The organism is Amycolatopsis acidicola (assembly GCF_007713735.2).
Taxonomy (GTDB): domain Bacteria; phylum Actinomycetota; class Actinomycetes; order Mycobacteriales; family Pseudonocardiaceae; genus Amycolatopsis_E; species Amycolatopsis_E acidicola.
The window spans coordinates 1-57,671 of record NZ_VMNW02000053.1; the positions used below are offsets into that span (position 1 = coordinate 1).

The 57,671-nt window shown below is 69.2% G+C and carries 45 protein-coding genes (1 of these 45 running past the window's edge); 29 read left to right on the forward strand and 16 right to left on the reverse strand.

Annotated features, from left to right (window positions below; translation table 11 throughout):
• The first annotated feature begins 152 nt into the window (after positions 1–152).
• Positions 153–1,526, forward strand: a complete 1,374-nt coding sequence (locus tag FPZ12_RS28665; protein WP_144762579.1) for an FAD-binding oxidoreductase — start codon at positions 153–155, stop codon at positions 1,524–1,526.
• 8 nt (positions 1,527–1,534) lie between these two features.
• Positions 1,535–3,088, forward strand: a complete 1,554-nt coding sequence (locus FPZ12_RS28670; RefSeq protein ID WP_144762582.1) for an acetolactate synthase large subunit — start codon at positions 1,535–1,537, stop codon at positions 3,086–3,088.
• A gap of 580 nt (positions 3,089–3,668) precedes the next feature.
• On the opposite strand, the gene FPZ12_RS28675 is transcribed toward FPZ12_RS28670, so the two are convergent.
• Together FPZ12_RS28675 and FPZ12_RS28680 are read right to left on the reverse strand one after the other, a co-directional pair.
• The gene (locus FPZ12_RS28675) at positions 3,669–5,828 is read right to left on the reverse strand and encodes a 3-hydroxyacyl-CoA dehydrogenase NAD-binding domain-containing protein (RefSeq protein ID WP_144751002.1); all 2,160 of its coding nucleotides are present in this window, start codon (positions 5,826–5,828) and stop codon (positions 3,669–3,671) included.
• A 4-nt stretch (positions 5,829–5,832) separates the two neighbouring features.
• The gene (locus FPZ12_RS28680) at positions 5,833–7,044 is read right to left on the reverse strand and encodes an acetyl-CoA C-acetyltransferase (RefSeq protein ID WP_144751004.1); all 1,212 of its coding nucleotides are present in this window, start codon (positions 7,042–7,044) and stop codon (positions 5,833–5,835) included.
• 109 nt (positions 7,045–7,153) lie between these two features.
• Between FPZ12_RS28680 and FPZ12_RS28685 the strand changes: the two genes are divergently transcribed.
• From FPZ12_RS28685 to FPZ12_RS28700, 4 genes are all read left to right on the forward strand, one after another.
• Positions 7,154–8,335 (forward strand): TetR/AcrR family transcriptional regulator, encoded by a 1,182-nt coding sequence (locus tag FPZ12_RS28685; protein WP_144751006.1) that lies wholly within the window; start codon positions 7,154–7,156, stop codon positions 8,333–8,335.
• A 157-nt stretch (positions 8,336–8,492) separates the two neighbouring features.
• Positions 8,493–9,788, forward strand: coding sequence for an acyl-CoA dehydrogenase family protein (locus FPZ12_RS28690; RefSeq protein WP_144751008.1), 1,296 nt, complete (start codon positions 8,493–8,495; stop codon positions 9,786–9,788).
• A gap of 14 nt (positions 9,789–9,802) precedes the next feature.
• The gene (locus tag FPZ12_RS28695) at positions 9,803–11,011 is read left to right on the forward strand and encodes an acyl-CoA dehydrogenase family protein (protein ID WP_144751011.1); all 1,209 of its coding nucleotides are present in this window, start codon (positions 9,803–9,805) and stop codon (positions 11,009–11,011) included.
• A 121-nt stretch (positions 11,012–11,132) separates the two neighbouring features.
• Positions 11,133–11,471, forward strand: a complete 339-nt coding sequence (locus tag FPZ12_RS28700; RefSeq protein ID WP_144751013.1) for a DUF1801 domain-containing protein — start codon at positions 11,133–11,135, stop codon at positions 11,469–11,471.
• Between the two features lie 261 nt (positions 11,472–11,732).
• On the opposite strand, the gene FPZ12_RS28705 is transcribed toward FPZ12_RS28700, so the two are convergent.
• A complete protein-coding gene (locus tag FPZ12_RS28705; protein WP_144751015.1) occupies positions 11,733–12,182 on the reverse strand; it encodes a hypothetical protein in 450 nt (149 codons plus the stop codon).
• Between the two features lie 72 nt (positions 12,183–12,254).
• Positions 12,255–12,803: a GrpB family protein gene (locus FPZ12_RS28710; protein WP_243770079.1), complete on the reverse strand. Its 549-nt coding sequence runs from the start codon at positions 12,801–12,803 to the stop codon at positions 12,255–12,257.
• A 60-nt stretch (positions 12,804–12,863) separates the two neighbouring features.
• On the opposite strand from FPZ12_RS28710, the gene FPZ12_RS28715 reads away from it, so the two are divergent.
• Positions 12,864–13,499 carry a YdcF family protein gene (locus tag FPZ12_RS28715; protein ID WP_481726122.1) on the forward strand — a complete coding sequence of 212 codons (636 nt, stop codon included), beginning with the start codon at positions 12,864–12,866 and terminating at the stop codon, positions 13,497–13,499.
• 8 nt (positions 13,500–13,507) lie between these two features.
• Here the strand turns inward: FPZ12_RS28715 and FPZ12_RS28720 are convergent, their stop codons facing one another.
• The 3 genes from FPZ12_RS28720 to map are packed head-to-tail and all read right to left on the reverse strand — an operon-like array spanning position 13,508 to position 16,208.
• Positions 13,508–14,533, reverse strand: a complete 1,026-nt coding sequence (locus tag FPZ12_RS28720; RefSeq protein ID WP_144751072.1) for an alpha/beta fold hydrolase — start codon at positions 14,531–14,533, stop codon at positions 13,508–13,510.
• Between the two features lie 20 nt (positions 14,534–14,553).
• On the reverse strand, positions 14,554–15,390 hold the full coding sequence (locus FPZ12_RS28725) for an SDR family oxidoreductase (protein WP_144751019.1): 837 nt from the start codon (positions 15,388–15,390) through the stop codon (positions 14,554–14,556).
• 50 nt (positions 15,391–15,440) lie between these two features.
• Entirely contained in the window at positions 15,441–16,208 is a 768-nt protein-coding gene (map, locus tag FPZ12_RS28730) for a type I methionyl aminopeptidase (RefSeq protein ID WP_144751021.1), read from the reverse strand.
• Positions 16,209–16,332: 124 nt separating this feature from the next.
• Between map and FPZ12_RS28735 the strand changes: the two genes are divergently transcribed.
• Positions 16,333–19,149 carry an AfsR/SARP family transcriptional regulator gene (locus FPZ12_RS28735; RefSeq protein ID WP_243770082.1) on the forward strand — a complete coding sequence of 939 codons (2,817 nt, stop codon included), beginning with the start codon at positions 16,333–16,335 and terminating at the stop codon, positions 19,147–19,149.
• 318 nt (positions 19,150–19,467) lie between these two features.
• On the opposite strand, the gene FPZ12_RS28740 is transcribed toward FPZ12_RS28735, so the two are convergent.
• The 4 genes from FPZ12_RS28740 to FPZ12_RS28755 all read right to left on the reverse strand — a co-directional run bounded on the left by FPZ12_RS28740 (position 19,468) and on the right by FPZ12_RS28755 (position 25,067).
• On the reverse strand, positions 19,468–20,622 hold the full coding sequence (locus tag FPZ12_RS28740) for an acyl-CoA dehydrogenase family protein (RefSeq protein WP_144751025.1): 1,155 nt from the start codon (positions 20,620–20,622) through the stop codon (positions 19,468–19,470).
• Entirely contained in the window at positions 20,619–22,592 is a 1,974-nt protein-coding gene (locus FPZ12_RS28745; RefSeq protein ID WP_144751027.1) for an acetyl-CoA carboxylase biotin carboxylase subunit, read from the reverse strand. The genes FPZ12_RS28740 and FPZ12_RS28745 overlap by 4 nt, the downstream gene beginning before the upstream one ends.
• A 5-nt stretch (positions 22,593–22,597) precedes the next feature.
• Positions 22,598–24,181, reverse strand: a complete 1,584-nt coding sequence (locus FPZ12_RS28750; protein WP_144751029.1) for a carboxyl transferase domain-containing protein — start codon at positions 24,179–24,181, stop codon at positions 22,598–22,600.
• Between the two features lie 124 nt (positions 24,182–24,305).
• Positions 24,306–25,067 carry an SGNH/GDSL hydrolase family protein gene (locus tag FPZ12_RS28755; protein ID WP_243770080.1) on the reverse strand — a complete coding sequence of 254 codons (762 nt, stop codon included), beginning with the start codon at positions 25,065–25,067 and terminating at the stop codon, positions 24,306–24,308.
• Positions 25,068–25,329: 262 nt separating this feature from the next.
• Here FPZ12_RS28755 and FPZ12_RS28760 point away from each other — a divergent pair, with 262 nt between their 5' ends.
• Together FPZ12_RS28760 and FPZ12_RS28765 are read left to right on the forward strand one after the other, a co-directional pair.
• On the forward strand, positions 25,330–25,920 hold the full coding sequence (locus FPZ12_RS28760) for an SACE_7040 family transcriptional regulator (RefSeq protein WP_144751031.1): 591 nt from the start codon (positions 25,330–25,332) through the stop codon (positions 25,918–25,920).
• Between the two features lie 110 nt (positions 25,921–26,030).
• The gene (locus FPZ12_RS28765; RefSeq protein ID WP_243770083.1) at positions 26,031–26,462 is read left to right on the forward strand and encodes a hypothetical protein; all 432 of its coding nucleotides are present in this window, start codon (positions 26,031–26,033) and stop codon (positions 26,460–26,462) included.
• Between the two features lie 10 nt (positions 26,463–26,472).
• On the opposite strand, the gene FPZ12_RS28770 is transcribed toward FPZ12_RS28765, so the two are convergent.
• A complete protein-coding gene (locus FPZ12_RS28770; protein WP_144751035.1) occupies positions 26,473–27,069 on the reverse strand; it encodes a TetR/AcrR family transcriptional regulator in 597 nt (198 codons plus the stop codon).
• Positions 27,070–27,191: 122 nt separating this feature from the next.
• Between FPZ12_RS28770 and FPZ12_RS28775 the strand changes: the two genes are divergently transcribed.
• A complete protein-coding gene (locus tag FPZ12_RS28775; protein WP_144751037.1) occupies positions 27,192–27,980 on the forward strand; it encodes an SDR family NAD(P)-dependent oxidoreductase in 789 nt (262 codons plus the stop codon).
• A 3-nt stretch (positions 27,981–27,983) separates the two neighbouring features.
• Here FPZ12_RS28775 and metX read toward each other — a convergent pair whose 3' ends face one another.
• Entirely contained in the window at positions 27,984–29,102 is a 1,119-nt protein-coding gene (gene metX / locus FPZ12_RS28780) for a homoserine O-acetyltransferase MetX (RefSeq protein ID WP_144751039.1), read from the reverse strand.
• On the reverse strand, positions 29,099–30,403 hold the full coding sequence (locus FPZ12_RS28785) for a bifunctional o-acetylhomoserine/o-acetylserine sulfhydrylase (protein WP_150980542.1): 1,305 nt from the start codon (positions 30,401–30,403) through the stop codon (positions 29,099–29,101). The genes metX and FPZ12_RS28785 overlap by 4 nt, the downstream gene beginning before the upstream one ends.
• A 125-nt stretch (positions 30,404–30,528) precedes the next feature.
• Between FPZ12_RS28785 and rdmE the strand changes: the two genes are divergently transcribed.
• From rdmE to FPZ12_RS28820, 7 genes are all read left to right on the forward strand, one after another.
• Complete coding sequence (gene rdmE / locus FPZ12_RS28790; RefSeq protein ID WP_144751043.1) at positions 30,529–32,103, forward strand: aklavinone 12-hydroxylase RdmE; 1,575 nt, start codon at positions 30,529–30,531, stop codon at positions 32,101–32,103.
• A gap of 17 nt (positions 32,104–32,120) precedes the next feature.
• Positions 32,121–33,650: a PucR family transcriptional regulator gene (locus tag FPZ12_RS28795; protein WP_144751045.1), complete on the forward strand. Its 1,530-nt coding sequence runs from the start codon at positions 32,121–32,123 to the stop codon at positions 33,648–33,650.
• A 19-nt stretch (positions 33,651–33,669) separates the two neighbouring features.
• Positions 33,670–34,383 carry an MOSC domain-containing protein gene (locus FPZ12_RS28800; protein WP_144751046.1) on the forward strand — a complete coding sequence of 238 codons (714 nt, stop codon included), beginning with the start codon at positions 33,670–33,672 and terminating at the stop codon, positions 34,381–34,383.
• A gap of 69 nt (positions 34,384–34,452) precedes the next feature.
• Positions 34,453–34,893 (forward strand): hypothetical protein, encoded by a 441-nt coding sequence (locus tag FPZ12_RS28805; RefSeq protein WP_144751048.1) that lies wholly within the window; start codon positions 34,453–34,455, stop codon positions 34,891–34,893.
• 75 nt (positions 34,894–34,968) lie between these two features.
• Positions 34,969–35,622 carry a Crp/Fnr family transcriptional regulator gene (locus tag FPZ12_RS28810; RefSeq protein WP_144751051.1) on the forward strand — a complete coding sequence of 218 codons (654 nt, stop codon included), beginning with the start codon at positions 34,969–34,971 and terminating at the stop codon, positions 35,620–35,622.
• Positions 35,623–35,717: 95 nt separating this feature from the next.
• A complete protein-coding gene (locus FPZ12_RS28815) occupies positions 35,718–36,446 on the forward strand; it encodes a hypothetical protein (RefSeq protein WP_144751052.1) in 729 nt (242 codons plus the stop codon).
• Complete coding sequence (locus FPZ12_RS28820; RefSeq protein WP_144751054.1) at positions 36,443–38,443, forward strand: hypothetical protein; 2,001 nt, start codon at positions 36,443–36,445, stop codon at positions 38,441–38,443. The genes FPZ12_RS28815 and FPZ12_RS28820 overlap by 4 nt, the downstream gene beginning before the upstream one ends.
• Here FPZ12_RS28820 and FPZ12_RS28825 read toward each other — a convergent pair.
• Entirely contained in the window at positions 38,429–39,349 is a 921-nt protein-coding gene (locus FPZ12_RS28825; RefSeq protein WP_144751056.1) for a zinc-binding dehydrogenase, read from the reverse strand. The two genes, FPZ12_RS28820 and FPZ12_RS28825, sit on opposite strands and share 15 nt — an antisense overlap.
• A 154-nt stretch (positions 39,350–39,503) precedes the next feature.
• Between FPZ12_RS28825 and ald the strand changes: the two genes are divergently transcribed.
• From ald to FPZ12_RS28875, 10 genes are all read left to right on the forward strand, one after another.
• On the forward strand, positions 39,504–40,616 hold the full coding sequence (gene ald, locus FPZ12_RS28830; protein WP_144751058.1) for an alanine dehydrogenase: 1,113 nt from the start codon (positions 39,504–39,506) through the stop codon (positions 40,614–40,616).
• A gap of 61 nt (positions 40,617–40,677) precedes the next feature.
• A complete protein-coding gene (locus tag FPZ12_RS28835; RefSeq protein ID WP_144751060.1) occupies positions 40,678–43,044 on the forward strand; it encodes a PEP-utilizing enzyme in 2,367 nt (788 codons plus the stop codon).
• A complete protein-coding gene (locus tag FPZ12_RS28840) occupies positions 43,041–43,550 on the forward strand; it encodes an adenylyl-sulfate kinase (protein WP_144751062.1) in 510 nt (169 codons plus the stop codon). Before FPZ12_RS28835 ends, FPZ12_RS28840 begins: the two co-directional genes overlap by 4 nt.
• Positions 43,550–44,305 (forward strand): class I SAM-dependent methyltransferase, encoded by a 756-nt coding sequence (locus FPZ12_RS28845; protein WP_144751064.1) that lies wholly within the window; start codon positions 43,550–43,552, stop codon positions 44,303–44,305. Before FPZ12_RS28840 ends, FPZ12_RS28845 begins: the two co-directional genes overlap by 1 nt.
• Entirely contained in the window at positions 44,302–44,886 is a 585-nt protein-coding gene (locus FPZ12_RS28850) for a gamma-glutamyl-gamma-aminobutyrate hydrolase family protein (RefSeq protein WP_144751066.1), read from the forward strand. The genes FPZ12_RS28845 and FPZ12_RS28850 overlap by 4 nt, the downstream gene beginning before the upstream one ends.
• Positions 44,883–45,623, forward strand: coding sequence for a phosphocholine cytidylyltransferase family protein (locus FPZ12_RS28855; RefSeq protein WP_144751068.1), 741 nt, complete (start codon positions 44,883–44,885; stop codon positions 45,621–45,623). Before FPZ12_RS28850 ends, FPZ12_RS28855 begins: the two co-directional genes overlap by 4 nt.
• Before the next feature lie 610 nt (positions 45,624–46,233).
• A complete protein-coding gene (locus FPZ12_RS28860) occupies positions 46,234–47,316 on the forward strand; it encodes an ABC transporter ATP-binding protein (RefSeq protein ID WP_144761536.1) in 1,083 nt (360 codons plus the stop codon).
• A complete protein-coding gene (locus tag FPZ12_RS28865; RefSeq protein WP_144761533.1) occupies positions 47,316–48,203 on the forward strand; it encodes an ABC transporter permease subunit in 888 nt (295 codons plus the stop codon). Before FPZ12_RS28860 ends, FPZ12_RS28865 begins: the two co-directional genes overlap by 1 nt.
• 34 nt (positions 48,204–48,237) lie before the next feature.
• The gene (locus tag FPZ12_RS28870; RefSeq protein ID WP_243770081.1) at positions 48,238–51,957 is read left to right on the forward strand and encodes an ABC transporter ATP-binding protein; all 3,720 of its coding nucleotides are present in this window, start codon (positions 48,238–48,240) and stop codon (positions 51,955–51,957) included.
• Between the two features lie 157 nt (positions 51,958–52,114).
• Positions 52,115–52,666 (forward strand): dihydrofolate reductase family protein, encoded by a 552-nt coding sequence (locus FPZ12_RS28875; protein ID WP_144761530.1) that lies wholly within the window; start codon positions 52,115–52,117, stop codon positions 52,664–52,666.
• Here the strand turns inward: FPZ12_RS28875 and FPZ12_RS28880 are convergent.
• Positions 52,659–54,029, reverse strand: a complete 1,371-nt coding sequence (locus FPZ12_RS28880) for an FAD-binding oxidoreductase (protein ID WP_144761527.1) — start codon at positions 54,027–54,029, stop codon at positions 52,659–52,661. The two genes, FPZ12_RS28875 and FPZ12_RS28880, sit on opposite strands and share 8 nt — an antisense overlap.
• Positions 54,030–54,454: 425 nt before the next feature.
• On the opposite strand from FPZ12_RS28880, the gene FPZ12_RS28885 reads away from it, so the two are divergent.
• Positions 54,455–57,671 carry the 5' portion of a multifunctional oxoglutarate decarboxylase/oxoglutarate dehydrogenase thiamine pyrophosphate-binding subunit/dihydrolipoyllysine-residue succinyltransferase subunit gene (locus FPZ12_RS28885; protein ID WP_150980548.1) on the forward strand. Its footprint extends 467 nt past the window's final position, so only the first 3,217 of its 3,684 coding nucleotides appear in the window; it begins with the start codon at positions 54,455–54,457; its stop codon lies off the right edge, out of view.

A 57,671-nucleotide genomic window follows, 5' to 3' on the forward strand; every position in this document is an offset into this window, starting at 1 on the left:
CATGTTGGCCCCTCCCGTTGGCGTGTTTGCCGCACCCGTGCGCGTGTTGGCCACCCGCGCGGGCACCACCCCCACAGACGTGAAACATCTTCGCAACCCGCCAGGTAGGGTCCGTACTACGCTGCCCACAAGCGAGCACGGAAAGGCGGGTCATGGGAGACGTCGCGGCACGATTCGCCGAGATCGTCGGCGAGCACAACCTGCTCTCGGGCGCGCAGGTCGGTGAGGACTACGCGAGGGACGAGTCCCTCACCTGCGAGCCGCGCAAACCGGCGTACGTGGCCAAACCCGGCGCTGCCGAGGAGGTCGCCGCGCTGCTGAAAACGGCCGCCGAGCACGGGATCCCGGTCACCGCGCGCGGTTCCGGCAGCGGCCTTTCCGGCGCCGCGCGCCCGCGCGAGGACGGCCTGCTGGTGTCGTTCGAGCGGATGCACGCCGTACTCGAGATCGACGCCGACAACCAGGTCGCCGTCGTTCAGCCCGGCGTCACGCTGACGGAGCTCGACGAGCAGACGGCCGCCGCGGGCCTGGCGTACACGGTGTACCCGGGCGAGCTGAGCGCCAGCGTCGGCGGCAATGTCGGCACCAACGCGGGCGGGATGCGGGCCGTGAAGTACGGCGTCACGCGTAACAACGTCGTTGGCCTGCAAGCGGTCCTGCCCACCGGGGAGATCATCCGCACCGGTGGGAAGACGTCCAAGATCTCCACCGGCTACGACCTCACGCAGCTGATCATCGGCTCCGAGGGCACACTCGCGCTGGCCACCGAGGTGATCGTCAAACTGCACCCGCGGCTGGCGCACTCGGCCACGCTGCTGGCCCCGTTCAACGATCTCGACCAGGTGGTGCGCGCCGTCCCGAAGGTGATCTCCGGCGGGCTCGAGCCCAACATCCTGGAGTACATCGACAACCTGACGATGGCCGCGATCAGCTACAACGAGAAGCTTTCGCTCGGTATCCCCGACGAGGTCCGCGATGCCACGCAGGCGTATCTGGTGGTGGGGCTGGAAAACCGGGACGGCGACCGGCTCGACGGTGACGTCGAGCGGGCCGGGGAGCTGCTCGGCGAGCTGGGCGCCACGGACGTGTACGTGCTCGACGGCGGTTCGGCTCGGAAGCTCATCGAAGCGCGGGAAAAAGCCTTCTGGACGGCGAAATCCAGCGGCGCGGACGACGTGATCGACGTGGTCGTGCCACGCTCGGAGATGCCGGGCTTCCTCGCTAAGGTGCGGGAACTGGCCACGGCCGCCGAGTCCGGCGCCATCGGCTGCGGGCACGCCGGTGACGGGAACGTGCACCTGGCCATCTTCTGCAAGGATCCGGAAAAACGGCATCGGCTGCTGCACGACATCTTCGCCGCCGGGATGGCCGCCGGTGGCGCGATCTCGGGTGAACACGGGATCGGACAGGCCAAAAAGGACCATTATGTCGAGCTCGAGGACCCGGCGAAACTGGAGCTGCTGAAGCGAATCAAGCAGGCTTTCGATCCGCGGGGCATCCTGAACCCCGGCGTACTCTTCGACTAGGAGCAGCATTGAACGGCGCGCAATCGTTGATCCGCACGCTCGTCGACTCGGGTGTCGACGTGTGCTTCGCGAACCCCGGTACTTCGGAGATGCATTTCGTCGCGGCACTGGACACGGTGCCCGAAATGCGTGGCGTGCTCGCCCTGTTCGAGGGCGTGGTCACCGGCGCGGCCGACGGCTACGCGCGGATCGCCGGGAAGCCCGCGGCCACGCTGCTGCACCTGGGGCCCGGCCTCGGCAACGGCTTGGCGAACCTCCACAACGCCCGCCGCGCGTACACGCCGGTCGTCAACGTGGTCGGCGATCACGCGACGTACCACAAGAAGTACGACGCGCCACTGGAGTCCGACATCGAGGCGGTCGCGGGTTCGCTCAACGGCTGGGTCCGCACCTCCGGCAGCACGGCCGACGTGGGCGCGGATGCGGCAGCGGCCGTCGCGGCCGCACAGGACCCGCCCGGCCGCGTGGCCACGCTGATCCTCCCGGCCGATGTGTCGTGGGGCGACGGTGGTGCGCCTGTGCCGCCGGTCCCGCCGCGCACTCCGCACGCCGTGGCGGAAACGACGGTCAAGGCGGTTGCCGAGTTGCTGCGCGGCGGCGAGCGCGTCGCCGTGCTCGCCGGTGGCCCTGCCTGTCATGAGGCTGGTTTGCGGGCCCTGAGCCGGATCGCGACGGCGACGGGCGCCAAGCCGTTCTTGGAGACTTTCCCCGCTCGTCTCGAGCGTGGCGCCGGGCTGCCGGAAATCGAGCGTCTCGGGTATCTCGCGGAGCAGGCCGCGTACCAACTGGAGGGTGTCCAGCACGTCGTGATCGCCGGAACGAAAGCGCCCGTTTCGTTCTTCGCGTACCCGGGCAAGCCGAGCGAGCTGGTCCCCGAAGGCGCGCAGGTGCACACCCTCGCCGAGATCGGCCAAGACGTCGTCGCCGCACTCGAATCGCTCGCCGACCAGGTCGCCCCGGACACGGAACCCGTTCTGCAGCAAGCAAAGCGGCCCGAACTGCCCACCGGCCCGCTGACGCCGCAGAACTGGGTCGAGGTGATCGGCGCGCTCCTTCCGGAGAACGCGATCATCTCTGACGAAGCGAACACTTCCGGTCTCCTGCTCCCCGGCGCCACCTCCGGCGCACCACGGCACGACGTGCTCACCCTCACCGGTGGCGCGATCGGCCAGGGCCTGCCCGTCGCGACCGGTGCCGCCATCGCGGCGCCGGACCGGCCGGTGGTCGCGCTGCAGTCCGACGGCAGTGCCCTGTACACGATCTCGGCGCTGTGGACGCAGGCACGGGAAAACCTCGACGTGACAACGGTTCTGCTGAACAACCGCGCGTATGCGATCCTCCGCATGGAGCTGCAGCGGGTCGGCGCGGAAAGCAGCGGCCCGAAGGCGAACAGCCTGCTCGATCTGTCCACTCCGGACATGGACTTCGTGCGGATCGCGGAAGGCATGGGCGTTCCGGCGACCCGGGCCACCACCGCGGAGGAGCTCGCAGAGCAGTTCCGCGCAGCACTGGCGGAGCCGGGCCCGCACTTGATCGACGCGGCTGTTCCCTCGCTGCTTTAGGCTCTTCAGGGCGGATCGCGCCAGCGATCCGCCCTAGAGGTGGGTGCTCATCCCGTCGCCTGCCCAGCCCCACATCACTTTTCCCTGGGCCCGCAACCCCTCTCCCCAGCACGCGCCCGAAAGACCAGAGCTTGCGGGCCCAGGGGAAAGTGATAGCGCTTTCGCAGGCGACGGGATGAGCAGCCACCTCTCCCCCAACCACCCCCGCAACCGGCGGCCAAGCTACGGGCCGTGCCCATCCTGGAGCCTGCCTCCCGGCGAGGGAATCTTTTAATCTTTTTCTCTCGGCTTTCTTGGCCTTAGCTCAACCTGCGACAGCAACGGACGCGCGCAGGGCGCGCTGTGTGCACCCCTCCGCCGCCCCGATCCGTAAGTGTTTGCGATCTCGGCACTGCGTCAAGGCTGGAAAGATGCCTTGACCCAGCACCAAGATCGCAAAAGCAGGCTGGGGATCGGAGCGGCGGAGGGGTGTGGTCGTCGGGTGTTCCCGGCTTTCGTTGCCGGGCGGCGGGTTCCCCCAAACAAAAAAGCTGCCCCTCCCGGTGCTGTGGGGAGGGGCAGCTTTCTTCAGCGAGAGTGCTTACTCGAAGATCTCGCCGGCTTCGGCCTTCTTCACCAGCGACTCGGGCGGCTGGAAGTGGTCGCCGTAGCGCTCCGCCAGTTCGCGGGCGCGGGCGACGAAGCCCTTCAGGCCACCTTCGTACTGGTTGATGTACTGGATGACACCACCGGTCCACGCCGGGAAACCGATCCCGAAGATCGAGCCGATGTTGGCGTCCTGCACCGAGGTGAGCACACCTTCATCGAAGCATTTCACCGTCTCCAGCGCTTCCGCGAAGAGCATGCGCTCCTGCAGGTCCTTGAACGGGACGTTCCCGCTGCCGGAATTGAAAGCCTCCCGCAGGCCCGGCCAGATCCGGGTGCGCTTTCCGTCCACGTACTCGTAGAAACCGGCGCCCGAGGAACGGCCCTTGCGGTCGTACTCGTCCAGCATGCGGTCGATGACGGCTTCGGAGGCGTGCGACTTCCAGGTGCCGCCCGCCGCTTCGACAGCAGCCTTGGTCTCCTGCCGGATCTTGCGCGGCAGGGTCAGGGTCAGCTCGTCCATCAGCTGCAGCGGCGGAGCCGGGTACCCGGCCTGCGAACCGGCCTGCTCGATCGACGCGGGCTCGACGCCTTCACCGACCGCGGCAACGGCCTCGTTGATGAAGGTGCCGATGACACGCGAGGTGAAGAAGCCACGGCTGTCGTGCACGACGATCGGCGTCTTCTTGATCTGCAGGGTGTAGTCGAAGACCTTCGCCAGCGTGGCGTCCGAGGTCTTTTCGCCACGGATGATCTCCACGAGCGGCATCTTGTCCACCGGCGAGAAGAAGTGGATGCCGATGAAGTCTTCCTGCCGCTGCACACCCTGCGCGAGGCCGGTGATGGGCAGCGTGGAGGTGTTCGAGCCGAGCACGGCGTCCGGGTTGACGACGTTCTCGATCTCACCGAAGACCTTGTGCTTGAGCTCCTGGCTCTCGAACACCGCCTCGATCACGAAGTCGACGCCCTTGAAGTCCTGCGGGTCGCCCGTCGGCTTGATCCGCGCGAGCAGTTCGTCCGACTTCTCCTTCGTGGTCTTGCCGCGGGAAAGCGCTTTCTCCTCCAGCTTGACCGCGTAGCCCTTGCCCTTTTCGGCCGCCTCCTGCGAGACGTCCTTGAGCACCACGTCGATACCGGCCTTCGCCGAGACATAGGCGATCGCGGCGCCCATCATGCCGGCGCCGAGCACACCCACCTTCTTCGCGGTGTACTTCTCGAAACCGTCGGGCCGCGAGCCACCGGAGTTGATGTGCTGCAGGTCGAAGAAGAACGCCTTCGTCATGTTCTTCGCGACCTGGCCGATCGCCAGGCTGACGAAATACCGCGTCTCGATCAGGGTGGCCGTCTCGATGTCGACCTGCGCGCCCTCGACCGCCGCGGCCAGGATCGCGCGCGGGGCGGGCATCGGGGCGCCCTTGATCTGCTTGCGCAGGTTCGCCGGGAACGCGGGCAGGTTCGCCGCGAAAGCCGGGCTCGAAGGCGAACCGCCGGGGATCTTGTAGCCCTTGACGTCCCACGGCTGCACGGCATCGGGGTTGGCCTTGACCCACTCCTTGGCCTTCGGCAGCAGCTCGTCCACAGTGGACACCAGCTCGTGCACGAGGCCGAGCTCCAGCGCCTTCGCGGGCTTGTGCCGCTGGCCCTGCACGAGCACGTTCAGCACCGCGCTCTGAATGCCGAGCAGCCGCACGGTGCGCGCGACCCCGCCGCCGCCGGGCAGCAGGCCGAGGCTGACCTCGGGCAGGCCGATGACGTTGCCCTTCACGTCGGCCACGATGCGGTGGTGCGTGGCGAGCGCGATCTCCAGGCCACCTCCGAGCGCGGCGCCGTTGATGGCCGCCACGACGGGCTTGCCCAGCGTCTCCAGCCGGCGCAACTGGTCCTTCATCGCGTTGGTGCTGTTGGTGATCTCCTCGGCGTGCTCCGGCGTGGCCTGGATCAGGTCGTTGAGGTCACCGCCCGCGAAGAACGTCTTCTTGGCCGAGGTGATCACCACGCCGGTGATCGAGTCCTTTTCGGACTCCAGCCGTTCGACCGTGGCCTTGAAGGACTCCCGGAAGTCGGCGTTCATCGTGTTCGCCGACTGGTTGGGATCGTCAAGGGTCAGCACGACGATGCCGTCGGAGTCCTTGTCCCACTTGATGGTGTTGGTCATGTCCTCACACCCGCTCGATGATCGTGCCGATACCCATCCCGCCACCGATGCACAGCGAAAGCAGCGCGCGGCGCTGCTGCCGGCGCTCCAGCTCGTCCACCATGGTGCCGAGGATCATCGCGCCGGTGGCGCCCAGCGGGTGCCCCATCGCGATCGCGCCGCCGTTGACGTTGACCTTCTCCTCCGGCAGCTTCAGGTCCTTCATCCACTTGAGCACAACCGAGGCGAAGGCCTCGTTCAGCTCGAACAGGTCGATGTCGTCGACGGTCAGCCCGGCGGTGTCCAGCACCTTCCTGGTGGCGGGCGTCGGACCGGTCAGCATGATCGTCGGGTCGGAGCCGGTGATCGCGGCGGACACGATGCGCGCACGCGGGGTCAGCCCGAGGTCCTTGCCGACCTGCTCGTCACCGATCAGCACCAGCGCGGCACCGTCGACGATGCCCGAGGAGTTGCCACCGGTGTGCACGTGGTCGATCTTTTCGACCTGGTGGTACTTCTGCAGCGCCACCGCGTCGAAACCGCCGAACTCGCCGATGGTCTCGAAGGCGGGCTTGAGCTTGCCGAGGCTCTCCACGGTGCTTCCGGGACGCCGGTGCTCGTCGTGGTCGAGGATCGTGACGCCGTTGATGTCCTTGACCGGAACCACGGACTTGGCGAAGTAGCCGCCGGACCAGGCCGCCTCGGCCTTCTCCTGCGAGCGCACCGCGAACCGGTCCACGTCCTCGCGCGAGAAGCCCTCGATCGTGGCGATGAGGTCGGCGCCGATGCCCTGGGGGACGAAGTAGGTGTCGTAGTTCGTGGCCGGGTCGGTGAACATCGCGCCACCGTCGGAGCCCATCGGCACCCGCGACATCGATTCCACGCCACCGGCGAGGATCAGGCTCTCCCAGCCGGAGCGTACCCGCGCCGCCGCCTGGTTGACCGCCTCCAGACCGGAGGAGCAGAACCTGTTCAGCTGCACACCCGCGACGGTGTCCGGCAGGCCGGAGGCCATCGCCGCGCCGCGCGCGATGTCCGCGCCCTGGTCACCCACCGGCGAGACGACGCCGAGGATGATGTCTTCGATCTTGGCCGGGTCCAGGCCCGGGTGGCGCGCCTTGAGCTCGTCGATCAGACCGACCACCAGGTCGATCGGCTTGGTCCCGTGCAGGGACCCGCCCTTGTTCTTCCCACGAGGCGTGCGGATCGCCTCGTAGATGTATGCCTCGTTGCTCACACCGACGGCCTTTCCTCGGATGATGCTAATTTCCACTAACATAGTCCGCACATATGCGCTGGTGTCAACCGCTTGCGTCATGATTCACCGAAGCTAGAGTGGTCTCACCATGCAGCCCTCGAAAACCCGTCGCCCCGGGGACAGGAAGAGTCAGCTGGCCGCCGTCGCGGCCGAGCTGTTCCGTGCCCGCGGCTACCACGGCGTCGGGATCAACGACATCGCCGCGGCGGCCGGGATCACCGGGCCGGCGCTCTACCGGCATTTCGCGGACAAGCAGGCAGTGCTCGCGTACGTGCTCCTGTCGGCGGTGCGCGACATGGAGGCGGAGACGACGGCGGCGCTGTCGACGCTGGGGAGCCCGAGCGGCGAGCAGGTGGAGGAGCTGCTGAGCCGCATCGCGGCGGCCTCGGTCGAGCGGCGTGACGTGGCGGCGTTGTGGCGCTGGCAGGGGCGGCATCTGTCCCCGGAAGACCAGCGCGAGATCGGGAAACGCTCGGGCGTGATCCTCACCGGCTGGGCGAAGGTCCTGCTCGAAGTCCGTCCTGAGCTCAGCGCGGACGACGCGGAGCTGCTCTGCTGGGCCGCGCTGAGCGTCTTCGGCAGCGTGTCGGTGCACCGCACAACGGTCGCGAAGCGGCGTTTCGTGCAGCTGCTGGTCGAGCTGGCCAAGCAGGTCTTGTCCGCGGACCTGCCGCCGCAGGAGGAAGTGGACACCCCCAAACCCACGGGTGTCGGCACGCCGTCACGGCGCGAGCAGCTGATGGCGGAGGCCGCGGAGTTGTTCCGCCAGCGGGGTTTCCACGCCGTGAGCATGGAGGACATCGGCTCGGCCGCCGGCATCGCGGGCCCCAGCGTCTACCGGCATTTCGCCAGCAAGGCGACCCTGGTCTACGCGATCGGGCGCCGTTCGGCGGACCGGCTGGCGCTGGCGGCCGACGAAGTGCTGCGGAGCAGCACGGACGAGTCCGCGGCGCTGCGCGGGCTCGTCGATTCCTACGTGCAGGTGCTCACCGGCTCGCCTGAGCTGGCGGTGTCGTTCTCCGTGGACGGTGTCAACTTCTCCGAGGACGAACGCGCTGATCTGCTCCGCAGGCAACGCGAGTACGTCGGCCAGTGGGTGAACCTGCTGTGCGCGGCGCGGCCCGAACTTCCGCCGAAGGAAGCCAAGATCACCGTGCACGCGGCGCTCACCATCGCGAACGACCTCGCCCGCACGCGCCGCGTGAGCAAGCGGCCGAACCTCTCGGCCGAGCTGGTCGCGCTGATGCGCGCCGTACTGCGCCTTTCCTGAGCGTCCCCGCTCGCTGTGCACTCGTTCCGGTAAAGCCGGTACGAGGTACTCACCGATCCTTCCTGACTCGTGGTAACCTACTCGCCAGTAGGTAACGGTCTGATGGGAGTGCGACGTGGCAGCGCTCAACGGAACACCGCGGCGGAAGCGAGACGTCATGGGCGCCGCTCTCGCCGGGCTGACCAAGCTCGCCGGCAGCAGGACACTGGAGCGCACGGGGCTGCGCGCACCGGTGCAGAACCTGGTCGGCGCGGCGACGAAGAACGGCTTTCGCGTAGCGGGTGCGGCGAACCGCACGTTCAGCTCCGCGCGGAGGCTCGGCCAGCCCGCGCGGCCTCCGGCGCCTTCCGGGAAGGGTCTGTTCGACCTGACCCCCACCGAAGAGCAGCAGATGATCGCCGAGACGGTGGCCGAGTTCGCTGCCGAGCAGCTGCGCCCGGCCGCCGCCGAGGCGGACGCGAAACTGGCCCCGCCGGACGGCCTGCTGACGCGGGCCGCCGAGCTAGGCGTTACGCAGATCGGCATCCCCGAGGAGCTCGACGGCGCCGGCACGGAGCGGTCCGTGGTCACGAGTGCGCTGATCGCCGAAGCGCTCGCGCACGGTGACCTCGGGCTCGCCGTGGCGGTGCTCGCGCCCTCGGCGGTGAGCACGGCGCTCGTGCTCTGGGGTGACGCGCAGCAGCAGGCGGACTACCTGCCCGCGTTCGTGGGCGAGAACGTCCCGGCCGCCGCGCTGGCCCTGCAGGAAGCGCGCCCGCTGTTCGACCCGTTCAAGCCTTCCGTGCGCGCGAAGCGGACGCCTTCGGGCTACCAGATCGACGGGGTGAAGTCGCTGGTTCCCCGCGCCGCGCAAGCGGAACTGTTCATCGTCTCGGCCGATCTGGAGGGTCGCGGCCCGGCACTGTTCCTCATCGAATCGTCCACGCAGGGCGTCTCGATCGAGGCCGAGCCCGCGATGGGCCTGCGGGGCGCGGCGACCGGGAAGTTGTTCCTGGAGAAGGTGAAGCTGCCCGCGGGCGCGCTGCTCGGCGGCGGTTCGCCGGACGTGTTCACCGATGTCGTAAGGCTTTCGCGGCTGGGATGGGCGGCGCTGGCGACCGGTACCGCGAAGGCCGTGCTCGACTACGTCGTGCCCTACGTGAACGACCGCACCGCGTTCGGTGAGCCGATCAGCCACCGGCAGGCGGTCGCGTTCTCGGTCGCCGACATCGCGATCGAGGTCGAGGGCATGCGGCTGGTCACGTTGCGTGCCGCGGCTCGGGCCGAGCAGGGCAAACCGTACGCGCGCGAGGTGGCGCTCGCCCGGAAACTGGCCGCGGACAAGGGAATGCGGATCGGCAGCGCGGGCGTGCAGCTGCTCGGCGGGCACGGGTTCACCAAGGAGCACCCGGTGGAACGGTGGTACCGCGACCTGCGCGCGATCGGCATCGCCGAAGGCGTCGTCCTCCTGTAGAGAAGGGTTTTGCTGTGATCAACCTCGAGCCCCCGAAGAAGGCCGGCGCACTGATCAACCAGGCGTACCAGGCCGCTTCCCAGGTGCTGCGCCCGATTTCGCGGAAGTACGACCGCGCGGAGCACGCGTATCCGTCCGAATTGGACATGTTCGCCGCGGTGCTGGACGGGCTGAACTCGTCCGGCGAGGGCGGCGCGGGCGCGGCCGGGGTGCGCCGCGACGAGAAGGAGAAAGAGAAGGGCAACCGCAACGGCGGCAACCTGAACACGGTGCTCGGCACGATCGAGATGTGCTGGGGCGACGTGGCTTTGTTGTTGTCGATGCCGCGGCAGGGCCTGGGAAACGCGGCCATCGCGTCGGTCGCGAACGAGGAGCAGCTGGCGCGGTTCGGCAAGATCTGGGCCGCGATGGCGATCACCGAGCCGGACTGCGGTTCCGACTCCGCGGCGATCACCACCACCGCCGTCGAGGACGGCGACGCTTACGTGCTCAACGGCGAGAAGATCTTCGTGACGTCGGGCCAGCGCGCCGATGCCGTGGTCGTCTGGGCCACTTTGGACAAGTCGAAGGGGCGGGCAGCGATCAAGTCGTTCGTCGTGGAGAAGGGCACGCCGGGGTTCGAGGTCGTGCGGCTGGAGCACAAACTCGGCATCCGCGCGTCGGACACCGCCGTGCTGCGCTTCGACAACTGCCGGGTGCCGAAGGAAAACCTGCTGGGCAGCCCCGAGGTGGACACCAAGAAGGGGTTCGCCGGGGTCATGCAGACCTTCGACAACACGCGGCCGCTGGTGGCCGCCATGGCGCTCGGCGTGGCGCGGGCGGCGTTGGAGGAGACGACCCGCATCCTGGCCGAGGCCGGGGTGACCGTGGACTACGACAAACCGGCCAACACCCAGCACGCCGCGGCCGCCGCGTTCCTGGAACTGGAATCGGACTACGAGGCGGCGTACCTGCTGACGCTGGAGTCGGCGTGGATGGCGGACAACCGCAAGCCGAACTCGCTGCAGGCGTCGATGGCCAAGGCCAAGGCGGGGCGCTCGGTCGTGGACATCACGCTGAAGTGCGTGGAGCTGGCCGGTGCGTTCGGCTACTCGGAGGAGTCGCTGCTGGAGAAGTGGGCGCGCGACTCGAAGATCCTGGACATCTTCGAGGGGACGCAGCAGATCCAGCAGCTGATCGTGGCGCGTAGGGTACTCGGGAAGACTTCGGCCCAGCTGAAGTAACTTGTGCGGGAACGGGAATCCGCCCGGGTCGGTGCCTGCCGACCCGGGCGGTTTTCGTTGTGCGCACTCGTCGGTCCCGGCATCGGAGGTGGAGGTTGCGGTGGTGACATATTCTTGCTTCATGACTGACTGGAGAACCGAGACCGTCGAGCGGGTGCGCGCGCTCATCTTCGAGGCCGACCCTGACGTGGTCGAGGAAGCGAAGTGGCGCAAGGCATCGAACCCGGACGGGGTGCCGACGTTCTCGCATTCCGGTCTGATCTGCACGCTCGAGACGTACAAGGACAAGGTGAAGGTCACCTTCGCCAAGGGCGCGTCGCTCGCCGACCCGTCGGGCCTGTTCAACGCGAGCATGACCGCCGGCACGCGCCGTGCCCTCGACATCCACGCGGACGACAAGCTCGACGAGAAAGCCTTCCGCGAACTGGTGCGCGAAGCAGTCATCCTGAACGAGTCCTGACGCCGCGCAGTCCCATGCGGTCGCGGTCGACCGTCTCGGAACTGTGGTTCAACCACGTTTCCCGAGACCGGGTAGCCCTCCACTCACGGTCCATACGCTGGTGCAGGTCGTCCTGGAGTTGGCTGTCCGGAATCCGTCGCCGCACATCGTTCGCGAATTCGTTTATCGTCGCGCGTAGCTGCGTCAGGTGCATACCGTCGATCGGCCTCGTTCTCGCGATCTGACGATGGGCGTCCCTGACGCCGCGGTAAGCAACCGCTCTCAGAGGCGCGCCCGGACTTGCAGCACCGGATGCCCGAGCGCGCGGGCGAGTTCGATGAGTTCCTCGTCGGTGAAGCCGGCGCGGCCGGGGTTCCGGAGCTCGACGGCGAACCGGCCGAAGGCGCAGGGCCAGTGGTAGTCCAGCGCGTTCAACGTGGATTCGCTGCCACAGCACGGGACTTCGACCTCAAGCGTCGTGAAGCCGTTGTCGTAGCGGGAGGTCATCAGGTCGTCCCATTCGCGGAACTCGATCCGCGCGCCGCAGTGCGGGCAGCCGACCGCCGCCAGGTTCGACCCGCAGTCCATGAACTCGACGGCCTGGTGCCAGTACTCCTCGATGTGGGCCTCGCGCGCGAAGGTCCGGACCAGCTCGACGAGGCTCGCCGCGTCGTCGGGGTGGGGCTGCCAGTACGGGTTCGTCGGGACGATCTTGAGGATTTCGTCGCTCATGCCCCTCGCCCCGTTCCGGTGACCAGCACTCGTAGATCGAGACCCCGCGGGGAGGCGTTACAAGCCCGCGCGCTAACCCCGCCAGCCACCGCGCGCCAGGATCTCCGAGATCACCGGCCACTTCGCCTCCGCGTAGTAGTTCATGTCGCGCCACTCCTGCTTCGCCAGCTCGCGTTTGGTGGCCTCGTACAGGTCGCGGTCGGCGTCGCTGGTACGGAGCCGTTCCCGGAAAGCCAGGTACCGCCGCGTTTCCACGTTGTCCGGCGGGTAGCAGTGCAGGTTCACCGGCTCGTCCGGGTCACCGGCGCGAAAGCAGCGGTGTTGCGGCTCGCGCACGCGCAGGTCGTAGCCCGCCCGCTCCAGGTCCGGGAGGTACGCCTCCTCGTCGTCGGGATCGTCGATACCCACCACGATGTCGATGACCGGCTTCGCGGCGAGGCCGGGCACGGACGTGGAGCCGATGTGCTCGATCAGCCGCGCACGCTCCCCCAGGATCTCCCGCAGCTCCGCCGCCCGCCGCTCGAAGCGGGCCGGCCAGGCCGGGTCGTAGTCGACGATGGTGACCTTCGTGGGGCGCGGCCCCCGCACGAGCATCTTGGACAGCTTCTCGTCATCAAGCATGCGGCCTCCCTCTGGGCAGCGGAACAACATATCGCCGCGCACCGGGTACGGTCAATCGCCGTGAGGGAAGAACTCCGCGCCGACGTGCGAACCCTGTGGGACTACCACGATCTGCGCCACGAACCGCGCCCGGCGGACGTGGGGATCGGCCTCGGCAGTCACGACCTCGGCGTCGCCACGTGGTCCGCCGAGCTGTTCCACAGTGGACTGTTCCCGTTGCTGGTGTTCACCGGGGCCAACGCGCCCACCACCGTGGACCGCTTTCCCCGTGGCGAAGCCGTCCATTACCGCGAACACGCCCTCGACCTCGGCGTGCCGGACAGCGCGATCCTCATCGAGCCGGAAGCGCGCAATACCGGCGAAAACATCCAGTTCTCCCAGCGCGTCCTCGCCGGCCGGGAGATCAAGTCCGTGCTGCTCATCTGCCGCCCGTACCAGCAGCGGCGGGCGTACGCGACGTGCCGCAGGCGCTGGCCGGAGGTCGAGGTGCGGTGCACGTCGAAACCCCTGCCACTGGACGAATACCTCGCGAGCATCGGCGACGAGGACCGTGTGGTCAACATGCTCGTCGGCGACACGCAGCGCATCACCGAGTACGCCCGCCGGGGCTTCGCCAGCCCGCAGGAAATGCCCCACGAGGTGACAGCGGCCTACGCCCGGCTCGTCGAGGCCGGCTACACGAGGCGCCTGATCTAGGACGCGCTCTAGGCCACTTCGTCGAGGAAGTTGTCGATGTGGTGCCACGTCGTCCCGCGGGCCCGCCGACCGGTCAGCACGCCCAGGTGCCCGCCCGGCGCCGTTTCGAACCGGACAGACGGGGCGCCGTCCAGCAACCCTGTCAGCCGCTCCACGGCGCGCCGCGGCGCGATCGTGTCGTTCTCGCCCGCGATGACCAGGACCGGCACCTTGATCCGCGCCAGCGAGATGATCCGCCCGTTGAGGTCCACCGACCCCTCGGCGAGGTCGTTCGCGCGGAAGAACCGGTGGTAGATCTGGCCGAACGTGCGCCCGGGATAGGCGATCATGTTGTCCATGAAGTGGTCGACGGCCTCGATCTGCGCCAGGTAGTCGCGATCGTCGAGGTTCCGCAGGATCGCCAGCGGTTTGGTGATCTCCTTGTTGATCCCGGTCGCCCAGAACACGCGACCGACCACATAGGACGGTGCGCCGCCGAGCACCCGGTAGAACGGGGTCAGCAGATGCCCGCCGGTGGCCTCCACCAGCGGCCGGAACGGGGCGATCAGCGGGATCGCGGTGAAGTCGACCGGCGAGGCGACCGTGGCGATGGACCCGATCGGCAGCTCGTCCCCGCTCGCGGCCGTCAGCAGCGAGAACAGCCCGCCGAGGCACCACGCGACGAGGTGCACGGGCTGCCCGCCGGAGTCCTCGCTGACCTTCCGGATCGCCCGCGGCAGCACCTCGTCGATCCAGTGCTCGATGCCGAGGCGCCGGTCCGAAAAGGCCACATTGCCGTAGTCCACGAGATACGTGCGGCGCCCACCGGCCACGAGGTGCTCGGCGAGACTGCAGCCGCGACGCAGGTCGAAGCACAAGGCGGGCGCGGCCAGCGGCGGTACGAGCAGCACCGGCGGGCCGTCCGGCTCCTCGTCGGACACCAGCCGGTACAGCGAGCGGTTGGGCCCCTGGTCGATCAGCGTGCGCGGCACGGGCCGGAGGTCGGCGAGCCCGCCCCGGAACTTGCCGACCACGTTCGCCGCGGCGGCGGCCATGCTGACCGGGGACAAAGTGATCAAGAGTGCCGCACCTTCGCTTCGTACTCCGCGCGCTCGCCGGCGTGCGCCTGCATGAACACCTTATCCGCCCCGATGGTCCGCATGAACCACTCCGCGAGCGAACGCGGGAAGATCCGGCCGAGCCGCCCGGTGAGGTCCAGCGAACGCGGCACGAACACGTCGAACTTCGGCTCCTTGATCGTGGCCACGATCGCGGTCGCCACGTCCTCGGGCAGCACCGGTTTGAACAGCTTCGTCTCCACCAGCCCGTCGGCGAGGTGGGTGCGCACCACGGTCGGCATCACGCACGAAATGTCCACACCGGACCCGCGCAGCTCCTGGCGTACCGCCTCGGACAGCCCGACCACCGCGTGCTTGGTGGCGCAATACGTTGCGGCGCCGGGGAAACCGACCTTGCCGGCCTGTGACGCGACGTTCACGATGTGCCCGCGGGCGCGCGGCCGCATCCGGCGCACGGCTTCCTTGGTGCCGTGGATGACCGCGTGCAGGTTGATGTCCAGCTGCCGCGAAGTGGCTTCGTCGTCCTCCCGCTCCAGCGGGTTGAGCAGCATGATCCCGGCGTTGTTGATCAGCACGTCGATCGGCCCGAGCCGCCGCTCCACCTCGTCGAGGAAAGCGGTGAACGCCTTGGTGTCGGTGACATCGAGCCGCAGCGCGAGGGTTTCGCCGCCCAGTTCGCCCGCCGTCTTCTCGGCGCGCGCCTCGTCGACGTCCCCGATGACCACGCGCGCGCCCTCACGCACCAATGCCTTCGCGGTGCGCGCGCCGATGCCCTGCGCGCCCCCGGTGATGACGATGACCTTGTCGTGCAGCGTCTTTGCCATGCCGGACATCCTGCCGGTCTTGAGACGGATTTACCAGCAGGTGTAACAAGGGTGGCGCTTCAGAGCGCGGTGAGGATGCGCGGGCCTTCCTCGGTGACGGCCACCGTGTGCTCGACGTGCGCCGCGCGGGTGCCGTCGACCGTGAACAACGTCCAGCCGTCCTCGCCGTAGCGATAGTCGTCGCGCCCGCCGGCCACGAACATCGGCTCGATCGCGAGCACCATTCCCGGCCGCAGCCCGATCCCCTGGCCTGCCGGGCCTTCGTTCGGCACGTGCGGCTCTTCGTGCATCGCCCGGCCGACGCCGTGGCCACCGTGATCGGCCAGCAGCCCGTAGCCCGCGCCGCGGCCGACGACACCCACCGCGTGCGACACGTCGCCGAGTTTGTTGCCGGGTTCGAGCTGCGCGATGCCCGCCGCCAGCCCGCGCTCGGTGGTCTCGATCAGCTTCTCGTCCGCCGGATCAGCCGTGCCGACGATGAAGCTGATCGCCGCGTCGCCATGCCAGCCGTCGATGGAGGCGCCGAAATCCACACTCAGCAGATCGCCGTCGCGCAGCCGGTAATCGGTGGGGATTCCGTGCACGACGGCGTCGTTCACGCTCGTGCAGAGCACCGCCGGGTACGGGCTGGGCGCGAAGCGCGGGTGGTAGTGCAGGAAGGACGACTTCGCCCCGGCGTCGGAAATCAGGTCCGCGGCCTGCTCGTCCAACTCCAGCAGGCTCGTGCCGACCGCGGCGGAGCGGCGCAGCGCCTGCAGTACTCTCGCGACGAACCGGCCCGCTTCGCGCAGCACCGCCAGCTCGCCCTCGGTCTTCAACTCGATCAACGGGATCTCCTCGACGGTATAATTATACCGGTATTTTTATCACAGGGGTGCGGGCGCGGCAACGAGTCAGGATTCCGTATCGTCTTCACCTGCGAAGCCCGTCAATGGAGAGCACGCCGTGGAGATGCCGAACCAGCGAGCGACCTGGCGTTTCCGCCTGCTCGGCCGGTTCTCCGTCGAAACGGGCGGGAAACCGCTGGAGTTCCGGTCACGCCTGAACCGGACCCTGCTCGCCACCCTGCTCGCGCACCCCGGCGAGGTCGTCCCGGCCGACGATCTGATCGACGCCATCTGGCAGCGCCGCCCGAAGAACGCCATCAACAGCCTGCACGTGCTGGTCAAACGCCTGCGCGCCGCGCTCGGCGACGCCGACCGCATCCGCGCGGAGCCCGGCGGCTATCGCATCGAGGTCGCCGAGGGCGAGCTGGACCTGGTCGAGTTCACCACGCTCACCGAGGCCGCCTGCCACGCGCCGGACGAAGCGACGGAACGCGCCCGCCTCGCCACGGCCCTCGGGCTCTGGGCCGACGATCTGGCGCTCTCCCCGCTGGCGGAGCGTGAGCGGGAAGAGCTGGAGGAGTTGCGGCTGACGGCGTTGAGCCGGCGCATCGAGCTGGACCTGGAGGCCGGTCAGGCCGCCGTCGCGGTGCCGGAGCTGCGGCGGCTCACCCAGCGGTATCCGTTGCGTGAGCAGTTCTGGGCGCAGCTCATGCGCGCGCTGCACCAGACCGGCGCGCAGGCGGAAGCGCTTGCGGTGTATGCGAATGCGCGCGCGGTGCTGGCCGAAGAACTGGGCGTGGAGCCCGGCGCCCAGTTGCGAGAGCTCCACGCGGCGGCACTCACCGCCGAGGACACCCGCTGGGAGCCGGTGTGCCAGCTGCCCGCGCGGATCGAGGATTTCGTCGGCCGCCGGGCCACCCTGGCCAGGATCGGCGAGCTGCTCGAACCCGGCGAAACCACGCGGCTGCTGGTGGTCTGGGGGCAGCCCGGCGTCGGCAAGAGCACCCTCGCCATCCAGGCCGCGCACCGGCTGCGCGCCCGCTATCCCGACGGGCAGTGGTTCGCCACGTTGTACGACCGGCATTCCGGCCGCGCCTCCGCGCACGAACTGCTCGAACAACTCCTGCTGGCAAGCGGGCTCCCGGCGGGCCAGGTCCCGGCGCGGACAGGCGCGCGCTCGGCCGCGCTGCGGGCGCGCCTGGCCGACAAGCGCGTGTTGCTCGTGCTCGACGACGCCGCCGAAGCGGCGCAGATCGCCCCCGCGCTGCCGGGCACGGGCGGCTGCGGCGTGCTGATCACGTCGCGGCGTTCGCTGCTGGACCTCCCGGGTGGACGGCGGCTGCGCATCGACCCGCTCCGCACGGCCAGCGGAATCCGGATGTTGAACCAGATGATCGGCGCGGACCGCGTGGAGGCCGAACGCGAGCACGCCGAGGAACTCGTGCGGTTGTGCGGGGCGCTGCCGCTGGCGTTGCGGATCGCGGGCGCGCGGCTGTCGCTCCGGCCGGACGCCCCGTTGAGCACGCTCGTCGAGCGGCTACGCGGTGAGCGGACCCGGCTGGACGAGCTTGCGGTGGAAGGGATGGAGGTCCGCGCCAGCCTGGCGCTGACCTACGGCGGCCTCGCCGCGCCCGCGCAGGTCGCGCTGCGGCGGACGGCTTTGTTGCCGCGCACGGGTTTCCAGGCCTGGGCGCTCGGCGCGGTCACCGACGGCAGTGACGGTGAGCGGCTGGTCGAGGCGCTCACGGCGTCGGCGTTGTTGGAGCCGTGCGGCAATGCCCGCTATCGCACGCACGACCTCGTCGCACTCTTCGCGCAGGACGTCGCGTCCGAAGAGGACCAGACACCTTCACTGCGCAGCCTGCTCGACGTGCTGCTCGCGCGCGGCGAGGAGGTGCACCGGGAAGCGGCGCGGTGGACGGAGGAACTCCAGCCGTACCAAGGCACCAGCCGTCCCGAGGTGGACCTGCCACCGCTCGACTGCCCGCCCGGCGCGTGGGCGGCGCGGGAACGGGATCTGCTGCTGTCGGTGATCGACCAGGCTTGCGAAGCGGGCTGGCACGCCGACGCGGCCAGGCTCGCGGACCTCGTCGTGCCGGCGCTGCACCTGGGCGGCGGGTTCGAGATGCTGGCGGCGATCCGGCGTCGGATCGCCGAGACGGCGCGGGCCGCTGGCGACGAGCTGGTGGCGTGGCGGGCCGACTACGGGCGCGCGGAGGCGTCGCTGGCCGAGGACGTCAGCGAGTCCGAGCGGACGTTCGTCGCGTGCGCCAAGGCGTTCGAGGAGCTGGGGGCGACCACGGAACTCGTGTTCAGCCTGACCGGGGTGGCGTTCTGCCGGCTGATGCGCAACGAGCCGGACCTGGCGACGGCCGAGCGTGCGGTGGAGATCGGCGAGTCCGGGCCGGACCTCATCGCGCGGTGCATGGCCAATCGCACGTTGGCGCAGACGCTGCAGCAGGTGGACCGCACGCGGGAAGCGGTGTGGATCCTGAAGAAGACGAGCAAGGAGGCGGCGACGCTGAGCGTGCCGTCCCTTTCGGCGGGGTTGCTGCGCGAGCTGGCGCGCGCGGCGCTCCGGCTCGGCGACGTCGACACGGCAGACGCCGCCTGCGCCGACGCGGCCCCGTTGCTGACCGGCAACCCGCACGACGAGGGCTGGCTGCTGCAGCTGCGGAGCCGGGTCGAGACGGCGCAAGGCAGGTACTGCGAGGCCGCGACGACCGCCCGCCGTTCGCACGACATCTTCACGGACCTCGGCGACCGCCGGGCCGCGGCGAGCTCGCTGATCTGGCTGGCGGACGCGCTCTGGCACGGCGGGGACCGGCGGGACGCGGTCGCCCTGGCCCGCCAGGCAAGGGACGAACTGCGCGAGATGGGGTCGACCATCCTCGCGCCGCAAGCGGAACGCATCTTGGCGGAGGCAGCCAGGAGCGCTTGAGCCGCGGGCTGCGGTCCGCGGCGGTGGAGCCTCGGTGGGAGTTGTGGTGAGGGTGGCGCGGCTGTGGGGCGGCCTCGGTCGGATGTGGCGCGGCCTCGGCGGGGCGGCCGCGGCGCTGGATGTCAGCGAAGTGTCAGCGGGCTGCTGACACACTCCGTTCAGGGCTGGACCGCGTATTGGGGGTCGGCCCAGCATCACGTGCTGCAGGAAAGGCGGCGCCGACGTAGTCGCCGCCCTCCTCAGCGCGCTCGAACGATGGCGCGCCCGAACGACAGTGCGCCCGAACGACAGTGCGCCCGCAAGCCAACCAACGGACGCTCAGTGCAGCCCGAGCTCGCGCGCGATGAGCATCCGCTGGATTTCGCTGGTGCCTTCGCCCACCTCGAGGATCTTGGCGTCCCGGTAGAACCGCCCCACCGGGAACTCGTTCATGAACCCGTACCCGCCGAAGATCTGGGTGGCGTCGCGGGCGTTGTCCATCGCCGCGTTGGAGGACACCAGCTTCGCGATGGACGCCTCCTTCTTGAACGGCTCCCCGCGCAGCATCTTCGACGCCGCCGCGTAGTAGGCCAGCCGCGCGGTGTGGGCCCTCGCCTCCATGTCGGCGATCTTGAACTGGATCGACTGGTAGCTGCCGATGTGCTGCCCGAACGCTTCGCGCTCACCCGCGTACTTCACGCATTCGTCCACACACCCCTGCGCCAGCCCGACGCTCAGCGCGGCGATCGCCACCCGTCCTTCGTCGAGGATGGACAGGAACTGCGCGTACCCGCGCCCCTGCTCCCCGAGCAGGTTCTCCGCGGGCACCCGACAGTCCGAAAAGGACAGTTCGTGGGTGTCGGACGCGTTCCAGCCCACCTTGGAGTACTTGCGCGCCACCTCGAACCCCGGCGTGCCCGAAGGCACGATGATCGTGGAGATCTCCTTGCTGCCATCGGGTTTCCGCCCGGTCACGGCGGTGACCGTGACCAGCGAGGTGATGTCGGTGCCGGAGTTCGTGATGAACGCCTTGCTCCCGTTGATCACCCACTGGTCGCCGTCGAGTTTCGCCGTGGTGCGGGTGGCACCGGCGTCGGAACCGCCGCCGGGTTCGGTCAGGCCGAACCCGCCCAGCGAAGTGCCGGCGCACAGCGCGGGCAGCCAGCGCTCCTTCTGTTCCTTGCTGCCGAAGCGAAAGATCGGCATGGCGCCCAGCGAAACACCGGCCTCGAGCGTGACCGCGACCGACGAGTCGACCCGGGCGAGCTCCTCCAGCGCGATGCAGAGCGCGAAGTAGTCGCCGCCCATCCCGCCGTACTCCTCGGGGAACGGCAGGCCGAACAGCCCCATCGCGCCCATCTGCGCCACGAGGTCGTACGGGAACTCCTCGCGCTCGTAGAACTCACCGATGACCGGCGCGACCTCCGTCTGCGCGAAATCGTGCACGGTCTTTCTCAGCGCCTCGTACTCTTCGCCGAGCCTGAAGTCGATCATCTTCCCGCCTCCGGGGTCACCACGGCCAGTGTTTCGTCCAGCGCGACCTGTTGGCCCGCCTGGACAAGCAGTTCTCCGACCACACCGTCGACGGGTGCGACCACGGTGTGCTCCATCTTCATCGCCTCCACGACGACCAGCGGCGTCCCGGCGGTCACGGCCTCCCCCTGCGAGACCTTCACCATCAGGACAGTGCCCGGCATCGGGCTCACCACCGGGCCGCCTTCATCCACATCCGCATGTGTGGACAACAGGTTCGGCCGCTCCCCGACGGCGATCGCGCGCCCGTCACGGGCCAGCCACAGATCACCGTCGACGGCTCGCAGGTACCGGCGGAATTCGCCCGCGTACCGGAGTTCGAGCGTGTTTCCGCGCAACCGGGCCGAAACCTCCACCGGCTCGGCGTCGTCCACGCTGACCCTCGCGGCTTCGGGAGTGCCCTCGACCCGGACCAGCGCTTCGTTTTCGCCCGCACGCAACCGGAAAGTCACCCCGCCGGGAGCCCCGAGCCGCCAGCCGGTCGGCACCTCCCAGGGGTCGACCACGGGCCCGGACGGCATCAGCTGCACAAGCCTGTCCAATGCGGCGGCGACGAAGAACTCGTCGACCCGCTTCGGTTCGACCAGCGCGTCGAGCCGCCGTTCCACGAGACCGGTGTCCAACTGTCCACTCTGGACATCCGGGTCCTGGACCAGCGCGCGCAGGAAGGAAACGTTCGTCGTCACCCCGAGCACCGAGGTCTCCGCGAGCGCCCTGTCCAGCCGGTGCAGCGCCGACGCCCGGTCCTGGCCCCAGGCGATCACCTTGGCCAGCATCGGGTCGTAGTTCGACCCCACCACAGCACCCTCGGCCAGCCAGGAATCGACCCGCACCCCGGCCGGTTCGCCGAGCGCGAGCACCGTGCCGCCGGTGGGGATGAACCCGCGCGCCGGATCCTCCGCGTACACACGCACCTCGACGGCGTGGCCGTTGAGACGGATGTCCTTCTGGGTAAGGGAAAGCGGCTCACCGGCGGCGACCCGGACCTGCCATTCGACGAGGTCCAGCCCCGTCACCAGCTCGGTCACCGGGTGCTCCACCTGCAGCCGGGTGTTCATCTCCATGAAGAAGAACTCGTCCGGCGCCTTGGCGGACACGATGAATTCGACCGTGCCGGCGCCGGTGTAGCCGACCGACCGCGCGGCCTCCACCGCGGCGGCGCCCATGCGCTGGCGGGTTTCCTCGTCCAGCAGCACCGACGGTGCCTCTTCGATGATCTTCTGATGCCGCCGCTGCAGGCTGCACTCCCGTTCGCCGAGGTGCAGCACCGTGCCGTGCGCGTCGGCGAGCACCTGGATCTCGATGTGCCGCGGATCGGTGACGAACCGCTCCAGCAACAACCTGTCGTCGCCGAACGCCGATTTCGCCTCGCGCTGCGCGGATTCCACCGCCGGGAGGAGATCCGCCGGGTCGGTCACCAGCCGCATGCCCTTGCCGCCACCGCCCGCGGACGGCTTGAGCAGCAGCGGGTAACCGACCTCGGCGGCGGCCGCTGAGACATCCGGGTCGTCCGCCCTGTTTTCCCAGGACAACCCGGGTACCACCGGTACCCCCGCGGCCGAGACCTTGGCCTTCGCGTGGATCTTGTCGCCCATCGCGTCGATCGCGTCGGCCGGCGGGCCGATGAACACCAGCCCGGCCTCCGCGCACGCGGCGGCGAACCGCGAATTCTCCGCCAGGAAGCCATATCCGGGGTGCACGGCCTGCGCGCCGCTGTCCACCGCCGCGCGCACGATGTCCGGAATGGACAGATAGCTCTTCGCCGCTTCCGCCGGGCCGATCCGCACCGCGACGTCCGCTTCGCGCACGTGCCTCGCGTCGGCGTCCGCGTCGCTGTACACCGCGACGGAACGGATACCCATCTCGCGCAGCGTGCGGATCACGCGGACCGCGATCTCGCCCCGGTTGGCCACCAATACTGTGTCGAACACGCTCATCACATCCGGAAAACGCCGTAGCCGACCGGTTCCAGCGGCGCGTTCGCCGCGACCGACAACGCGAGCCCGAGCACCGTGCGGGTTTCCGCCGGGTCGATCACGCCGTCGTCCCACAACCGCGCCGTGGAGTAATAGGGATTGCCCTGTTCCTCGTACTGCGCGCGAATGCTTTCCTTGAAAGCCTCTTCGTCGTCGTCACCGCGCCGCACGGCGGAAAGCACCTGCGCGGCCTGTTCCCCGCCCATCACGGAAATCCGCGCGTTGGGCCACATCCACAGGAACCGCGGCGAATACGCGCGCCCGCACATCGAGTAATTGCCCGCGCCGAACGAGCCGCCGATCACGACGGTCAGCTTCGGCACCCGCGCGCAGGCCACCGCGGTGACCATTTTCGCGCCGTGCTTGGCGATTCCGCCTGCCTCGTAGGCCTTGCCGACCATGAACCCGCTGATGTTCTGCAGGAACACCAAGGGGATCGAGCGCTTGTCGCACAGTTCGATGAAATGCGCGCCCTTCATCGCCGACTCGGAGAACAGCACGCCGTTGTTGGCGACGATGCCGACCGGATGCCCGTGGATGTGCGCGAACCCGGTGACCAGCGTGGCGCCGTATTCCTTCTTGAACTCGGCGAACCGGCTGCCGTCCACGATCCGCGCGATGACTTCCCTTACGTCATAAGGGGTGCGCGAATCCGTCGGCACCACTCCGCAGAGCTGGCGCGGATCCACCACCGGCTCTTCGGACGGCCGCACGTCCCACGGGCGGGGGCTGCGCGGCCCGAGGGTGGACACGATCGACCGGACGATGCGCAGCGCGTCCGCGTCGTCGGCGGCCAGGTGGTCGGTGACGCCGGACTGGCGGGAGTGCACGTCACCGCCGCCGAGCTCCTCCGCCGTCACGACCTCGCCGGTCGCGGCCTTCACCAGAGGCGGGCCGCCGAGGAAGATCGTGCCCTGGTTCCGCACGATCACGGCCTCGTCGCTCATCGCCGGGACGTACGCGCCGCCCGCGGTGCAGGAGCCGAGCACGGCTGCGATCTGCGGGATGCCGCGCGCGGACATGGTGGCCTGGTTGTAGAAGATGCGGCCGAAGTGCTCGCGGTCGGGGAACACCTCGTCCTGCGCGGGCAGGAAGGCGCCGCCGGAGTCGACCAGGTAGAGGCACGGCAGGTTGTTGTGCAGCGCCACTTCCTGGGCGCGCAGGTGCTTCTTCACCGTCATCGGGTAGTAGGTGCCGCCCTTGACGGTGGCGTCGTTGGCGACGATCACGCACTCGCGCCCGGAGACGCGGCCGATGCCGGTGATGATCCCGGCGGCGGGCGCCTCGTCGCCGTAAAGGCCGTTGGCGGCGAGCGGGGACAGCTCCAGGAACGGCGATCCCTCGTCCAGCAGCGCGTCCACGCGATCGCGCGGCAGCAGCTTGCCTCGTTCCACATGGCGGACGCGGGACTTCTCCGGCCCGCCGAGCCGCGCCGCGGCCAGGCGTTTGCGCAGATCTTCGACCAGCTCGGCATGCGCTGTCACGTTGCGCGCATAACCCTCGCTCCGCGGATCCGCGGTGGTGGTGAGCGTCGGGGTGTCCATACCGCCTCACGTTAGTCGCCGTTAACCTACGACACGATGTTAACGCTGACTAACGTCGCCTGTCCAGTGGCACGAAAAGGCCACCGGCACGGCGTGCAGCCGCACCGGTGGCCGGGGGACCGGGTCAGATCGCGGACTTGAAAGTGGCGTAGTAGCCGGAGGACTGCCCGGTGGCGGTCGGGTGGTACGACTCGTCGACCGGGTAGGTCACGCTGTGCAGCCACGCGGAGCCCGAGCAGATCTCGTGCCCGGTGAACACCGAACGCACGTCGGCGAACGTGAAGCCCGCGGCGTTCGCCTCCCGCTTGATCACCGTGTCGAGCGCGTCCGCCCCGCCGTTGATGTAGCCGCGCGAGGTGTCCGAAAGCCCGACCGAGCAGGAACCGCCGATCTTGTAGAAGTGCGGGTACCCCAGTACGACGACCTCGGCGTTCGGCGCCTTGCTCCGGATCGTCGAGTACACGTTGTCGAGCAGGCCGGGCAGCGTGTTGTTCACGTAGGTCTCCGCGTTGGTGACGGCGGTCTTGCAGCCGGAGTCACCGCCGAGGATGCAGTCCTCCATCACGCTGGAGAAGCCGGCGTCGTTCCCGCCCACGCTGATCGACACCAGGGTGGTGCTGGAGCTGAGCGCGCCGACCTGGTTGTTCAGCACATCGGAGGTCTTGGCCCCCGAACAGGCCTGGAAGCTGAGCGATGCCCCCGACGCCTTGGTGTAGAGCTCCGGGTACGCGTTGGCGCTGCGCTTGCAACTGCTCGAATCCAGGTAGGACCCGGCACCGACCCCCGAGGAGTAGGAGTCGCCGAGCGCGACGTAGTTGACGGTCGCCGCGTCGGCGACGCCGGTCAGGCCGAGTGCCGCGAGCGAGGCGACAGCGGCGACGGTCATCGTTCTCAACACTGTGGGGACGCGCATGGCAGGGAAGCCCCTTCTGTCAGTGATCAACCAGGTAAAGACATACCAGGGTCGTTTGTCACGCGGACCCCCTTTTAGTAGGCGATGCGGCAACGAACCGCGAAAGGTTAGCGGTCGCGCTGCGCCGACTGTTGCCAATCCGACCGACAGCCACGGCTATCGACAACCGCAGGTCGGCCGCCAGTTGATCTGGCGGGCCTGCTTTACGGCCGGATCGGCAACCTGACCCGATAGCATGGTTTTCGTGTCCACCCCCTTGATCAACGGAGCGAAGCCGAGCCGCCGCGAGCAGATCCTGGCCGCCGCGGCGGAGCTGTTCGCCCGGCACGGGTTCCACGGCGTGGGCATCGACGACATCGGCGCCGCGGTCGGCATCTCCGGCCCCGCGCTGTACCGGCATTTCCGCAGCAAGGACGCCATGCTCGGGGAGATGCTGAACTCGATCAGCCACTACCTGCTCGACGGCGGCAGCGCGCGTGCCGACGCCACCGAGGACCCGGAGCAGGTACTGGGCGAGCTGGTCGACTTCCACGTGAACTTCGCGCTGACCCAGCCGTCGCTGATCACCGTGCAGGAGCGCAACCTCGGCAACCTCACCGACGCCGACCGCAAACAGGTGCGCGCGCTGCAGCGCCGGTACGTCGAGGTGTGGGTGCGCGCGATCCGCGACGCCGTCCCCGGGGTGACCGAGCGCCGCGCCCGCTCGTCCGCACACGCCGTGTTCGGGCTGATCAACTCGACCCCGTACAACCGCTATCTGGATGACAGCGAGCTCGCCGATCTGTTGCGACAGTTGGCACTCGGTGCACTGCACGCGCTCGGCTGACTCACCCGTTCTTCGCACTAGCCCAAACCAGGTGCCTCTGGTGTTTGATAGGACGGGTGAGCGACGAGCAGCGGGACCTCGTGACCAAGGCGCAGCGCGCCCTCGTCGCGATGCGGCTCGGCCGGGACGACGAAGCACTCGACCAGGCGGCACCGTCGGCGGCCGACGAACCCGACCGCACGGCGGAGATGCGGGAGCTGATGCTGCTGCTGTTCGGTGAGTGCAGCTCAATGGTGTCGGTCCTCGGCGACGGGGGCAGCGCGCCGGTGAAGGTCCAGGTCTTCGACGAAGCCGGGGAAGAGGTCCCGATCGACGAAGCCGATCCGCCGGTGCGGACGGCTGTCCGCACCCTTCTGGCCGAGGTGCACGGGAACACCGAAGCGGCCGAGGAACAGGTGGAAATCGCCCTTTCCAGTGCGGCACCGGACGAAGTGGACAGCCTGGTGCTGCAGGCGCTGCGCTGGACGATCCGGCTTTCCGCCGAATGCCTCGACCGCGACCTCCCGGTCACGAGCTGGGTCTACGATGCGCTGGCGGACTGACCGTCGCTGTCTACTGTGGACGATTCGACCCCAGTGCGGCCAGCACGGTCCGGAACGTCAGGTCGGCCCGCGCTCCCGGTTCGCCCGCGGCCAGTGCCGGCGATTCCGAGGGCAACAGGTCGGCCACGCACACGATCGCCACGTAGACCTGGCGGCACCACTCCGGATCGGTGGCGGTGATCTCACCCGCTTCGTGCAGCCGCGTGAACAGCAGACCGAGCCCGGCGAGCACCGGCTCGCTCAAGGGCGTGATCCCGGTCTTCGGGTCCGCGGTGAACTCCATCATCGCCCGGTTTCCGATCTTGAGCTCGAAGAGCAGTTCGGTCAGCCGGTGCAGGGCGACTACGGGCGGCGCGGTCGCCACGCGCGCCTGCTCGATCGCCTGCAGGTAGCGCTCGTTGAGCCGGTCGGTCAGCGCCGTCAGCAGCGCCTGGCGTGAAGCGAACCGGCGGTGCACAGTGGCGCGCGCGAGACCCGCCGCGTCGGCGATCCGCTCCAGCGTCGCGTTCGCGTCGACGGCCAGCACCTCCTCCGCGGCCTCCAGGATCCGGACCGTGCTGCGCTCGGCGTCCGCCCGCATCCGCTTCGCCCCGGCAGCTGCGTTCATGTGACCTCCCACGTCCCGGATCAGCTTACATTCGATACACACAAGTGTTCTTTATTGACCTAACTGCGACTCGCATGTTTCAGTTAGAGGGTCAGATCATCGCTGGAACAGGAGCACCGAGCATGGATCTGGATCTTGCGGGAAAACGCGTCCTCGTGACCGGGGCGAGCAGGGGTATCGGGCTCGCGATCGTGGTGGCCTTCGTCGGCGAAGGCGCCGAAGTCGTCGCTGTTTCCCGGAAGTGCACGCCCGAACTCGAGGCCACGGGCGCCACGTTCGTGTCCGCCGATCTCACCGAACCCGGTGCGCCGCAGGCGGTGCTCGACACCGTCTTCGAGACGGATCCGCGCCTGGACGTCCTCGTCAACAACGCGGGCGGCGGCGAGCCGTCCGCCGCGGACCTCCTCGACCCCTTCGGCGGCCCGAGCGAGTCCTGGGAAGACGTTCTCGCGCTGAACCTCCGCGCCCCGGTGGAACTGACCCGCGCCGCCATGCCGGCGCTGTCACGGTCGCGCGGTGCGGTCGTCAACATCGGTTCGAGCGCGGCCCGCGACCCGCGCGGGGCCCCGCTGTCCTACGTCGCGGCCAAAGCCGGACTGGCCGCTTTCTCTCGCGGGCTGGCGGAAAAAACGGGGGAATCGGAGGTCCGGGTCAACGTCGTCACGCCCGGCGGCGTGCGGACTCCGCTGCTGACGAGCGCGGACGGCTACGCCGGGCGCCTGGCCGCAAGCATGGGGGTCGAGCACGACACGTTACTGGCGGCCTTGCCCGAGCAGACCGGGATGGTCACCGGCACGCTCATCGAGCCGTCCGAGATCGCCCGCGCGGTGCTCCTGCTGGCGTCTCCGACGATGCCGAGCGCGGTGGGCTCCAACTGGGTCGTCGACGGTGGCCTGCTCAAGACCCCGTGAGGCTCAGCCGAGCAACTCCTTGATCAACGCCGCGACCTGTGCCGTCTCGATCAGGAACGAGTCGTGGCCGTACGGCGAGGTGATCACCGCCGCCTCACCGGCGCCCGGGGTGCCCGCGGCCAGCTCCTGTGACTGGTAGAGCGGGTACAGCCGGTCGCTGTCGACCCCGGCGGCCACCGTGCGCGCGGTGATCCTCGACAGCGCGGCGGCGATCCCGCCCCGGTCGCGGCCGACGTCGTGGTGGTTCATCGACTCGGTCAGCAGCAGATAACTGTTGGCGTCGAAGCGCCGCACGAGCTTGTCCGCGTGATGGTCCAAATAGGACTCGATGGCGTAGCGCCCGTCCCCCTGCGGACGGCGGCCGAAGCGCTGGGACAGCTCCGGCTCGCTCCGGTAGGTCACGTGCGCGATGCGCCGCGCCACGCCGAGCCCGCGATGCGGCCCTTCGCCGGGAGCCGCGTCGTAGTAGTCGCCGCCGCGCCACCCGGGGTCCGAGCGGATGGCGTGCAGCTGTGGGGAAGCCCAGGCGATCTGGTCCGCCGAAGCCGCCGCGGGCGCGGCCAGCACCAGCAGCGAGGCCACCCTGTTCGGCAGGGTCACGCCCCACTCCAGCGCCCGCATCCCACCCATCGAACCGCCGAGCACGAGCGCCCAGCGCTCGATGCCCAGCTCGTCGGCCAGTACGGCCTCGGTCGCCACCTGGTCCCGCACCGTGATGGTGGGAAACCTGCTGCCCCAAGGCTTTCCGTCGGGATCGGGCGAGCTGGGACCGGTCGAGCCCTGGCAGCCGCCGAGCACGTTGGGCACCACGACGAACAGCTCGTCGGTGTCCAGCGCGCGGCCGGGCCCGATCAGCCCGTCCCACCAGCCCGCCGTCGGATGCCCAGGCCCCGCTTCGCCTGCCGCGTGGCTGTCCCCCGTTGCCGCGTGCTCGATCAGCACCGCGTTGGTGCCGTCGGAGTTGAGCCTGCCCCAGGTCTCGTAGGCCAGCTCGAACCCGGGCAGCGTGCCGCCCGCTTCCAGGCGCAGCTGCCCATCGTGGCGGACCCAGTGCCGCCGGCCCGGCGGGTCTCCCGCTCGCCACGCTCCGGTGGCGGGCGGGAGATCCGGTACTCCAGTCACAAAGCCGCCTTGGCGGCGCGGAACCCGGCCTCCAGGTCGGCCTTGAGGTCTTCGATGCCTTCCAGCCCGACGGCGAGGCGCACGAGGCCCGGCGTGACGCCGCTGGCCAGCTGTTCCTCCGGGGTGAGCTGGCTGTGGGTGGTACTGGCGGGGTGGACGATCAAGCTGCGCACATCTCCGATGTTAACCAGCTGGCTGTGCAGCTCCGTCCCGTCGACGAACTTACGGCCCGCCTCGACCCCGCCCCGCAGGTCGAACGACAGCACCGCGCCCGCCCCGCCCGGCAGGTACTTCCGCGCGGCGGCGTGGTGGGGGCTCGACGGCAGGCTCGCGTAGTAGACGCGCTCGACCTCGTCGCGCTGTTCGAGCCACTCGGCCAGCGCCTTGGCGTTGGACACGTGCCGCTCCAGGCGCAGCGACAGCGTCTCGATCCCTTGCAGGATGAGGAAACTGTTCAGCGGCGCGATGGCGGCGCCGGTGTCGCGCAGCAGCTGGACACGCGCCTTCGCCGCGTACGCGCCGGGGCCGAGCGCCTCCCAGTACTTGAGGCCGTGGTAGCTCGGGTCCGGCTCGGTGAAGCCGGGGAAACGCTCCGGGTACTGGCCGAAGTCGAAGGTGCCGGCGTCGACGAGCAGGCCCGCGACGGTGGTGCCGTGGCCGCCGAGGTACTTGGTCGCGGAGTGGATCACGACGTCGGCGCCGTGCTCGATCGGACGCAGCAGGTACGGCGTCGGGATCGTGTTGTCGACGACGAGCGGGACACCGGCCTCGTGCGCGACGTCGGCGACGCCGCGGATGTCGAGCACATCGCTGCCGGGGTTGGCCAGGGTCTCGCCGAACAGCAGCTTGGTGTTCGGGCGGATCGCGGCGCGCCACTGCTCGAGGTCGTCCTGGTCCTCGACGAAGGTGACCTCGATGCCGAGCTTGGGCAGCGTGTAGTGGAACAGGTTGTAGGTGCCGCCGTAGAGCTTCGGGCTGGACACGAAGTGGTCGCCGGCGTTCGCGAGGTTGAGGATCGCCGCGTTGGTGGCGGCCGTGCCGGAGGCGAACGCGAGCGCCGCGACCCCGCCTTCGAGCGCCGCGACGCGCTGTTCGAGCACGTCCTGGGTCGGGTTGTTGATGCGGGTGTAGATGTTCCCCGGCTCGGCGAGGCTGAACAGGTCGGCCCCGTGCTGGCTGTCGCGGAACACATAGGACGTCGTCTGGTAGATCGGCGTCGCGCGCGCACCCGTGGCGGGATCGGGTGCCGCGCCGGAGTGGATCTGCTTGGTCTCGAAGGACCATGCCTCGTTGCTCGTCATGGCGTCCGACGCTAGCCAGGGCACCGGGTGGCCCCAACCGTTCCCAGGACGTGATACCCCTTGCCAACTAAATCTCTCAGTCACTAAGATTTCTTGTCAGGGAGATTCACGGGAAGGGGTAGATCATGCGGGAAGAGCAGGTCGACGTGCTGGTCACCGGCGCGGGCCTCGGCGGGCTGAGCGCCACGATGTTCCTTGCGCAGCAAGGAGTGCGAGTGCTGACGATCGAGCGGCACGCGAGCACGGCGTTGCATCCGCGCGCGTCAGGGCAGAGTCCGCGCACGATGGAACTGTTCCGCTGGGCCGGGATCGACGAAGAGGTCCTCGGCGTCAGCAAGCGGGCTTCGCAGGGGTTGCGGATCACGATCGCGTCGAGCCTCGGCGGGCAGGTGTTCCACAGCCTGTTGCAGGACATGGCGGAGATCGACCTCAGCGCCGCCGCCGGCACACCGTGGGGCATGGCGGGGCAGGAGATGGTCGAGCCGATCATGCTGGCGCGGGCCGAAAAGTCCGGCGCGGACGTGCGGTTCTCCACCACGCTGACGTCGTTCGAGCAGGACGGCGAAGGCGTGACGGCGGTCGTCGAGCCACCGGACGGCGAGCCGTACCGGGTGCGGGCGCGGTATCTCGTCGCGGCCGACGGTGGGCGGAGCCGGATCCGGGAGCGGCTGGGGATCGAAACCACGGGCCTCGGCGGCATCGCGGATTCGATCGGGGTGGTGTTCGAGGCGGATCTCGGCGACCGGATGCAGCCGGACGTCACCGACCTCTACTACCTGCGGAACCCGTCGTTCACCGGCGCGCTGGTCAACACGGATGGGCCCGGCCGGTACGTGTTCGGCACCGACTACCACCCCGAACGCGGGGAAACACTGGCCGACTACCCGGAGGAACGGCTCGTGGAGCTGATCCGGCTCGCCACCGACCTGCCGGAGCTGCGGCCCGAGATCCGGTGGGCCGGGGCATGGGAGATGGCGGCGCGGATCGCCCGCGAATTCCGCTCCGGGCGGGTGTTCCTGGTCGGTGACGCGGCGAAGGTGACCCCACCGACCGGCGGCATGGGCGGCGTCACGGCGGTCGGCGACGGGCACGACCTCGCGTGGAAGCTCGCGGCGGTGCTTCGGGGCGAAGCTGGGCCGGGGCTGCTCGACACGTACGAGGCGGAGCGGCGGCCGATCGCCCAGATGGTGGTCGACACGTCGTTGCACAACGCGAAAGAGCGGCTGAAGCCGGAGCTGGATCTGACCGGAGTCGGCGAGCCGACCGACCAGATCGGGATCGCGCTGGGCTTCCGGTACCGCTCCAGCGCGGTGCTGGCCGACGACGACGATCCGAGCCCGGTGGAGAACCCGAACGAGCCGAGCGGGCGCGCCGGTTTCCGTGCGCCGCATGTGCCCTTCGGTGACGGCCGGTCCATTGTGGACCTGCTCGGGCATGGCTGGGTGCTGCTGGCCAACGGTCCCGGCTGGCACGCGGCGGCGAACGACGTGTCGGCGGCGGCGGGTGTGGCCATCGCCTGTCACGAAGCGGGAGTGGATTTCGCGGACCCCGAACGGGTTTTCGCCGCCCGCTACGGGCTCGACGAGGGCGGCGCGAGCCTGGTCCGTCCCGACGGCATCGTCGGCTGGCGCCGCACGGCGGCCGTGGACGACAAGGCCGGGCCGCTCTGGGACGCGTTCGGGGCACTGTTGCGGCGATAGGCCGTTATGCTGCGGAAATGGCGGTTTCCGTGCGGAACGTGGTCGACCGGGTCGGGCCGACACTGCTGCATGCCGTGTGGCTGCCGGAAAGGTGTCCCGCGGTTTCCGACGTGGTGATCGCCGAGCCGGGGGCCTCCGCACAGGTCGCGGCGGGGGACCTCGTGCTCGGCGTCGCGGTGGCTGACGCGACCGCGTTGATCCGGCACAGCGCCGAGCGCAACGCCGCGGCCGTCCTCCTCAAACCGCCGTTGGCGTCGGGTGTGCGGCGGGCGGCGAAGAACGCCGGTATCGCGCTGATCGAAGTGCGGGCGGCGACGTCGTGGGCGCAGCTGGTTTGGTTGCTGCGCACGGTCCTCGACGCGGTCGCCGACGAGACCGACGCGCTGGAGGACGGCGATCCCGGCTCGGGCGACCTGTTCCGGCTGGCCGACGCCGTCGCGTCGGTGGTCGACGCGCCCGTCACCATCGAGGACGTCAACTCTCGCGTGCTGGCCTACTCCGCGCGCCAGGACCTCACCGACCCCGCCCGCGTGTCGACGATCATGGGCCGCCGGATCCCGGACGACGTGCTGGCGCGGTTCCGCTCGCGCGGGGTGTTCCGGGAGCTTTCCCGGGGCAGGCAGACGATTTTCGTGCCGGCGCAACGGGATGGCACGCTGCCGCGGCTGATCGTGCCGATCCGGATGGGCGGTGAACTGCTCGGCTCGATGTGGGCCGTCGTCGCGGGCCCGGTGCCCGATGAGCGTGCCTCCGCGTTCGCCGACACCGCGCCGATCGTCGCGCTCCACCTGTTGCGCCGCCGCGCGCACGCGGACTCGCGGCGTCGCGCGTCGGCGGAGTTGTTACGTGCCGTGCTGGAAGGGAAAGTCGGCCCCCGCAAGGCGATCGCCGAACTGGAGCTGACGGAGGAACCCCACCGCGTGGTCGTGATCGACGCGCAGGGCGGGGACGCCCCGGACGGCGAAGGGCTGCGGTTGGCTTTGCTGGAACGGATTTCCCAGGGCATCGGCCGCCGGCCCGTCGCGACCGAACTCGGCGGGTTGCTCTACGCCGTCGTGCCGGACGGCGAGGGATCGGGCTCGTGGGCCGAACTCCGGGCGGCGCTGGACGGCACGCAGCGGGTGGCGGCGGGTTCGCCGGTGGACATCGCCGACCTCGCCCGGTCCCGCGCCGAAGCGGAGGAGACGCTGGGCCTGCTGCGGGCCGGGCTGTTGCCGGGGCGCGTCGGCAGTTTCGACGACCTGTGGACGGCGCTGGTCCTGCACCGCGCCGCGACGGCTTCGGGCTCGGCGCGGGTGACCGAACTCGGGCCGCTGGAGCAGTTGCGCGAGCACGACAAGGCGAACCACACGCAGTACCTGGACACGCTCTACGAATGGCTCCGCTTCCCCGGCGATCCGCGCGCCGCGGCGCAGGCGTTGCGCATCCACCCCAACACCTTCCGCTACCGGATGCGGCGCCTGCTGGAACTCGTCCCGCTCGATCTCGACGACCCGGATTCCCGGCTGGCGCTGATCACCCAGCTGATCGCGCTTCGGTGGTCGTGATCGCGGCTAAACTGGCCGGGTGTTCGAGGGATCCGTTCAGGAGCTGACGCGCTGGCCCGTCAAGTCGTTGCGTGGCGAGGAAGTGGCCGCCGCCCGCTTCGACGAGCGCGGCATGGTGGGCGATCGCGCGCACGCGCTGGTCGATCTCCGGGAAAAGCGCGCGGGCCGGGTGCTGACTGTGCGGCAGAATCAGGAACTCCTGGCGTGGCACGCGCATTACGACGGTGCGGCCGAGTCGCCGACGCTGCGTGCGCCCGACGGCAAGGAATGGTCGTGGACGGACCCCGGCCTGACAGCGACGCTCACCGAATCCCTCGGCATCCCGCTGGAACTGCGCAGCGCCCCGAGCCAGTCCGACCGCGGCCCGACGGTGCTGGTGACGATCGACGCCTCGCTCAAGGCGCTGGAGGAGGAGCTGGCCGCGCCCGTCGAGCTGGCCCGCTTCCGGCCGAACATCCACCTTTCGCTGGACGCGCCCGCGTTCGCCGAGCAGGACTGGGGATTCGGCACCACGCTCACGATCGGCGACGTGATCCTCGAGGTGGTGGGCGACCGCGCGGGGCCGTGCATCCGGTGCGCTGTCCCGAGTTGGGATCCGGCGGGCAAGGAGCGCTGGCCGAAACTGCAGCGCTGGCTGATCGAGCAGCACGACAACAAGTTCGGCGTGATCATGCGCGCCACCCGCCCCGGCGAGGTTCGCGTCGGCGATCACGCGTGGCTGCAACCGGTCTAGCCGATCGGCCGATGCGCTCCGGCCGGTCGACGGAGCCCCGGCACCCGGTCGTGGCGGTTGACTCGTCTCATGATCGAAAACTGGTTGGCGCGCACCGGAATCGGTGTGGCGGCGCTGTTCACCCTCGCCGGCTGCGGCGTCGTCGACGCGATCGGCGACAACACGAACGGGCACGTGAAGACGGTCGACTACGACACCGGCGCGGCAGGCAAGACCGACGACGACGTCCGGCTGCCGGGATGGGTGCCGGACCAGGCGCGCGCGATCTCGGAGGCGGTCCGCACCACCGGCACCGAGCGGATCCTCAAGATGCGCCTGGACGACACGGAGCTGCTCAGCTCCTGCCAGGCATCGTCGCCCCCGGCGAAGGCGCCGACGCTCTCAACCCCTTGGTGGCCCACCACGACACACACGAAGGCCACCCTCCTCTGCGACGCAGACTGGTACATCACCAAGGACGGCAACACCGTGTACGCCTACCGGCCGGAGACTGTCGCGCAGCAACAGTGATCACCACGCTCGGCCGAAGGAGTGAACCGGCCCGAAGCTCGTCCGCGGTGAGCCCCGGCTTGGCAACATGTGATCGTGGTGGACCCGGCGGTGGAACGGGCCCGGCAACGCCTCCGCGCGGCCGGGCGACGGACGGCGTTCCGGCGCGGGCAGACCTTGATGTCCTTCGGAGAGAACAGCAAGGATGTCCTCCTGATCGAATCCGGATCGCTCAAGGTCGTGCTGTCCGAGCGGAACGGCGCCCAGGTTGTCGCTGGGCCATACGGCCCCGGCGAACTCATCGGCGAACTCGGTGTACTGGAGCGCAGACCGCGCAGCGCCACCGTGATCGGTCATCACAGCGGTGCGGTGGTCCGCGTTGCCGCACAGGTCTTTCGCGAGTTGACGGAGCAGGATCGTGACGTCCTGGTCCTGCTGAACGCCACGCTCCGCAGTAGGTTGCACAACGCCGACCGGCGGCAGCTCGCCATCGCTTCCCAGGACGTGACGACCAGGGTGGCCGCACAGTTACTGGCCTGGGCGCGCTCTTTCGGAGACCAGGACGGCAGGGAGATCGTTGTGCGCGGCATCGTCCAGGGCGACCTGGCGAAGGCCGTGGTCGCCTCCAACAAGACGGTCGATGCGGCACTGAAGACGTTGCGGGAGAGCGGGCTCCTCCGGACGGGCCGCCTGCGCTACGTCCTGCCGGACGCGGACCGGCTGGAGGACTTCCTCCGTGGTCGAAAATGATGTTCCGACAAGCGGTATCTCCCTGATTTCAGGTAGAAGGCACTCCCCGCTCGACGCACACTCGATCATCAGGATCGACGAGTTGGGGAGTGTGGATGAACCTGCTGCCGGAGACCAGGACGTTACTCGGTATCGACGTCGTAGCCTCGGCGACGAACCCCGGTTACCATCTCGACGCGCTTTCGCGGGCGTTGTCGGAGATTATGGAGACGGCGCTTTCGGAAAGCGGTATCCACCCCGAGGAGATACTGGAAAAAGAGCACACCGGCGACGGAGCTCTCTACACTTTCCCGAGTCGGGATCTCGGCCGGGTCCTCGACCTCAGCCACCGTCTGGACGAACTTGCCACGAAACACAACCGTTGGCGCAAGCCGGAAACCAGACTGCGCCTTGCCGTCGATGTCGGCGCCGTTGGCGACTCGGCGGGCTACTACTCACCCAAGATCTGGCGGGGCAGGCTGCTCAACTCCCGGGCCTTCAAGGGAATAGTGGAAAAGTGCCTTGAAGAGCGTCCTGACGGTTCGGTGAGCAGCGGGCTGATCGTGTCCGCGACGGCGTTCCGCGAGGCCTTCGGCGGTGACTACACGAAGCTGGTCCGGCAAGCCGACTTCGCCGAGATCCAGGTCGACGAAAAGGAGTACCACCAGCCGGCCTGGGTTCGTGTTCCCGGGTTCGATGCGCGCAGCCTCAAGGAATTCGCCGGTGCGGCGCCGGAACCCGAGGAGGCGGGCACGGTCCGGAACGTCGTGAACGGCAGCATGCGGAACAGCATCCAGGTAGGCGGCATCCGCGGTGACGTGCACCTCGGGACGAGCCCGTCATGACCGAGACACCGGCGAAGACGAGCGAGAACAAAGTCGAAGGCAACGCAGACGGGAGCGTGCAGGCTGGTGAGATACATGGCGACGTCACAGTCACGGGCTTTTTTCACTCGATCCAGCCACCGGAGCGGGACGCACTTTCATGGCAGGTCAACGAAGAAGAGGTCGTTGAGTTAAGGGATCGCTTCGTTGCACCGGACGGGTACGAACAGGCGAAAACGATCCTGCGCAATCGTTCCGTGGTCGTCCTGCACGGCTCAGGATCGGGCAGACAGACCGCAGGGCAACGACTGCTCCTGGACCTCGGCTGTGCCCGAATAGTGCATCTCGATGACACGCGCTCACTGGCCGGTTTCAAGGAAACCGACTTCCGGGAGAACGACGGCTATATCTGGGATTCGACGGGCCCGGGTGCGACCCCGATACGGGACGCCGACTTAGTACAGGCACAGAGTTTGATCCGGGCGAAGGCGTGCCGGCTGGTCATCGTTCTCGACGACCCGAACGAAGTTCCCCAGGTGGCAAACGGTTTTGCCGTCGGCGTCAAACCACCTGATCCACTCAAGGTGGCCGAGGGGGTGATCCGTCACCGCCTCGGCACACGGTCCGCGGACTGCATCGCGATCTTGCATGACAAACTGGCGGTCAAGCTGGCGGTCGGGGATCCGCCGAGCAAGGCGGTTCACGCGGGCGAGTTGGCGATCGAGATCCTTTCCGACCCCTCCGCCGGTGAAGACGCACTTCGCAGGCTCGACGAAGACGTCGAACGCACGATCGCCAATCTCATCGATGACTGGTGGTCGACCGTCGAGTACACGATGTTCCTGGCCGTCTCGCTGCTGGAGGGAAAGCCCTTCGACCGGGTCGCAGAACTGGCGGTGGAGCTGGACGCGTTGGTCCGTGACGCGGAGTCGACCGGGGAGAAGCCCCTCCGCCCACGGCGGGTGTTTCCCAAACCCAAAGACGAACTGCTGCGGACCATCAAGGCCAAAACCATCGAACGAGACCATCCCGTGCATCCGGGACTTCGCGAGCAAACCGTCCGGTTCACCCGGCCGGACTGGGCACAGGCCGTGCTGCGCCGGTTCTGGGGGCAATATCACCTCGACCACAACCTGCTGCTCAACTGGATGTGCCGGGCCGATGAGCACGAGGCTGCCGTCAAAGCACTTTGCACCGTCATCGTGGATGTACCCGCACACGAGCCGCTCAGAACGGTACACAAACTGGCGGCGCACGGATCGTTGCGCCATCGAAGGCTCGCGGCCGCGACTCTGTACCGCCTGAGCGAAGAGCACAACCTGCGGCCGCTGGTCGAACAAACCCTCGATGAATGGGTCACGGGAACCGGCCTGAACAGGCGAGCGACTGCTGCGATGGTGTACGGCTGGCGATTCGTTCAAGACCCCCAAACCGCGCTCGGACGGCTCACAGAAATCGCACGCACGAACAGCAAACAGGTGAAAGTCGCCGTCATCGGGACCATGCTGGCGCTGGTTTCCCATCCGGTGCACCGGCGCTTGGCCATCGAGGCGATCTGCACCTGGTTCGACGATCAACAGTCACTTCGCGAGCGTGACAACCTCCGCGACGTCGCGGCCGACTTGGTGCTGTGGCTGCTGAACGTACATCCGGAGGGAAGTATCGAACTCGTCGACACGGCCGAACTCCTGAAGGAATTCCGGGAGGAGTTCCGGAAGCTCATTTGGCGGGTGGCACTTCATCCGGTGCACGGTTTCGTGCTTTTATCGGAGTTGTACGCGCGAACCGAACGCAGGACTGCCCGGGCCAGTTACAAAACCGTCCGCAGAAGCCGGGAAGAGTTGCTGCGCGTGGCCACCCTTCTGGAGCCCGATCTGAGGTTCTGGCACCGGCTGCCCGGCATGCTGCTGCTCGCCCACTGCCATCCCATCCGGCGAGCGCACATCCGCGAAATCTTCCGCTCGGCCCGCTGGGTCCAGCTGTCCGGGCAAGCGGGCCAGCCGTCACACGATCAATAGCGTCTTCCCGACCGTCAGGCGGTTCTCGATCGCGCGGTGGGCTTCGGCGGCTTCTTCGAGTCGGAAGCGTTGGCCCACAACGGGTAGCACCTCTCCCTGCGCGGCGAGGCGGAGGACTTCCGCGGTGCGCGCGCGCAGTTCCTCCGGCGTGCCGAGCGGCCCGCGGTGTACGTGGACATCGCGGGCCTCGTCGACGGGCGTCCACTCTCCGCTGGCCAGGCCGTAGCTGAAGAAACGCCCGCCGTCGCGGGTCAGGGCGAAGGTGGCGCGGCCGATTTCCCCGCCCACGCCGTCGAAAACGACATCCACCGGGTCCACTGTGGACGTCCAGTCCGGCCTCGTGTAGTCCACCGGCACGGCGCCGAGTTCCTCGACGACCTCGGTCTTCCGCGCGCCACCGGCGGCGCCCAGCACGGTCGCGCCGGCCGCGCGGGCGAGTTGCACCAGCAGGCTGCCCACGCCACCGGCGGCGGCCTCCACCAGCACGCGCTCCCCCGGCCGGATCTCCGCCGCCCGGATCAGGGCCATCGCCGTCCGGCCGTCGGCGAGCAGCGCGACGGCGTCGTCCAGCGCCAGGCCGTCCGGCACGATGAAGGGCGCGGACGCGGGCACCACAACCCGCTCGGCGTACCCGCCCGAGCCGCTGAGGCTCGTCACCACGCGCGCGCCGAGCAGCGTGGGGTCCGTGCCGCTGACGACGACCCCACCGACCCCGTTGCCGGGGATCACCGGCAGCTTCGGGGTGAACGGCCCGGGCCCACCCGCGCGCAGCTGCGTCTCCACGAACGTGATGTTCGCGTAGGCCACCTCGATCAGGACCTGCCCCGGCCCCGGCTCCGGATCCGGCGCCTCCCCCGGCAGCAGCACCTCGGGACCGCCGAACTCCTTCAACCACACAGCGCGCATGCGACAAGCCTGCATCCTCCAGTTAGGTCGAAGTCAACGCCCTGTTCTGCGAGCACCAGAAGAACGCGAGAGGATTGTTCCGTGCACACGATGACACCGCCATCCGAGTGGTTCACCGTGGTCGGTACCACGCCGATTGCACCAGGAGGCCGCCTTGCGAATCGCCGTCCCCCGAGAGATCAAGAAGCACGAATACCGGGTCGCGCTGACCCCGGCCGGGGTCCACGAGCTGACCCAGCACGGGCACCAGGTCTTCATCGAGACCGGCGCGGGTGCCGGTTCCGCCATCACCGACGACGAGTACGCCGCGGCCGGCGCGAAGGTACTCGCGACCGCGGACGCGACGTGGGCCGAGGGCGAACTGGTGCTCAAGGTCAAGGAGCCCATCGCCGAGGAGTACCCCCGCCTGCGGTCGGGGCAGGTCCTGTTCACCTACCTGCACCTGGCGGCCGACCGCGCGCTGACCGAGGCCCTGCTGGCCGCGGGCACCACGGCGATCGCCTACGAAACGGTGCAACAGCCCAGCGGAGCGCTGCCCTTGCTCGCGCCGATGTCCGAGGTCGCCGGGCGGCTCGCGCCGCAGGTCGGGGCGTACGCGCTGATGAAGCCCAGCGGCGGGCGTGGCGTGCTGCCCGGCGGAATTCCGGGCGTGCACCCGGCACGCGTGGTGGTGATCGGCGGCGGTGTGGCGGGGCTGAACGCCGCGCGGGTGGCGCTCGGCCTCGGCTCGGACGTGGAGATCCTGGACACGAACGTCGACCGGCTGCGGCAGATCGACCACGACTTCGGCGGGCGGATCCGCACGGTCACGTCGAACGCCTTCGCGGTGGAACAGGCTGTGCTGGAAGCGGATCTGGTCGTCGGCGCCGTGCTGGTGCCGGGCGCGCGGGCGCCGAAGCTGGTGTCGAACGAACTGGTCGCGCGGATGAAGCCGGGCAGTGTGCTCGTCGACATCGCGATCGACCAGGGCGGCTGCTTCGCCGACTCGCGGCCGACCACGCACGACGACCCGACGTACGTGGTGCACGAGTCCGTTTTCTACTGCGTGGCCAACATGCCGGGCGCGGTGCCGCGCACCTCCACCTACGGCCTGACCAACGTCACGCTGCCGTACGCGGCGCAGCTCGCCGACCGCGGCTGGCAGGCCGCGCTGCGCGCGGACGCGTCGCTCGCCAAGGGACTGAACACCCATGAAGGCGAGTTGACCAACGAGCCGGTCGCGGCCGCGCATTCGTTGCCACACCGGCCGATCGCCGACGTGCTCTGACCCCTTCCGTGGTTGAAGACGCATCTACCTGAAGGGCTGAACGCCGGGTTAACTTTCCTTGATGCGCGGGAAAATGGACGGCGCGCGGGCATTCGAGTTCGGCACGAAATCGGAAACGCTCGCGCGCCTTTCGGCTCTGGTCAGTTCGGCTGTCGTGCTGCCACTGGTTTCCTTCACGGTGGCCGAATGGCAACACGATCCCGGCACCGTGCTGGCGGAGATCCGCGGCAGGCCGTGGTCGGGCGACCCGCTCGTGGTTCGCAGCAGCGGGCGCGACGAGGACCAGTCCGCCTTCTCCAACGCGGGCCGCTATCTGTCCGAAACGGACGTTCGCGGCCAGGACGAGCTCGTCGCGGCGATTGGCAGGGTGGTCGCGTCCTACGATGTTTTCCTTCCCAACAACCAGGTTTTCGTGCAACCGCAGCTGGCGGACTCGCTCGCCAGCGGGGTCGTGTCCTCGTGCGAACCGAGCTGTGGCGCGCCCTACCGGGTGGTCAACTGGGCCGACGGCCCGGACACGACGGCGGTCACCTCGGGCCGCGCCACCGTGCGCACGTGGTACTTCCTCGACGGCGCGGCGCATCCGCCCGTGCCGTGGCTGGCCCGGATCCCGGAACTGGTGCGGGAACTGGAAAGTCTGAGCAGGCGGCCCTTCGAATTCGAATTCGGGGTCGCCGCCGACGGGACGCTCGTGCTGTTCCAGATGCGATTACTGGCGAAACCGGGAAAACCCGTTCCGCGGGTTCGCCACCGGGATGCCGTCGCGGAATGCCGCCGGCGGCTGCACCGGCTGTGGCAGGCGCAGACGCCCGCGCTCGGGCCCGAAACGGTGTTCGGCGTGATGCCGGACTGGAATCCCGCGGAGATGATCGGGATCCGGCCGCGCCCGCTCGCGCTTTCCTTGTACCGCACCCTGATCACCGACGAGGTGTGGGCGGAGTCCCGGCACCGCTACGGATACCGGGATCTGCGCGGCGCGCCGCTGCTGATCGACCTGCACGGCCTGCCCTACATCGACACCCGCGCCAGCTTCAGTTCGCTGGTACCGGCTTCGGTCCCGGATGACACCGCGGAGCGGCTGGTCACCGGCTATGTGCGGAAGCTGCGGCAAAACCCGCACCTGCACGACAAGGTCGAGTTCACGATCGCGCTCTCGTCGTACCACTTCACCATCGCCGAGCGCGCCGCCGAACTGGTGCGCGACGGGGTGCTTTCCCGCGCCGAGTCGACGGAACTCGTGCACTCGCTGCGGAACGTCACGACCCGGATGATGAGCGAGATCGGCCCGTACCGGCGCGACCTCGGCGAGATCGAGCAGCTCCGCCGCCTGCCACTGCACCGGCCGGAAACGTTCCGCCCCAAGCGGATCAGCGCGCTCGTGCACCTCTGCAAGCGCGCCGGGACGCTGCCGTTCTCCGGCATCGCGCGCGCCGCCTTCGCCGCGACGAGCGTGGTGCGCAGCCTGGTCGAACTCGGCGTGCTTTCGCCGGAGGACGGGGACGCGCTGCTGAGCAGTTCGCAGGTGGCCAGCGCCGCGCTGCAGCGGGATTTCGCCGAGCTGAGCCGCAGCGCTTTCCTGCGCCGGTACGGACATCTGCGCCCCGGCACGTACGACATCCTGTCGCCGCGCTACGACGAAGACCCCGCCCGTTACTTCGACTGGTCGCGGCCGGCCGCGAACGGCGCGCACTCGCCGGGATTCCTGCCGGGCATCGGGCAGATGCGCGAACTCCGCCGGCTCATGGCCGAGCACCGACTGCCCGGCACCGCGCACGAACTGCTCCGCTTCATCGTGCAGAGCGTGGCGGCGCGCGAGTACAGCAAGCTCCAGTTTTCCCGTGTGGTGAGCGAAATCCTGGTCGACGCCAAGCGCGCGGGTGAATGGCTCGGGTTCACCCCGGACGACATGTCGTACACGCGCGTCGAGGATTTGTGCGGGCTCACCGGCGACCACCAGCGGGACAAGGCAGCGCTGCGTGCGGCCATCGAAAGCGCCCGATACCGGCATGAGATCACCGAAACCCTTTGCGCCCCAGTGGTTTTGTCCGATCCGGACGAGCTGGTCTCCTTCGCGACCATGGCCGACGAGGCCAACTTCGTCACCCAGGGCCGGGTCATCGCGCCGGTCGCGGACGTGTCCGCGGGCGACGACCCGGCGGGCTGCGTAGCGATGATCTCCGCCGCCGATCCCGGCTACGACTGGATCTTCACCCGCGGCATCCGCGGGCTGATCACCGCTTTCGGCGGGGCGAACTCGCATATGGCGATCCGCGCGCTGGAACTGGGCATCCCGGCCGCGATCGGGGTCGGCGAGGCGCAGTTCACCCGGCTGCTGTACGCGGACGTGCTCGAAGTGGACGCCGCGAGCAAACTCGTCCGGCCGAGCGCGGGCGCCGGGGTCCGGATCCGTGAGACGGGGGCCGCGTGAGCGCCGGGCCGGTCGTGTGGATCACCGGGCTCTCCGGCGCGGGAAAGTCGAGCGTGGCGGGCGCACTCGCGGGCAGACTGCGCGACGAGGGTCGCCGGCCGATCCTGCTCGACGGCGACGAGCTGCGATCCGCCTTGGGCACAACGGGTTTCAGCGGCGAGAACCGGCGACGGCTCGCCGCGACGTACGCGCGACTGTGCCGGATGCTGTGCGTGCAGGGGCACATCGTCGTCTGCGCGACCATCTCGTTGCAGCACGAGATCCACGACTGGAACCGCGAGCACCTGCCCCGTTACGTCGAAGTGTTCCTCGACGTGCCGCTGACCGAACTGCGCGGCCGCGACCCGAAGGGCATCTACCGCGGCGGCACCGAAATCGTCGGCCTCGGCGTGGACGCGGAATTCCCGGTCGCCCCCGATCTGCACATCCACAACCACGGGAGCACGACCGCCGGGCAAGCGGCGGCCGAGCTGTACGAGTTCTGCGCGCGGAAAGGCATGTGGTGATGAAAACCCGATGGGACTACACGGAACTGGCCGAGACGTATTCACTGCGTCCCCGGTACGCGGACGCGGCGGTGGACCGGATCGTCGCGCTGCCGGACCGGCCGCGGCCCTCGGTCGCGGACCTCGGCGCGGGCACCGGGCATCTCACGCTCGACCTCGCCGCCCGCGGCTGCCTCGTCGACGCGGTGGAGCCCAACGCGGCGATGGCGTCGATCGGCAGGCGCCGCACCGCGCACCTCGGCGAGGTGCGCTGGTTCACCGGCACCGGCGAGGAAACCGGGCTGGCCACCGGCGCCTACGACCTCGTCACATACGGCTCCTCCTTCAACACCATGGACCGCGAGGCTGCGTTGCGGGAGGCGGCACGGCTCGTCGGACCGCGCGGGCACATCGCGTGCGTGTGGAACCACCGCGATCTGTCCGACCCGCTGCAGACGGAGATCGAATGCCTGATCCGCAGCCGCATCCCGGAGTACGACTACGGTTCGCGCCGCGAGGACCAGGCGCCGGTGATCGACGCGAGCGGCCTGTTCGGGCCGGCGGAACCGGTGTCCGCCCAGGTCTGGCACCGGGTGCGCCCGAAGGACTGGATCGCCGCTTGGCGTTCGCACGGCACTTTGCGGCGGCAGGCGGGCCCGTTGTTCGACGAGCTCGTCGACGGGATCCAGGGGCTGGTCGAAGCCAGTGAGCAGAGCCCTGTGCTGGTGCCGTATCTGACAGTGGGCTGGGTGGCGCCACGCCGGGAAGCGACGTGACGCGCGTCGTCGCGATCACGCAGCGGGTGATGGCCTGCGCGCACGGCGAAGTCCGTCTCGCGCTCGATGTCCGGTGGGCCCGTTTTCTCGCCGCCTGCGATCTGGTCGGGGTGCCCTTGCCGCTCGATCCCGGGCTCGCAGTGCGGACGTTGCGGCGCACCGGCTGTAGCGGCCTGGTGCTCACCGGCGGCGAAGGCATCGGCGTCTGGCCGGCGCGCGACGAGCTGGAGCGGGAGCTGTTGCGGTTCGCGACGGACAACGCTTTCCCGGTCGTCGCCGTGTGCCGTGGGATGCAGGTGGTGTTGCACGCGTTCGGGGTCGAGTTGCGGCGCGTGGCGGGTCACACCGCGACGACGCACGCGCTGAGCGGAGTACACGGCGGCCGGGTCGTGAACAGTTATCACGACTGGTCGGCGTTGAGCGCGCCGCCGGAGTTCGAGGTGACCGCCCGGCACGGCCCGGTCGTCGAAGCCGTCCGGCACCGGGTGGCGCCGCTGACCGGGATCATGTGGCATCCCGAACGGACAGTGGTCCCGGAGTCCGCGGACGTCGCCTTGTTCGAGGAGGCGCTCGCGGGATGAGGGCAGTGATCCTGTCCGCGGGCCGGGGCAGCCGGATGGGGGCCCGCACCGCCGACCGGCCGAAGGCTTTGCTGGAGCTGGCCGGGCATTCGCTGTTGGATCGTCAGCTGGCCGCGCTGCGGCAGGCGGGTGTCGAGGATGTGGCGGTGGTGACGGGCTGGCGTGCGGAGGCTTTCGCGGGGCAGCCAGTGCGGCGGTTCCACAATCCGGCTTGGGCGAGTTCCACGATGGTCGGTTCCCTTGCCTGTGCGGACGACTGGCTCAGTTCCGGTCCGGTGGTCGTGAGCTATGGAGATATCGTTTTCCCGCCCGCGACGGCGCGCGCCCTGGCGCGGCATCCGGGCGAGGTCGTGGTGGCCTACGACCCGGACTGGCTCGCGCAGTGGTCGGCGCGGTTCGAGAATCCGTTGGAGGACGCCGAATCCTTCCGGCTCGGCCCGGACGGGACGGTGGCGGAAATCGGCGGCACGGCGAGTTCGGCCGGCGAGGTGGAAGGCCAGTACCTGGGTCTGCTGAAGCTCGAACCGGCAGGCTGGCAGATGTTGCTCGCCGCGCTGCACGCCGCGGTCCGGTTGAACAGACGTCAGGACACGACGGGTTTGTTGCAGGATCTGGTGTCCCGTGGGCGGACCGTCCATGGTGTCCCGACGGCGGGCCCTTGGTTCGAGTTCGATCGGCCTGGGGATATCGGTGCCGGGGATGGGGTTCTGACCGCTTTGGACCGATGGCTCTTTTGAAGGCTGGCCGGTTTGGGTGCTGGTCGCCTTAGGTGCTGGTCGCCTTGGTGTGCTGGTTCTGCTGCGGCAGCAACGGACGCGCGTGGCCGCGCTTTGTGCACCCCTCTCCCGGCCCGATCCACAAGGGTTCGTGGTTGTGGGGGGTTTGTTCCCCACCCCCGTTGCCCGCCGCCGGACGACCACCAAAGGTGGTCACCACGATGGCCACCCCGATGGGTGCCGTGCAATGGCGAAGCCGAGCCAGGTGATGGGGGTCCAGGGGGCTTGCCCCCTGGCGGGGGTTTGGGGGTCCGACCCCCAAGAAGGAAGCGAAGTTGAGCGCCTCCCGGGAAGCGCCAGTCCGAAGGACGCGCGAACAGGGGCGGCCCGCTCAACCAGCCTGGGGGTCACTGGGAGCGGGCCGCCAGGAACTAGCTTAGGCGGTAAGTAGCTAGTTCGCTGCATGGGGCCCCGGTTTTGGTCGAAATACTTCTTCACGGACCGTTGACTGAACTGGTGATTCAGCGACGGAGAGTGACCTTCGCCCCGCTGCCCCCGGTTACTGGGCGGATAGGGCAGTATGTCGCCTGCGCCGAGTTCACCCATTCGCCGGAACTACGGAGGGGGAAGTATGCAAAACGACGGCAGCGGACGCATCGTCGTGCAGAACTTGAGTAAGACGTTCGGGCCGGTGGCCGCCGTGCAGAATCTGAGTTTCGTGGTGGAGCCGGGCTCGGTCACCGGGTTCCTCGGGCCGAACGGCGCGGGCAAGACGACCACGCTGCGGATGGCGCTGGGGCTGGTGACTCCGACCGCGGGGCAGGCGACGATCAGCGGCCTGCCTTACGACAAGCTGGGCAATCCGGCGCGGGTCGTGGGCGCGGTGCTGGAGAACGAGGGGTTCCATCCGAAGCGGACGGCGCGGAACCATCTGCGGGTGTACGCGGCGGCGATCGGGATGCCGGATCAGCGTGCGGACGAGGTGCTGGCGCTGGTCGGGTTGTCGAGTGCGGCGAACCGGCGGCCGGGCGGGTTTTCGCTCGGGATGCGGCAGCGGCTGGCGCTGGCGACAGCCTTGCTGGGCAACCCGCAGGTGCTGGTGCTGGACGAGCCCGCGAACGGTCTTGACCCGGAGGGCATCCTGTGGCTGCGCAACTTCCTGCGCGCCTACGCCCGCGAGGGTCGTACCGTCCTGGTGTCTTCGCACCTGTTGTCCGAGGTGGAGCAGACCATCGACAACGTGGTGATCATCGCCAACGGTGTGACCCGTTACTACGGCTCGCTCGAACAGCTGCGTGGCGGCCAGCAAAGCCGGGTGCTGATCCAGGCCGCCGATCCGGGTGCGCTCGTCAAAGCCTTGCAGCAGGCGGGTTACTCGCAGGTGGAGCCGACGCCGGACGGCCGGGTGGCGGTCATGGGCGTGACGCGGCAGCAGGTCGGTGACCTGGTCGCGAAGTCGGGCCTCGCGGTGTACGGGATCGAAGAGGACCGCGCGGATCTCGAGCGGCTCTTCTTCCAGTTGACCGGCCAGCACAACGGCGCGCCGCAGCAGTACCAGCAGCAGCCGCCGCCGGGTGGTGGTGGCTGGGGGCAGCCGCCGCAGCAGCCGTACCAGCAACAACAACAGCCGTATCAACAACAACAGCCGTACGGCACGCCTCCCGGTGGATATCAGCAGCCGGGGCAGCAGCAGGGTTGGGGAGGTCAGCGCTGATGGGCAGGCTGCTTGTCGCGGAGTTCCGCAAGACGCTCACCACGAAGCTCTGGTGGGCACTGATGATCCCGGCGGTGCTACTCGCACTGGGCTTCGCCGCGGGCTGGGGCGCGTTCGCCAACTCGGTCGGCGACGTCCTGGACGGGGACGAGTCGCAAGCCATCGCGAACGGGCTCGGCATCCAGATCGGCGAGCTGCCGATGGGGCTGCTGGCGATCGGGCACGGGATCAACATCGGGCTGACGTTCCCGGTGATCTTCGGCGTGTTCGCGCTGGCCGGTGAGTACAGCAAGAAGACGATCACCACCACGTTCCTCACCGCGCCCAACCGGGTGTCGGTGCTGGGCGCGAAGATGATCACCTACGTCGTGTGGGGCGCGATCTACGGCATCGTGCTCGCCGCCGTGTCGAGCCTTGGCATCGCGATGACGGTGGACAGCAGCCGCCTCCCGACCTCGGGCCAGTGGCTGGGCGTCGTCGGGGCGAGCGTGCTGGCCGGGATCCTGGCGACGCTGTTCGGCATCGGTGTCGGCGCGGTCTGGAACAGCGTGGTCGGCAGCGTGGTCACGCTGGCGATCTACCTTCTGGTGATCGAGAACGTGCTGATCCTGCTCTTCTACGGCCTGTGGGACGTGCCTTGGCTGGGTGGTGTCCTGCCGAACGGCACCATGAACGGGATCGTCGGCGCGATCGGGGCACAGGCGTTCGGCGCGGCCGGGGTCGAGGTACCGGCGGGCGTCAGCGACGAGACCCTGTGGGTGCTGCAGTACGTCGCGGGCGCGCCGGGCGCGTTCTCGTGGTGGGCTTCGGCGCTGATCTTCTTCCTCTGGACGATGGTGTTCTTCGGCGCCGGCTGGGCAGCCAACCAGCGCCGCGACATCACGTGAGCCGGTCGCGGCGGACGCGCATAGCCTGGACTGTGTGACCACTGCTCCCACCACGTCCGCCAAGACCGGCTGGATTTCCAGACTCTTCGCCGCCTGCTGGCGGCACCCCGCGCTCGTAGTGCTGTCGTTGACCGCGGCCGTCATCAGCGTGGGCTTCCAAGCGGCGAGCCCACTGCTGGTGAAGGTCGCGGTCGACGACGCTGTGGGCGGGCACACCGCGCAGCTCGGCCTGCTGGCAGGCGCGCTGGTCGGTGTGCAGGTGCTCATGTTCGCGACGGCGTTCGTGCGGCGGTATGTCGGCGGCAGGCTGGCGCTGGACGTGCAGCACGATCTGCGCCGCTCGGTGTTCGGCGCGGTGTCGCGTTTGGACGGTGGCAAACAGGACTCGCTGCGCACCGGGCAGGTCGTGTCGCGCGCGATCACCGATCTGCAGCTGGTGGTGTCGCTGCTGATGGTGGTGCCGCTGTCCGCAGGTTCGGTGATCTTCGCGCTGTTCTCGCTGGCGGCGATGCTGTGGATGTCCCCGGCGCTGACGCTGATCGCGCTCATCGTCGTGCCGGCGGTGGCGATCGTGGCTGGCGCCGCGCGTAAACGGCTCTTCCCGGCAACATGGTCGGCGCAGCAGCGCGCCGCGGATCTGGCGCAGCACGTCGAAGAGACCGTCACCGGTGTGCGCGTGGTCAAGGGCTTCGGCCAAGAAGCGCGCGAAGTCTCGCGCTTGGAAAAGACCGCGCGAAGGCTCTTCGCGGAACGGCTTCGCGCCGCGCGTCTCTCGGCGGTCCCGTCGGCGACAACGTCGGCGCTGCCCGCGGCCGGGCAGGTCGCTGTGCTCGCCTTCGGTGGTGTTCTCGCGCTGCACGGCGCAATCAGCCTCGGCACCTTCCTCGCCTTCGCGAGCTACGTGTCCGGCCTGATCGGCCCGGCGCGGATGATGTCGGCCCTCGTCGTGCAGGCGCAGCTGACGCGCGCGGGCGCGGACAGGGTGTACGAGCTGATCGACGCCCAGCCCGAAGTCCGTGACGCGCCCGACGCGCGGCCGCTGCCCGCGGGCCCGCTCGGCATCCGGCTCGACGACGTGCGCTTCGGGTACACGCGCTCGGAACCCGTGCTGGACGGGCTTTCGCTGGAGGCGAAACCGGGCGAGACACTCGCGCTGGTGGGCACGGCCGGCTCCGGCAAATCCACGATCTCGTTGCTGCTGCCCCGTTTCTACGACGTGCACTCGGGGTCCGTCCACATCGGAGACCGCGACATCCGCGAGGTGAAGCTCGCGGAGCTGCGCAAGGCGATCGGCGTCGTGTTCGAGGAGGCGTTCCTGTTCTCCGCGTCGGTGCGGGACAACATCGCCTACGGCCGCCCGGACGCCAGCGACGAGGAGGTCATCGCCGCCGCGAAAGCCGCCGAAGCGCACGACTTCATCATGCGGCTGCCCGAGGGCTATGCCACCGAAGTGGGCGAACGCGGGCTGACGTTGTCCGGTGGCCAGCGGCAGCGGCTCGGCCTCGCCCGCGCCCTGATCACCGACCCGCGCGTGCTGATCCTGGACGACGCCACCTCGGCGGTCGACACGGTCACCGAGGCCGCGATCCACGACACCCTGCGTGCTGTCACGGCCACCCGCACCACGCTGCTCATCGCGCACCGGCGGTCCACGCTCGCGCTGGCGGACCGGATCGCGGTGCTCGACGCGGGCCGCGTCGTCGACGTCGGCACCACGGCGGAGCTGGAGGAACGCTGCCAGCTGTTCCGGGAACTCGTGTCCGGGCCCGGCGAAGGGGTCGAGCAGACGCACCACTGCGACTGCGAAGTGCAGCCGGAAAGCGGGGTCACGGCGGAGCTGTGGCCGGCGGAAGCGGAACAGGACGAGCTGGCCGGAGCCACCACCCAGCGCAGCTCGGACGCGGCCCCCGGGATGGGCGGGATGCGGGGCGCCTTCGACGCGCCGCCGACGGAGGAACTCCTCGAAGGCGTGCGGAAACTGCCGCCGGCCACGGACACCCCGGAGGCGAAGGAGGACGTCACCGCGCCCGATCCCGGGTTCCGGCTCGGCAAGCTGCTGAACCCCGTGCGCGCGCTGCTCACCGGCGTGATCCTGCTGGTGGGGCTGGACGCGGCGGCATCGATCATGCTGCCGAACCTGTACCAGCAGGGTGTGGACCACGGCGTCCGGCCTGGCGTGGAGTGGGTCATCTGGCTGTGCGCCGGCATCGGTGCCGTGGTGATCACGCTGGACTGGTTCGCGATCTGGGCGCAGACGAAGATGACCGCGCGTGCGGGCGAAACGGTGCTGTATTCGTTGCGGGTACGCAGTTACGCGCATCTGCAGCGGCTCGGCCTCGACTACTACGAGCGCGAGCTGTCCGGGAAGATCATGACCCGGATGACCACCGACGTGGACGCGCTGTCCACGTTCCTGCAGACCGGGGTGGCGCAGGCGGTGATCAGCGCGCTGACCCTGCTCGGTATTTCCGCCGCGCTGTTGTTCACCGACGTTTCCCTTGCCCTGTATGCGCTTTCGGTGCTGCCGATCCTGATCGTGGCGACGGTGATCTTCCGGCGGCTGGCCACGGCGGCGTACACCGAGGCACGTGAGCGGGTCAGCGTGGTCAACGCCGACATGCAGGAGAACGTGAGCGGGCTCCGGGTGGCGCAGGCGTACAGCCGGGAGGAGCGTTCAGCGGAGGTGTTCGCCGAACGCAGCGACGCCTACCGGCGTTCACGGCTGCGCGCCCAGCGCTACGTGGCCACGTACTTTCCTTTCGTGACAATGCTTTCCGGCGTCGCCGAGGCGATCGTGCTGGTGGCGGGCGCGAACAGGGTGGCGGCCGGCACGCTGCCGATCGGTGTGCTGCTGGCGTTCCTGTTGTATCTCAACCTGTTCTTCTCCCCGATCCAGCAGCTGTCCTCGGTGTTCGACGGGTACCAGCAGGCGAAGGTCGGCCTGAGCCGCATCGGCGACCTGCTGCGCACGCCGACGTCGGTGCCGCCGCCCGCGAAACCGGTCGCGGTGCCGGACAGCCTCGACGGCGAGGTCGGGTTCGACGCCGTCGACTTCTCGTATCCGGGCACGGATTCCCCTGCCCTGTCGGATATTTCGCTCAAGGTGGTGCCGGGCGAGACGGTCGCGCTGGTCGGCGCGACCGGTGCCGGCAAGTCGACGGCGGTGAAGCTCGTCGCGCGCTTCTACGACGCGACCGGCGGCGAGGTCTCCATCGACGGGGTCGACGTGCGCGACTACGACCTGCCGGGGCTACGACACCGGATGGGTGTGGTACCGCAGGAGGCGCACCTGTTCTCCGGCACCGTCGCGGACAACGTGCGCTACGGCAAACCCTCGGCGAGCGACGCGGAGGTGGAGACGGCCGTGCGCGCGGTCGGCGCGCTCGACGGGGTCGCCGCGTTGTCCGCGGGCTTCCGCCAGCAAGTGGGCGAGCGCGGGAAAGCGCTGTCGGCCGGGCAACGGCAGCTGGTCGCGCTCGCGCGGGCGGAGCTGGTGAACCCGGACGTGCTGCTGCTGGACGAGGCGACGGCAGCGCTCGACCCGTCCACCGAAGCGGCCGTGCTGCAGGCGACCGAGAACCTGGCCCGCCGCCGCACGACTTTCGTGGTGGCGCACAGGCTCGCCACGGCCGCCCGCGCCGACCGGATCGTGGTGCTCGACCACGGCCGCGTCGTCGAACAGGGCACGCACGCGGAACTACTCGCGGCGGACGGACACTACGCCGAACTGTGGCGGACGGGAGCCGGTCACTAGAACGGCTCGCACTCGCCAGCCGGTGCGGGACATGCCGGGCATCCGTGGCGGGGAAAGGATCCCGGCACCGGGATGCGCCCCCGCGTCGACCGATGAGTTTTCGCCCCGGCGCCGGTATGTACCTGTGCGAGCAAACAACCGACCGAGGGAGTCCGCCATGAGCAGGCTGATCGTCATCGAGTTCGTCACGCTGGACGGCGTCATCGAGGACCCGGACGGGTCCGGGGCGACCGCCGGTGGCGGGTGGGCGTTCCGGCACGGCCCGGAAGCGGTGGCGGGCGACAAGTTCGAGCTCGGGTCGCTGCTGGACACCGGCGTCATGCTGCTCGGCCGCCGGACCTGGGAGCTGTTCGCCAAGATCTGGCCGGGCCGCGAAGGCGAGTTCGCGGCGAAGATGAACGCCATCCCGAAGCTGGTGGCTTCGCGGTCGCTGACGGGCGTCGACGGGTGGGAGAACTCGTCACTGCTCGAGGGCGACCTCGGCACCGCCGTCCGCGGACGCAAGGCGGAGCAGGACGTGATCGTCACCGGCAGCGTCAGCGTGGTGCACGCGCTCGCCGACGAGGGCCTCGTCGACGAGTACCGCCTCATGGTGTTCCCCACCGTGCTCGGCGCAGGACAGCAGCTGTTCGCCAAGCCCGCCGAACTGCGGCTCGATTCGGTCACCCAGAAGGGAGCCGCCGCGCTGCTGCGCTACCGCGTCAGCTGAAAACCTTGCCGGGGTTGAGGATCCCGAGCGGGTCGAGCGCCGTCTTGATCGCGCGGTGCATTTCGAGCACGCCCTGGCTCACCTCGCGCCGCAGGCCGCCGCGCTTGAGCAGGCCGATGCCGTGCTCACCGGTGACCGTGCCGCCCAGCTCGATCGCGTCCGCGATGATGTCCTCGAACGCCGCCTGCGCCCGCAGCTTCGCGTCCTCGTCACCGATCGGGGTGATCAGCAGCGGGTGCAGGTTCCCGTCGCCGGCGTGCGCGATGTTGGCGATCAGCGTGTCGTGCGCGGCGGCCGTCTTTTCGATGCGTGCCAGCATTTCCGGCACCAGCGCCTTGGGCACGCAGACGTCCTCGGTGAGCACCGGGCCGAGCCGTTCCAGCGCCGGGTACGCCAGCCGGCGCGCGTCGAAGAGGGCTTCGGCCTCCTGCTCGTCCGACGAGACCGCCGCCCACGTCGCCCCGGCTTCCTCGAAGCAGCGCAGCACCGTCCGCGCCTCGGCCTCGCCCGCATGGCCCGGCGTGTCGACCCGGCCCAGCAGCACGACGTTCGCCTCGGTGGACAGGCCCATGTTCTTCCACGCGTCCACCGCCTCCAGGCAGTGCCTGTCCACCAGCTCCAGCGCCGACGGGATCACCCCGGACGCCGAAACCGCGCTCACCGCCTCCCCCGCGGCGACCACCGAGTCGAAGTAGCCCGCGATGGTGCGCTCCGGCGGCCGCGTCGGACGCAGCCGGACGGTGATCTCCGTGATGATCCCCAGCGTGCCCTCGGAGCCGACCATCAACCCACAAAGGTCGTACCCCGCAACGCCTTTCGCGGTGCGGCGGCCCAGCCGGACGACGTCGCCGCGGCCGTTGACCACTTCCAGCGCCAGCACGTAGTCCCGCGTCACGCCGTACTTCACGCAGCACAGCCCGCCCGCGTTGGTGGCCACGTTCCCGCCGATGGTCGACCACGGCGCGCTCGCCGGGTCCGGCGGATACCAGAGCCCCCGCTCGGCGCAGATCGCGCGCAGGTCGTCGTTCACGATCCCGGGTCGCACGACCGCGTACCGCTCGGCCTCGTTGATCTCCAGCACCTCGGCCATCGACTCGAACGAGAGCACGATGCAGCCCTCGACGGCATTGGCGCCGCCGGAAAGCCCGGTGCCCGCGCCGCGCGGCACGATCGGGACCCGGCGCTCCGCGGCGACCCGCACCACGGCCTGTACCTCCGCGGTACTGCGCGGCCGCACGACCGCGGCGGCCCGCGCGTACTCCGCCCACTCCGCGTGGTCCTGCAGATACCCCTCGATGACGTCCGGGTCGTCGAGGACCCTGTCCACGGGCACGACGGCACGCAGCTCCGCCACCAGCTCCATCCGGCACCTCCGAAAGACCAGGTTACCTGCGGAAATCCGGCCGCGGGCATAGGTCTGGACCGCGACACGAGACGCCTGGTGTTCCTCGTCACCCGCGGTGCCGGGACGGCCGCCGCCGGCGGCTTTCCGTGCGGGGCGGGAAATCCTTCGCCGGGGTGGCCGGGATGCGCCGACTGTGTCGTCGTTCCCGCCGTTTCCGGCACGTTTTCCTGAATCCCGACAAGGTGCCTTCGCGCGTGCTCCCCACCGCGTCCGACCGGGGATATTGCCTCCTGATCGAACCCTGCATCGTTCAAGTGAGCAACGCCAAACCCAGGTGCGACGGAGATGCACCACTTCGATCACAACGCGGAACGGCGGGGGGTTAGCCTGGTAGGCGCATCAGCGGACAACAAGATCGAGATGGATAGAGGCGAGTCCCTGCCGTGTCCAGCAGCAGCCCTGCGTCACAGTTCGGCCCCAACGAGTGGCTCGTCGAGGAAATGTACGACCAGTTCCTCGCCGACCCCTCCTCAGTAGATGCCGCATGGCATGACTTCTTCTCCGACTTCAAGCCGACGCAGACGGCGGAGACCAAGCCGGACACGGGCAGCACGGCCCCGCCCCCCGAGAAGCCGGCCGCCGCCCCGAAGCCTGCGGGCAACGGCCAGGCCCCCGCCAAGCCCGCGGCGAAGCCCGCTGCCGCCGCGCCGGCCCCGGCCAAGAAGCCGCAGCCCGCCGCCGCGAAGCCGGCCGCCACCGCGGCCGCCGCGAAGTCCGACGAAGAGACGAAGCAGCTGCGCGGCGCCGCCGCGGCGATCGCGAAGAACATGGACGCCTCGCTGAGCGTCCCGACGGCGACGAGCGTGCGCGCCGTGCCCGCGAAGCTGATGGCGGACAACCGCATCGTCATCAACAACCACCTCAAGCGGACCCGCGGCGGGAAGATCTCGTTCACGCACCTCATCGGCTACGCGATGGTGCGCGCGCTGCAGGACTTCCCCAACATGAACCGGCACTACCAGCTGATCGACGGGAAGCCGTTCGCGGTCACGCCGGAGCACGTCAACATCGGCCTCGCCATCGACATGAAGGGCAAGGACGGCAACCGCACCCTCGTGGTCGCCTCCATCAAGAACACGGAGAACATGACGTTCCTCCAGTTCTGGCAGGCCTACGAGGACATCGTCAAGAAGGCGCGCAACAACAAGCTCACCGCGGACGACTTCGCGGGCACCACCATCTCGCTGACCAACCCGGGCGGCATCGGCACCAACCACTCGGTGCCGCGGCTGCAGTCCGGGCAGGGCGCGATCATCGGTGTCGGCGCGATGCAGTACCCGGCGCATTTCGAGGGCACCAGCGAAAAGGCGCTCGTCGACCTGGGCGTCAGCAAGATCATGACGCTGACCTCCACCTACGACCACCGCATCATCCAGGGCGCGGAGTCGGGCGAGTTCCTCAAGCGCATCCACCAGTTCCTGCTCGGCGAGGACGGCTTCTACGACGACATCTTCACGTCGCTGCGGCTGCCCTACGAGCCGGTCCGCTGGGTCGAGGACATCCCGGCCGGCGCGGTCGACAAGACGGCCCGCGTCATCGAGCTGATCGACGCGTACCGGATGCGCGGCCACCTGATGGCCGACACCGACCCGCTGAACTACCGCCAGCGCCGCCACGAGGACCTCGACGTCCTCTCGCACGGGCTGACCCTGTGGGACCTCGACCGCGAGTTCGCCGTCGGCGGCTTCGCGGGCCAGGAGCGGATGAAGCTGCGCGACATCCTCGGCGTGCTGCGGGACTCCTACTGCCGCACGGTCGGCATCGAGTACGCGCACATCCTGGACCCGGAGGAGCGCCGGTGGATCCAGGAGCGCGTCGAGCTGCCGCACGCGAAGCCGGACCCCGCGGTGCAGAAGTACGTGCTGTCGAAGCTGAACGCCGCCGAGGCGTTCGAGACCTTCCTGCAGACCAAGTACGTCGGCCAGAAGCGGTTCTCGCTCGAAGGCGGCGAGACGGTGATCCCGCTGCTGGACACCGTGCTGGACAAGGCAGCCGAGCACGAGCTCGACGAGGTCGTCATCGGGATGCCGCACCGCGGCCGCCTGAACGTGCTGGCGAACATCGTGGGCAAGCCGATCTCGCAGATCTTCCGCGAGTTCGAGGGCAACCTCGACCCGGGCCAGGCGCACGGTTCCGGTGACGTGAAGTACCACCTCGGCGCGGAGGGCAAGTACTTCCGCATGTTCGGCGACGGCGAGACGAAGGTGTCGCTGGCGTCCAACCCGTCGCACCTGGAGACGGTCGACCCGGTGCTCGAGGGCATCGTGCGCGCCAAGCAGGACATCCTCGACAAGGGCGACCAGGACGGCAAGGGCTTCACGGTCCTGCCGGTCCTGATGCACGGTGACGCGGCCTTCGCCGGTCAGGGTGTCGTGGCGGAGACGCTGAACCTGGCGCTGCTGCGCGGGTACCGCACCGGTGGTTCGGTGCACCTGATCGTCAACAACCAGGTCGGTTTCACCACCGCGCCGGAGCACTCGCGTTCCTCGCAGTACGCCACCGACGTCGCGAAGATGATCGGCGCGCCGATCTTCCACGTGAACGGGGACGACCCCGAGGCGGCGCACTGGGTCGCGAAGCTCGCGGTCGACTACCGCCAGGCGTTCAACAAGGACGTCGTGATCGACATGATCTGCTACCGCCGCCGCGGCCACAACGAGGGCGACGACCCTTCGATGACGCAGCCGGCGATGTACGACATCATCGACACGAAGCGCTCGGTCCGGAAGACGTACACCGAGGCCCTCATCGGCCGCGGCGACATCACGGTCGAAGAGGCCGAGGCCGCCCTGCGCGACTTCTCCAGCCAGCTCGAGCACGTGTTCAACGAGGTGCGGGAGCTGGAGAAGCACCCAGCCAAGGCGAGCCCGTCGGTCGAGGAGGAGCAGCCCATCCCGGCGAAGGTCCCGACCGCCGTTTCCCGCGACGTGATCGAGCGCATCGGTGACGCGTTCCTGAACGTCCCGGAGGGCTTCAACCCGCACCCGCGCGTCAAGCCGGTGCTGGAGCGCCGCGCGAAGATGGCCCGCGAGGGCGGTATCGACTGGGCCTTCGGTGAGCTGCTCGCCTTCGGTTCGCTCGCGCTGGAAGGCCGCCTTGTGCGGCTGTCCGGCCAGGACTCCCGCCGTGGCACGTTCACGCAGCGGCACTCGGTGCTGATCGACCGCAAGAACGGCAAGGAGTACGCCCCGCTGCAGAACCTGGCCGAGGGCCAGGGCCGGGTCATGATCTACGACTCGGCGCTGTCGGAGTACGCGGCGGTCGGTTTCGAGTACGGCTACTCGGTCGCGAACTCGAACGCGCTCGTGCTGTGGGAAGCCCAGTTCGGTGACTTCGTCAACGGCGCCCAGACGGTGATCGACGAGTACATCTCGTCCGGTGAAGCCAAGTGGGGCCAGCTCTCGGACGTCGTGCTGCTGCTGCCGCACGGTCACGAAGGCCAGGGCCCGGACCACACCTCCGGCCGCATCGAGCGCTTCCTGCAGCTGTGCGCCGAGGGCTCGATGACCGTGGCGGTGCCCTCCACCCCGGCGAACTACTTCCACCTGCTGCGCAGGCACGCGCTCGACGGAATTCGCCGTCCGATGGTGGTCTTCACGC

What these genes read in the sequence shown, in the direction of transcription:
- FPZ12_RS28665 (WP_144762579.1), top strand. Translation starts at nt 153, where the DNA reads ATGGGAGACGTCGCGGCACGATTCGCCGAGATCGTCGGCGAGCACAAC.
- FPZ12_RS28675 (WP_144751002.1), bottom strand. Translation starts at nt 5,828, where the DNA reads ATGACCAACACCATCAAGTGGGACAAGGACTCCGACGGCATCGTCGTG.
- FPZ12_RS28685 (WP_144751006.1), top strand. Translation starts at nt 7,154, where the DNA reads ATGCAGCCCTCGAAAACCCGTCGCCCCGGGGACAGGAAGAGTCAGCTG.
- FPZ12_RS28690 (WP_144751008.1), top strand. Translation starts at nt 8,493, where the DNA reads ATGGGCGCCGCTCTCGCCGGGCTGACCAAGCTCGCCGGCAGCAGGACA.
- FPZ12_RS28700 (WP_144751013.1), top strand. Translation starts at nt 11,133, where the DNA reads ATGACTGACTGGAGAACCGAGACCGTCGAGCGGGTGCGCGCGCTCATC.
- FPZ12_RS28705 (WP_144751015.1), bottom strand. Translation starts at nt 12,182, where the DNA reads ATGAGCGACGAAATCCTCAAGATCGTCCCGACGAACCCGTACTGGCAG.
- FPZ12_RS28710 (WP_243770079.1), bottom strand. Translation starts at nt 12,803, where the DNA reads ATGCTTGATGACGAGAAGCTGTCCAAGATGCTCGTGCGGGGGCCGCGC.
- FPZ12_RS28720 (WP_144751072.1), bottom strand. Translation starts at nt 14,533, where the DNA reads ATGGCCGCCGCCGCGGCGAACGTGGTCGGCAAGTTCCGGGGCGGGCTC.
- FPZ12_RS28725 (WP_144751019.1), bottom strand. Translation starts at nt 15,390, where the DNA reads ATGTCCGGCATGGCAAAGACGCTGCACGACAAGGTCATCGTCATCACC.
- FPZ12_RS28735 (WP_243770082.1), top strand. Translation starts at nt 16,333, where the DNA reads ATGCCGAACCAGCGAGCGACCTGGCGTTTCCGCCTGCTCGGCCGGTTC.
- FPZ12_RS28740 (WP_144751025.1), bottom strand. Translation starts at nt 20,622, where the DNA reads ATGATCGACTTCAGGCTCGGCGAAGAGTACGAGGCGCTGAGAAAGACC.
- FPZ12_RS28750 (WP_144751029.1), bottom strand. Translation starts at nt 24,181, where the DNA reads ATGGACACCCCGACGCTCACCACCACCGCGGATCCGCGGAGCGAGGGT.
- FPZ12_RS28755 (WP_243770080.1), bottom strand. Translation starts at nt 25,067, where the DNA reads ATGACCGTCGCCGCTGTCGCCTCGCTCGCGGCACTCGGCCTGACCGGC.
- FPZ12_RS28760 (WP_144751031.1), top strand. Translation starts at nt 25,330, where the DNA reads ATGGTTTTCGTGTCCACCCCCTTGATCAACGGAGCGAAGCCGAGCCGC.
- FPZ12_RS28765 (WP_243770083.1), top strand. Translation starts at nt 26,031, where the DNA reads ATGCGGCTCGGCCGGGACGACGAAGCACTCGACCAGGCGGCACCGTCG.
- FPZ12_RS28770 (WP_144751035.1), bottom strand. Translation starts at nt 27,069, where the DNA reads ATGAACGCAGCTGCCGGGGCGAAGCGGATGCGGGCGGACGCCGAGCGC.
- FPZ12_RS28775 (WP_144751037.1), top strand. Translation starts at nt 27,192, where the DNA reads ATGGATCTGGATCTTGCGGGAAAACGCGTCCTCGTGACCGGGGCGAGC.
- FPZ12_RS28785 (WP_150980542.1), bottom strand. Translation starts at nt 30,403, where the DNA reads ATGACGAGCAACGAGGCATGGTCCTTCGAGACCAAGCAGATCCACTCC.
- rdmE (WP_144751043.1), top strand. Translation starts at nt 30,529, where the DNA reads ATGCGGGAAGAGCAGGTCGACGTGCTGGTCACCGGCGCGGGCCTCGGC.
- FPZ12_RS28795 (WP_144751045.1), top strand. Translation starts at nt 32,121, where the DNA reads ATGGCGGTTTCCGTGCGGAACGTGGTCGACCGGGTCGGGCCGACACTG.
- FPZ12_RS28805 (WP_144751048.1), top strand. Translation starts at nt 34,453, where the DNA reads ATGATCGAAAACTGGTTGGCGCGCACCGGAATCGGTGTGGCGGCGCTG.
- FPZ12_RS28815 (WP_144751052.1), top strand. Translation starts at nt 35,718, where the DNA reads ATGAACCTGCTGCCGGAGACCAGGACGTTACTCGGTATCGACGTCGTA.
- FPZ12_RS28820 (WP_144751054.1), top strand. Translation starts at nt 36,443, where the DNA reads ATGACCGAGACACCGGCGAAGACGAGCGAGAACAAAGTCGAAGGCAAC.
- FPZ12_RS28825 (WP_144751056.1), bottom strand. Translation starts at nt 39,349, where the DNA reads ATGCGCGCTGTGTGGTTGAAGGAGTTCGGCGGTCCCGAGGTGCTGCTG.
- FPZ12_RS28835 (WP_144751060.1), top strand. Translation starts at nt 40,678, where the DNA reads ATGCGCGGGAAAATGGACGGCGCGCGGGCATTCGAGTTCGGCACGAAA.
- FPZ12_RS28845 (WP_144751064.1), top strand. Translation starts at nt 43,550, where the DNA reads ATGAAAACCCGATGGGACTACACGGAACTGGCCGAGACGTATTCACTG.
- FPZ12_RS28855 (WP_144751068.1), top strand. Translation starts at nt 44,883, where the DNA reads ATGAGGGCAGTGATCCTGTCCGCGGGCCGGGGCAGCCGGATGGGGGCC.
- FPZ12_RS28860 (WP_144761536.1), top strand. Translation starts at nt 46,234, where the DNA reads ATGCAAAACGACGGCAGCGGACGCATCGTCGTGCAGAACTTGAGTAAG.
- FPZ12_RS28865 (WP_144761533.1), top strand. Translation starts at nt 47,316, where the DNA reads ATGGGCAGGCTGCTTGTCGCGGAGTTCCGCAAGACGCTCACCACGAAG.
- FPZ12_RS28875 (WP_144761530.1), top strand. Translation starts at nt 52,115, where the DNA reads ATGAGCAGGCTGATCGTCATCGAGTTCGTCACGCTGGACGGCGTCATC.
- FPZ12_RS28880 (WP_144761527.1), bottom strand. Translation starts at nt 54,029, where the DNA reads ATGGAGCTGGTGGCGGAGCTGCGTGCCGTCGTGCCCGTGGACAGGGTC.